This is a genomic window from Pseudomonas capeferrum (assembly GCF_013523055.1).
In the GTDB taxonomy this organism is placed as follows: Bacteria; Pseudomonadota; Gammaproteobacteria; order Pseudomonadales; family Pseudomonadaceae; genus Aquipseudomonas; species Aquipseudomonas capeferrum_A.
Genome location: NZ_JAAMQM010000010.1, coordinates 170,465 through 219,502 on the forward strand (window position 1 = coordinate 170,465; position 49,038 = coordinate 219,502).

Genomic DNA, 49,038 nt, shown 5'->3' on the forward strand with positions numbered 1-49,038 from the left:
CGGTAGTAGTCGCGGCGCACATCGCCGCCATCCCACCAGCCGGACTCGATCCGCTCGGCCCGGCCCAACAGGCGCAGGCTCTGCTCGGTCAGAGGCTGAGGCTGCGACAGCAGCCAGCCGGGGCGGCTTCCGCGCGCGACCTGGAGGATGCCCGCCCCACCTTGATCTGCCGCCAGCCAGGCATGTTCGGGACGATGGTCGGCCAGTGCCACCAGGCTGCGTACCGCTTCGTCACCCAGGCGGGCGCGCAGACGCTCGCGCAATTGCTCCCAAGGTTGCGACTGTTGGCGGCGCGCGTCGAAAAGGGCTTGATGCCGGGGAACGAAGGGAGGCAGATCGTCGGCGCGCAAGCACAGGTTGCGCACGGGCGCAGGAATCTTCAGGGCCTCCAACCGTCCACGCGCCAGCTCGAAGAGCACCGTGGGATCGCGTTCCGCGGCAAGAAGGCCGACCATGGCCACGCTGTCAGCGTGTTCCCCATGTTCCAGGTGCACGGCGAACCGCTGCACGCCACAATCGCGGCCCGCCAGGAAAGCCGCCAGATCGTTGACCAGGCGACGCAGCGGGAACAGCAACGCCTGATGCGACTCGACATCGAAATTCAACGCCAGGCGTGCCTCGAAGTGATCGGGTGGCTGGTAGAAGGTCAGGCCCAGGCTGCGCAGGCCCAGCAACTGGTCCAGATGCAGCTGGACCTGAGCGGCAAACCGCCGAGCCAGGGCATCGCGAGGCAAGGCCAGTACCTGCGCGAGGTGGCGCAAGCCCATGCGCGCAAAAGCATCGGCCGCCTCTCTGGGCAAGCCCAGCCGGTCGATCGGCATGCGCGCCAACGCCAGCCGGGTATCTTCCTGGTCAAGGACAGCCAGCCCGTCATGGGCGTTGGCAAGCATGCGCGCGGCGACCGGGTTGCACGCCAGAACGATACGGTGACGAAGCCCCAGCGCGGTCAGTTCCTGACGCAGGCGCGCTTCGAGCACGGGCCAGGGCCCGAACAATTGCAGGCTGGAGCCGACCTCCATGAGCAACGCCCTGGGATAGTGTCGGCTGACCTGGGCGCTGTATCGATAGGCCCAGGCCGCGAGCAACTGTTCTACCTGCTCGATCCGGGCAGGGTCAGCCTCGACACAACTGAAACCGTCGGCCAAGGCGCGGGCGGCATTGAGCGTCTGTCCGGCGCGCAAGCCGAGCTCGGCCGCGGCAAGGTTGATCGCCTGCACGACACGCCGCTGGGCAGGTCCGCCCAGCAGCACCAACGGCAAGTCGGGATCGGCACGGGTGCGCAGCGCGGTGTCGAGCGCCAGTTGTGGCAACAGGATGCACGCCCAGAGCATGAGCGCTCATTCCAGTCCGAAGTGGGCGACGGGTGCGCTCGGCGGCAGGCCGCCACGGCACTTGAGTACCCGCCACTGCGCCGGACGGGTATCGACCGCAATCCGCAGCGCTGCCGGCGAAGGGTTCATCGATGCCTGTTGTGGCCGACAAGCGAACGCCAGCGCCTGGCCGGTCTCGGCGGCGACCTGCAAGCGCCGCAAGGCGCGGTCGTCTGCCCGCTCCGGCCAGCACAGGACAGCGGCGCAGCTGCCGGAGCGCAAGCATTGCTCGGCGGCCCACAGGGCATCGAGAGGGTTGGCGTCGACCTTGACCAACCAGCGCAAATCCACGCCCGCCGCCTGCCAGGCCGGCGCATAGGGGATGAAGGGAGGCGCCACCAGTACCACTCGCCCGCCTTCGCCCGTCAGGCGCGCGAGGCTTGGCCAGAGCAGTTGCAGCTCGCCGCAGCCTGGGCTGGCCAGGAGCAACTCAGTGAGTGCCGATGCCGGCCAACCGCCTTCGGGCAGGGCCTCGTCAAGCCGAGCATGACCGGTGGGCTGCAGACCGAGCGCCCGGGCCGGGGCTTGCCGCGCGCGCCAGATCCGACGCTGGTCGAGCAGGCCGTCGAGGTCGACTACCGCGCCCTTCATTCGCGCCTCAGGAGGCCGCAGAACACGCCTTCGATCACGAAGTCATGTCCTGGATGGACGTCGATGGGGGCATAGGCCGGGTTGCGGGACAACAGTTGGTATCCGTTGTCGACGCGTTGCAGGCGCTTGATGGTGACCTCGCCATCGAGCCGGGCGACGATGATCTGACCGTCACGCGCCTCTCCCTGCTGGAGAATGCCGACCAGGTCGCCGTCGAAGATGCCGTCGCCGATCATCGAGTCGCCACGCACCTTGAGCAGGTAGTCCGGGGTGCGCCGAAACAGGCTCGGGTCCACCAGCAACTGCTCGTGGATGTCCAGGTCGGGCCCGATCGGCGCGCCGGCGGCGACGCGGCCCAGTACGGCCAGCTCGAGCACCTCGGGACGCCGGATGGGTTCGGCGAGGCGGATGCCACGGGCCTGGTTGGGCGTCACGTCGATAAAGCCGGCGGCACACAAGGCCGTAATGTGCTTGCGCGCGACACTGCGCGAGGCAAAACCGAAGCGCTGGGCGATATCGGCCAGGCTTGGCGGTTGGCCATGATCGGCAATGCGTTCACGGATGAAGTCGAGAATGGCGCGGCGTTTGGGGGTTAATCTGTCCATGGAGCACATTTGTACTCTTTTTGAAGCACACTGACCAGCCCTCTGGTCATGCATATTGGTTATCATCGACCGTGTTTTTGTTTCTTGCCCAATGGATGCCCGATGCTGACTGCTTTGTTGTTCGATCTCGATGGAACCATGACCGACACCGATACCCTGCATTTGCAGGCTTTCCGCCAGTTGCTCAAGGATGAGGACGGCCGCAGCCTGAGCCAGGCCGAATTCAACGAACGGATCAGCGGGCGCGCCAATGCCGCACTGTTCGCGGATCTCTTCCCAGACCTTGATCCAACCCGCCGCCAGGCGTTGGCCAAGCGCAAGGAAGCGCTGTTCCGAGTGCTGTCTCCTTCCCTGGAGCCGATGCCAGGGCTACTGCGACTGCTCGACCATGCCCGTGACCGGGCCATCGGCATGTGCGTGGTAACCAATGCCCCGCGTGACAATGCCGAGCACATGCTGGCGGCCATGGACCTTGCGCAGCGATTCGAGCATGTGCTGGTGGCCGACGAACTGGCCCGCTCCAAACCTGATCCGCTGCCCTACCTGACCGGCCTGCAACGTCTTGGGGCTTCAGCCGACCAGGCCCTGGCGTTCGAGGATTCCCTGCCCGGCGTCGCAGCCGCCCATGGGGCCGGGATACACACGGTGGCCCTGGCTACCACCCAGCCGGCAGATCGGCTGCTCGAGGCGGGCGCGGACTTGGTGATCGAGGATTTCAACGATTCGCGGTTGTGGGCGTTGATCGAGCGGATGACAGGCCTGCCTGTGATCGAGTGATGGCGACATTGTGTCGCGTCGCCGGGTGCATGGCGTTGGATCTTCGGCGCCCTTGAGATCGAGCGCCGCCCGCGCGGCGCTTCGCGAGTAAACTCGCTCCCACATTTGTTGCACCGTGCCATGGCCTGACAGACCGAGGTCTTAGCCTTTGTTTGGAGACAAGGATAATGAGGTGGCAAAAACAGCCTTGATACAGCCTTTAGCCATGTACCAAGGCTGACAACTCCAATCTCACAGGCCATGGCACGTTGCAACAAATGTGGGAGCGAGTTTACTCGCGAAGCGCCGCGCGGGCGGCGCTCGATCTCAAGGGCGCTAAAGATTTATCGACAGACACCGCGCGAAGCGCCGCGCAGGCGGCGCTCGATTTCAAGAGCGCTAAAGATTTATCGACAGACACCGCGCGAAGCGCCGCGCGGGCGGCGCTCGACCTCAAGAGCGCTAAAGATTCAACGGCTCGCGCCTGCCCCCTCACGCAATCTCCTGCCACTCATCGCCCTCCCGCCAGCCCCCCACCTTCAAGACTACCGCTGATCCGTCGCCATCAAGCCTGTCAGCACTCCGGCCAGTGCCTTGACCATCTCCCCTGCCGCAGGCCGGTGGACGATGACGATTTCGTAGCTGTCCACCGCGGGCAACCCCTGGGCGTGCCCAAGGACACGGTGCTCGGCGGTGGCCGCACGGGGTGGCAGCAGGCTGACGCCCATGCCGTCGGCCACCGCGGCCTGGATGCCGCTGAGACTGGAACTGGTAAAGCTGATGCGCCAGCGCCGTCCCATGCCTTCGATGGCGCTGATGATGTCTTCGCGGTAGAGCCCGCGGGGCGGAAAGGTCACCAGGGGAATGGGGTCGAGCTCGAAGGCCGGTGCCCGGGCGCTGTCGATCCATTGCAACTGCTCCGGCCAGCTGGCGACGCCATCACGGCCGTTGCGCCGCTGCTTGAGCAGGACCAGGTCAAGCTCGCCATTGTCATAGGCTTGACTGAGGTCGCGACATAGCCCGCTGGTGACCTCCAGCTTGGCCTGCGGATGATGGCGGCTGAAGACCGACAAGGCATGGGTGGTCGCCCCGCCGACAAAATCCTCCGGGACGCCAAGCCGGACCGTGACACCCACCATGGCGCCTGCCAGGGCCTCGAGCATCTGGTCGTTGAGCGCCAGCATGTGCCGGGCATAACCCAGCAAGGTCTGCCCGGCATCGGTCGGCAGCACGTCCCGGTTGCCCCGCACCAGCAAGCGGTGCCCAACCATGTCCTCCAGGCGCCTGACCTTCTGGCTGATGGTGGACTGGGTGGAATGCAGGCGCGCCGCCGCCGTGGTGAAGCTGCCGCAATCGGCCACCACGACGATGGCGCGAAGCAGGTCAAGGTCGAACAAGGCTCTGTTTGTCTTCAAGCTGGGAGGGGCCGGTCTACGAGGGTGGAAGGATCATCCAGCGTTCTAGCACGCGACCCCGGCCCGGGCAACCGTTGCCTGGGCCTCACTCCACCGCTTCGAACGGCAACCCCACGTAGTTTTCGGCAATGTTGAGCAGGCCCGCGGGCGAAGTCAGGAAATATTCCCGATCCGCTTCTTGCATCTTCTGGTCCCAGGCATCCTTGTGCTCGCCGAAATCATGCAGCAGGTTGGTCATGAACCAGCTGAAGCGTTCGCCCTTCCAGACTCGGCGCAAGGCCAGCGACGAGTATTGGTCGAGCAGGTCCAGGCGCCCTTCTCGGTAGACCTTGAGCAGGATGCGATACAGGTAATTGACGTCCGAAGCCGCCAGGTTGAGCCCTTTGGCACCCGTGGGCGGGACGATATGGGCCGCGTCGCCGAGCAGGAACAGCCGCCCGTACTGCATGGGCTCTACCACGTGGCTGCGCAGCGGGGCGATGCTCTTTTCGAGCGCGGGGCCCGTCACCAGGTCCGCGGCGATATCCGCCGGCAAGCGCGCCTTGAGCTCGTCCCAGAAACGCTGGTCGCTCCACGCCTCGACACGGTCGTCCAGCGGCACTTGCAAGTAATAGCGACTGCGCGTCAGGGAACGTTGGCTGCACAACACGAAACCGCGTGAATGCTGGCCGTAGATCAACTCATGGTTGACCGGTGAGGTGTCGGACAACAGCCCGAGCCAGCCGAACGGGTAGACGCGCTCGTACTCGCGCAGTACCCCTGCCGGGATGCTCTGCCGCGATACCCCGTGAAAACCGTCGCAACCGGCGATGTAGTCACAATCGATGCGATGCTGCTCGCCGTCTTTCTCGTAGGTCAGGTAGGGATGTTCGCCCTGGAGGTCATGTGGCCGGACATCCTTGGCACAGTAGATGGTCGGGGCGCCGCTGGCTTGGCGCGCCTGCATCAGGTCACGGGTGACTTCGGTCTGCCCATAGACCATGACGGTCTTGCCCCCGGTCAAGGCCTTGAGGTCCAGGCGCAGGCGCTTGCCGTCGACCAGCAACTCGACCCCTTCGTGGACCAGTCCTTCGGCATCCATTCGCGCGGCGACACCTGCCTCGCGAAGCAGGTCCACGGTGCCCTGCTCCAGCACGCCCGCGCGGATGCGGCCAAGTATGTAGTCGGGCGCCTGACGCTCGACGATGACCGTTTCGATACCAGCCTGCTGCAACAGCTGGCCAAGCAGCAGCCCGGAAGGACCTGCTCCGATGATTGCAACCTGAGTCTTCATTATTTTTGTCTCTAGTGGGCAGTGGCCCGCTCCATGACAGAGGCGAGCATCCGCTGTTAGGTTTCCCCTGCATTTTTACTGGCAATTCATGGGCAAAAAGTGTGATATCCGATGCATTAATTGCACTTTTGCAAATTTCGTTCGATTACCGGCCAGGCAGCTCCAGCGATGACCCCAACTTTCAACGGCGTTCCTCTGTTCCAGCTCTATGGTGAAAACCAGGCCTGGCCCGGCACCGACCTGCTGCACTGCGAGTCGATCTCGGCGCGAAGCCGCTTGCACCATTGGGAAATCAAGGCCCATCGGCATGCCGAGCTGTTCCAGCTGCTCTATGTGCGACGCGGCCATGCGCAGGTCGAGATAGAGGGCCAGCGCAGCACGATCAGCGAGGCAACCATCCAGGTCGTCCCGCCGCTGGCCGTGCATGGCTTTCACTTCAGCGCCGATATCCAGGGCCACGTGCTGACCTTTGGTACAGCGCTCGTCGCCGACCTCGAAAAACATCTTGGCGCACCGCTGACCGTGCTGGGTCGTGCCGCCAGTTATCCATTGGAGGCAGACCGCCGCGCCTTGCATACCCTGGTGGACACCCTGCACCGGGAGTATCAGGGGCACGCGCCGGGCCGGGCCCTGATGCTGCAATCGTTGATGACCACGCTGATGGTCTGGATGAGCCGCCGCCAGCAGGTCGGCCACCGTCCGCGTAATCGCAACGAGCGGGAGCAACAGCTGATCAGCCGCTATCTGCGGCTGGTCGAAGCGCATTACCGTGAGCATCTGTCAGTGGAAACCTTCGCCACCAGGCTCGGGGTCTCCAGCGTTCAGCTCAATGCCTTGTGCCGTCAACTGACCGGGCAGACGGCGTTGCAGGTCGTCCACCAGCGCTTGCTGCTCGAAGCCCGGCGCAATCTCATCTACACCCGCATGAGCATCAGCCAGCTTTCCGACTACCTGGGTTTCAGCGACGCGACCTATTTCTCGCGCTTCTTCAAGCGACTTGCCGGACAAACGCCCAATGCTTTTCGCCGCGAGCGCGGCGACTGAACAGGCGCCCTGTCCAGGTAAGCGTGTTCGGCAACCTTACTGGTGCTTGACGTATACGGAAAGCACCCCTTAGGTTAGGCCATTCCTACGCCCGAGCCTTGACATGAGCAGCCAGACCTACAGCATTTCCGACCTATCCCGCGAACTGGACATCACCACACGGGCCATCCGCTTCTATGAGGAACAAGGCCTGCTGAGCCCCGAGCGTCGAGGACTGGAACGGATCTATTCGGCACGCGATAAGGTCAGCCTGAAGCTGATCCTGCGGGGCAAGCGCATCGGTTTTTCCCTGGCCGAGTGCCGGGAACTGATCGAGCTGTACGACCCCAGCAGCGGCAATCTCAAACAGCTGCACAGCATGCTGGCGAAGATTACCGAGCGGCGCCTGCAACTGGAGCAGCAGTTGCTCGACATCCAGCAGATGCAACTGGAGCTCGACACCGCCCAGGAACGTTGCGAGCAGGCGCTCGCGGCCACCCTGGAACACGCCAAAACCTCTCTCTGAGCCCGCACAGGAAACTTACATGTCATTGCCCAAGACAGTTCGCATGGTCGAAGTCGGCCCACGCGACGGATTGCAGAACGAAGCCCGACCCATCAGCGTCGAGGACAAGGTGCGCCTGGTCGATGACCTCAGCGAGGCCGGGTTGTCCTACATCGAAGTCGGCAGTTTCGTCTCACCCAAATGGGTGCCGCAGATGGCCGGATCCACTGATGTCTTCGCTCGGATTGCCCAGCGCGCCGGTGTCACCTACGCGGCCCTTGCCCCCAACCTGCGCGGGTTCGAAGACGCCCTGGCGGCGGGGGTGAAGGAAGTGGCGGTATTCGCCGCGGCCTCGGAGACGTTCTCGCAACGCAACATCAACTGCTCCATCGGCGAAAGCCTCGAGCGCTTCGAGCCGATCATGGCAGCCGCCAGGGCACATGGGGTTCGCGTACGCGGGTATGTGTCCTGTGTGCTGGGCTGCCCTTATGAGGGCAGAGTCGCTGCCGAGCAGGTAGCGCCCGTGGCTCGGGCATTGCGCGAAATGGGCTGCTACGAGGTGTCTCTGGGCGATACCACCGGCATGGGCACTGCTGGCGATACTCGCCGCCTGTTCGACGTGGTCGCCGCCCATGTACCCAGGGAGTCGCTGGCCGGGCACTTTCATGACACCTACGGGCAGGCGCTGGCCAATGTCTATGCCGGCCTGCTGGAAGGCATTCGGGTCTTCGACAGTTCGGTGGCGGGCCTGGGCGGCTGTCCGTATGCCAAAGGCGCGACGGGTAACGTCGCCACGGAAGACGTGGTCTATCTCATGCAAGGGCTGGGCATCGAAACCGGGATCGACCTTGACCGCCTCATCGCCGCTGGCCAACGCATCAGTAACCTGCTCGAGCGCCCCAACGGTTCACGCGTGGCGCGCGCGCGGACGGCATCCGCGTAATCAGACTGTCATGCCAGTGTGGGCGTGAGTGTTACCGCGCTCGCACCCCGTCCCAGAAATCGGGTATCAGGGAAACAAATTCATTGACTTTACCTCGAGACAAAAATCCATGAAACAGATAACAGGTTGATTAATAAGGATTTTTCAAAGTTGGCACGGGGTATGCTCTATCTCTCGTACAACAAGAACAAAAAAACGTGACACCCCAATAAAAACAACAGATACCGGCTCTGACATAACAAGAACAACACGGCAGAGACGCAGCAAATAGATTTTTTTGAAGTAGATATGCTTTTCAGGGGCATGCCCCGCAACCTGACGCAGAACAACAAGACTACCCCGAGGTAGTGACGGTCAAGGTTGGATCGATCTCGATGAAGGCAGATCAGCGCTCAAAAAAATACCTTTGCTCTTGGCCCCGGATAGGGGCCCCTTGCGGTACCGAGGCAGCCGACAAAAACAACAACAGGGCAGTCTCACAATAACAAGAAAGAGCAGGCGAAACGCTTTGAGGGGAGCTTAGGCTCCCCTCAGTGCTTTGTATCCTCGCCCTCTTCTCTCGTTCGGCCTTCCTGCCCTTCGATCTTCTCTACCACCCACGGCATGCTGCTCAGTACCAGCAGGGCCAGCAAGGTGCTGATCAACGCAGTCGCCTCTCGCCCCATGCCCGCCGCCGTCCCGATGGCTGCCGTCATCCACAAGCCGGCCGCGGTCGTCAGTCCCCTGACATTGCTCGGATCGAGCCCATTGCCTTTGAGAATGGTCCCGGCCCCCAGGAAACCGATACCCGCGACAATTCCCTGAATGACGCGGCTCAAGGCATCCGCCTCTGCCCCGGCCATGCTAGGAGCAAGCACGAACAATGCAGCTCCCACGGACACCAGCATGTGCGTACGCACGCCCGCCGACTTGCCCTTGTGCTCGCGTTCGAAGCCCAGAACCGCGCCCAGAAACGCCGCCATCAGCAGACGCACGGTGATCCGGGTCACCTCTTCCACATCGGTAATGTCGGCAAATTCCGACTGTGCCGTCAGCAGAATTCTCTGCCAATAATCCATGCAAGCCTTCCTTGTTTCTGTTCTCGATATGACATGGACCTTTGGGCGGCTTGCAAGTGCGGTGCAATCCATCGAGCGCTGCGATGCAGCAATCCTGACGTCATCGCGGTCACAGTTTCAGATCCCATGACCTGGAGTGATACTGCCATGCCAATCGAAATCGACGAGAGCACCCGACGCTGCACCTTGATTGGCGACCATCTGCGGCAGGAAGCTGCTGGGTCCGACATCGAGATCATGACCGATGAAGACCTGCGCATGTCGATCGCGGTGCTCGGCGAGCAGCGCCTGCCCATCACCTAGGCGGAAGCGGATGCACTGACGGTCGCCGGCGCCGTGGACAGTCGCAGACATCTGAAAGCCAGTACGCCAGGTTCGGTGATCTGAGCAACGGCAAAGGCGCCTGCAACGGGCGCGGCTACCGGGCGAGGACCATCTGATACGGTTTTTGTCCCTCGACCTGAGGCTGTTCACGAAACAGATGGAGCGCCATAGTGGCGGGGTTCTCGTGCTGAACCGTGGTCTTCGGTAATCGTGGTCCCGGCGAGCCCAACGAGCGCCCAGTCACCTTTTCCCTAATGCCGGTCAGGTAAGGACAAATTCGGTTTCACATGCTGAAGATTAGCCTTCGGCTTCTGGATTCTTCTTGAAGCTGACGGCCTATCGCGGGGGCAAGCCCGCTCGCCACCGGGGATGGGGACTAGCTAAACCGTGCGCCGGTGGCCAGCGGGCTAGTCCCGCGATAAGCCGCCAGCCTCACAAAAGTTCTAGAGCTGTCATGCAAGCGCCAGCATGTGATTGAATTGTCCTTAACTGACCGGCATGCCCTTCCCCCTGCTTCTCGAGCCCTGATGAAACGCTACGAACGCTTCGCCGACGACATTGCCGAACTGATTCGCTCCGGTGTACTGGGCCCTGGCCAGCGCGTGCCTTCGGTACGCTACGCCAGCCAGACACATGGGGTCAGCCCTTCCACGGTATTCCAGGCCTATTACCTGCTGGAACGTCGCGGCCTGATCCGTGCGCGGCCGCGCTCAGGTTATTTCGTCAATACCCACGCGTCGCGGCAGTTCAACGAGCCCCAGGCCCATGTACCGGTCAACGTCTCCACCGAGGTGGACGTCAGCGCGCTGGTGTTTTCCATTCTCGAATCGATGAAGGATCCGCAAACCATTCCGTTCGGCTCCGCCTTCCCCAGCCCCAGCCTGTTCCCCCTGCAGCGCCTGTCGCGCTCTCTGGCCAGTGCCGGCCGCGGCATGGACCCGCGCATGGTGGTCACCGACCTGTCGCCCGGCAATCCGCAACTACGGCGCCAGATCGCCCTGCGCTACATGGTCGGCGGGCTGATGCTGCCGATGGAAGAGCTGCTGATCACCAATGGCGCCCTGGAAGCCCTGAACCTGTGCTTGCAGGCGGTCACGCAGCCTGGCGACCTGGTGGCCATCGAGGCGCCGGCTTTCTATGCCTGCCTGCAGGTATTGGAGCGTCTCAAGCTCAAGGCGGTGGAAATTCCTGTCCACCCGCGCGAAGGCATGGACCTCGGTATCCTGGCCCAGACCTTGGAGAAACACCCGGTCAAGGCCGTGTGGAGCATGACCAACTTCCAGAACCCGGTAGGGGCCAGCATGCCCGAAGCCAAGAAGCAGGAGCTGGTCGAGCTGTTGCGGCGCCACCAGGTGCCCTTGATCGAAGACGATGTCTACGCCGAACTCTATTACTCGGCGCAGGCGCCGAAGCCCGCCAAGGCATTCGACACCGATGGCCTGGTCATGCACTGCGGCTCCTTCGCCAAGAGCCTGGCGCCGGGGTACCGAATCGGTTGGGTTGCCGCCGGGCGTTTCGCCCAGAAGATCGAACGGCTCAAGCTGATGACCTCGCTCTGTGCCTCCATGCCTGCCCAGGCCGCCATCGCCGACTATCTGCAGCACGGCGGCTTCGACCGTCACTTGCGCAAGCTGCGCTATGCCCTGGAAGAGCAGCAATCGGCCATGCTCGGCGCCATCGCCCGCTATTTTCCCGAACAGACTCGCGTCAGCCAACCCTCTGGCGGCTACTTCCTGTGGCTGGAACTGCCCGAACAGATGGATTCGCTCAAGCTGTTCCGCATGGCCCTGGCCCAAGGGATCAGCATTGCTCCGGGGCCGATCTTTTCGCCGACCCGGGGTTTTGGCAACTGCATCCGCCTGAACTACGGCAGCCCCTGGCACCCAGGCGCGGAGCAGGCAATGGAAACCCTGGGGCGTATCGTGCGTTCTTTCTAGCCGCAGCCCGCCTGGCAGGCTACAGTTGCGGCTTGACCCACCGCCGGAAGTGTTCATGCCGTCGAGCGAACTCGAATCCCTGCGTCAGCAACTGAGGGACCTGGAACAACGCAATGCCGAGCTTGAGACGCGCCTGGCCCGCCGCGATGGCGTGGACGAAGACCTCTATCGTTTCTTGTTCGACACCATGGACGAAGGCTTTTGCGTCATCGAGTTCTTCGATGGGCCTCACGGTCCGCTGAGCGACTACACCCATGTAACCGCCAATGCCGCCTACACTCGCCATGCCGGCATTCCCGACGTGATCGGTCAGACGCTGCGCGAGATGGTCCCGGCCGAGGCCGACGACTGGATCGCCCGCTATGGCGCGGTGCTGGAGACCGGCGAGCCGCTGCAGTTCGAACAGGAACTGATCGCCACGGGACGCGTGCTCTCGGTGACCAGCTTTCGCATCGAGCCCGCCGCGCGGCACCAGGTCGCGGTGCTGTTCCAGGACGTGACCGAGCGCCGACGTGCCGAAAAGGCCTTGCAGCGGCTCAACGAACAGCTCGAGCAACGCGTGGCCGAGGCGTTGTCCGAGCGCAGGCTGTTCGCCCATTTGGTCGACAACAGCGTGGCGCGCGTGCAAGTGGTCGATAGCCAGCTTCGTTGCCTGGCAATCAACCAGCAGGCCAGGATGGATTTCGAATCGCTCTTTGCGCGTACGCCCGAAGTGGGCGAACTGCTGCCGGATATCCTGAGCCAACACCCGGAAGACTGCTCCCAGGTACTTCCTTTCTGGCATCGGGCGCTTTCGGGCGAGGCATTCATGGAGGTTGCCGATTTCGGTTCGATCAATTGCCGACGTTCCTACGAACTGCACTTCAATCCGCTGCGCGACGCCGAAGGGCGGATCGTCGGCGCCTACCTGTTTGCCTATGACATCAGCGACAGAGTCCAGGAGCAACAGCGCCTGCTGTTGGCCGAGGAAGCGCTGCGCCAGGCGCAGAAGATGGAGTTGCTGGGCCAGCTGACCGGCGGCATCGCCCATGACTTCAACAACCTGCTGGCGGCCATCCTCGGTGCGCAGGAGTTGATGCGCCTGCGCCTGCGGCAGCAACGTTTCGACGCGCTGCCGCCCTTGGTCGATATCGCCGGAACTTCGGCCCGACGCGCCGCCTCGCTGGTGCAGCGCCTGCTGGCCTTTGCCCGCAGACAGACCCTGCAGCCGCAGCCGACCCATGTCGGAGAACTGCTCGACACCCTCGACGAGCTGGTACGACGTAGCGTGGGAGCAAGCATCGAATTGCAGACCCATTGCGCTCCCGACTTGTGGCTGACCTGCATCGACGCAGCACAGTTGGAGAGCGCACTGCTCAATCTCTGCTTCAACGCCCGCGACGCCATGCCCACGGGCGGCCGCATACGCATCGACTGCGAAAACACCGACCTGGATCACCAACAAGCCACCGCACTGGACCTGCGCGCGGGTGAATACCTGCACCTGAGCGTTACCGACAATGGCCTGGGCATGCCGCCGCAAGTGGCCGAGCGCGCCATCGACCCCTTCTTCACCACCAAGCCCATGGGCCAAGGAAGTGGCCTGGGGCTGTCGATGGCTTATGGCTTCATGCGTCAGTCAGGCGGGCAGCTGCAGATCGATTCGATGCCTGAGCAAGGCACCTGTATACATCTCTACCTGCCTCGCCATCTCGCGCCGATGGACTGAAGCCTGTTCATTTGGGCGTGCTCGCCCACTCAGCGACCGCCTCCGAGATCGATGAAACTGCCGGTCGAATACGAAGCCTTGTCGGACAGCAGCCAGAGGATCGCCTCGGCGACTTCTTCTGGCTGGCCTCCCCGCCCCATGGGTATGCCTGGCGCGAGTTTATCCACCCGCCGCGGATCCCCGCTGAGTGCGTGGAAACCGGTGTGGATATAGCCTGGGCGTACCGCGTTGACCCGCACGCCGTCACCTGCCACTTCCTTGGCCAATCCTAGGGTGAAGGTATCCAGCGCGCCCTTCGACGCGGCGTAGTCGACATACTCGTTCGGCGAGCCGAGCCGCGCGGCGACCGAAGACACGTTGACGATACTGCCGCCCTGGCCGCCGTGATGTCGCGACATGCGCAACAAGGCGTGCTTGGCACAAAGCATCGGGCCGACGACATTGGTCTTCATCACTTCGAGCAGGCGGAATTCGGACATCGCCTGGAGCCGGCTCTGCTGGCCGATCGTCCCGGCATTGTTGACCAGGGCCGTAACCGCTCCCAATGTCTGGTCGACCTGCTGGAACAACCGGATCACCTCGTCCTCGACACTGGCATCGGCACGCACGGCGATCGCCTGCGCGCCTGCTGCACGGACCTGCGCCAGCACCTGCTCCGCGGCCGCTTCGTCAGCGTGGTAGTTGATACAGATGCTGTAGCCCTGTTGCGCCGCCAATCGGGCGGTTGCCGCACCGATGCCACGGCTGGCACCGGTTATCACCATGACCTGGTTCATAGCTGGTCCTCTGAAGTTCGACGGATCAAGCCTAATACCCGCCGAAGGTCCCTACAACCTAGTGCCCCGCGGAGGCCGGGCCGGCCTTGGCGGCGAAAGGCGGTTTGGCGAACCACACCAGCAGGATCAGCCCGGCGAAGATCCAGGTCATCAAGGTAAAGTAGTCCACCGTCGACATCATGTAGGCCTGGCCATTGAGGATCTGCTCCAGCCGCGCGTAGCTCTGCGTATTGGCACCGCCCATCTGCTCCAGCGTATGACGGGTAACCGGATCGTACTGGCTGATGTGCTCGCTCAGATAGGCATGGTGCTGGTCGGCGCGACGAATCCATATCCAGGTCGTCAGCGAAGCGGCGAAGCTGCCACCCAAGGTTCGCAGAAACGTGGCCAGGCCCGATCCGTCGGCGATCTGTTGCGGTGGCAGGTCGGACAACAGGATGCTCAGGGTCGGCATGAAGAACAGCGCCACGCCGATGCCCATGAACAGCTGCACCATGGCGATGTGCATGAAGTCCACTTCGCTGGTGAACCCGGCGCGCATGTAGCAGCTTGCGCCAATCGCCAGGAATGCCAGCGCCGCGAGCAGGCGCAGGTCGAAGCGGTGTGCATACTTGCCGACGAAGGGCGACATCACCACCGGTAACAGCCCGATAGGTGCCACTGCCAGCCCGGCCCAGGTGGCGGTATAGCCCATCTGTGTCTGCAGCCACTGCGGCAGGATCAGGTTGATGCCGAAGAATCCGGCATAGCCACCGACCAGCACCAGGGTGCCGATGCGAAAATTGCGGTGCACGAACAGACGCAGGTTGACCACCGGGTGCTTGTCCGTCAGCTCCCAGATCACGAACACGACAAGGAACACCAGCGAGATCAGACTGCCGACAATGATGAAAGGCGACTCGAACCAGTCCAGATCATTGCCCTTGTCCAGCACCACCTGCAACGCCCCTACCCCGACGATCAACGTCAGCAGGCCGACATAGTCCATCGGCTGACGACTGATGGTGACCGGGCGGTTACGCATCTGCTGACGCACCACGGCGGCGGCGAACAGGCCGATCGGTACGTTGATGAAGAAGATCCAGGGCCAGCTGTAGCTGTCGGTGATCCAGCCGCCAAGGATCGGCCCGGCAATGGGCGCCACCACCGTGACCATGGCCAGCAGCGCCAGGGCCATGCCTCGCTTGGCGGGTGGATAGACGGCGATCAGCAGCGTCTGGGTCATGGGATACAACGGCCCGGCCACCACGCCCTGGAGCACGCGAAAGCCTACAAGCTCCGGCATCGACTGGGCGATGCCGCAAAGGAAGGAAGCGACCACGAACAGCAACGTGGCCCAGATGAACAGATTCACCTCGCCAAAGCGACGGCTCAGCCACCCGGTCAGCGGCAAGGCGATGGCATTGCTTACCGCAAAGGAGGTGATGACCCAGGTGCCCTGCTCGTAGCTCACGCCCAGGTTGCCGGAAATGGTGGGCAAGGCGACGTTGGCGATGGTGGTGTCGAGCACCTGCATGAAGGTCGCCAGCGACAGGCCGATAGTGGTCAGCAGCAGGCTCGGCGGCGTGAACTGTGCGGGGGCCTGGGTGCTCATCGCTGCGCCGTCTTCCCGGTGCCCGCACTGTTTTCATGGATCAACCGCGCGATCATGGCATCCGCCTCGCTCAACTGGCGGTCATAGACCTGGGTCGTGAAGCTCGCCTGCCTGGGCGGTTGCTGGGCCAGGACCGGCCCGCTCTGGTCATGCAGGTTCACCTCGACCACGGTCGACAGGCCGATGCGCAAGGGATGCCGCTGCAGCTGCTCAGGGTCGAGATGGATGCGCACGGGCACGCGCTGCACGATCTTGATCCAGTTGCCGGTGGCGTTCTGTGCGGGCAACAGCGCGAATGCGCTACCCGTGCCGGCACCCAGGCTGTCCACCGTTCCGCTATAGATGACGTCGCTGCCGTAGAGGTCTGCCGTGACTTCCACGGGCTGGCCGATGCGCATGTCGCGCAGCTGGGTTTCCTTGAAGTTGGCATCGATCCAGACCTGGTTCAGCGGGATTACCGCCATGGTGGCGGTACCGGGCTGCAGGCGCTGGCCAAGTTGCACGGTACGCTTGGCCACGTAGCCGGTCACCGGCGCCACGAGCGTGGTACGAGCGTGGTCGAGGAACGCCTGGCGCAGATTGGCCGCAGCGCTCAACACTTCGGGGTGGGATGAGACCACGGTATCGTCGATCAACGCGGTACTGGTGACCAGCTGCTGACGCGCGTTGTCCAGCGCGCCCTGTGCCGACGCCAGGTCGTCATGGGCATGGGACAGCTCTTCGGCAGCGATGGCCCCACTGTCGGCCAGGACCTTGCGCCGCGCATAGTTCTCGCGGGCCTTCTTCAGCTCGGCCTGACGCGCCTGCACTTGCGCCTTGAGGGCGTCGACGTTGCTGTACAGCCCACGCACTTGGCGCACGGTACGCGCCAAGTCGGCTTGCGCGGCCTGCAGGGCCACTTCGCTGTCGCTCGGATCGAAGCGCAGCAGTACCTGGCCCGCCTGCACCAGGTCGCCATCATCGGCGCCGATACTGGTGACGGTCCCCGTGACCAGGGGCGTGATCTCGACCACGTTGCCGCTGACGTAGGCATCGTCGGTGCTCTCCTCCCAGCGCCCGTACAGGGTGTACCAGGCCCAGACACCAAGGGCGCCGAGGATCACCAGCAGCAGCACGCCAAGCAACAGGATCTTGCGCTTGCGCGTGGGTTCGGGCGCCGCGTTGGGGGTGGATGTGTCCGGTGTAGTAGCCATGAAATACCTTGGATAATTCGGAAAGGATCAACGATCGCGCAGGCGACGGATCGTCAGGGGGTCGCCGGCCTGGAGCAGGACCTTGGCCAGAAGCGCTTCCAATGTCTGCAACTCTTCAGGCCGCAACGCGCCGACCAGTTCGTTCATGGCCGCGGCGCCCACCTGCGGCAGACGATCGGCGAGCGACTGACCGTCCTCGGTCAATGCCAGGCGTACCTGACGGCGGTCCTGCGGACAGCGCTGGCGCCGAAGCAGTCCCTTCTGCTCCAGGCGGTCGAGCATGCGGGTCATCGACCCGCTGTCCAGGCCCAACGAACGGCACAGCTCGGCGGGGGTGTCGACCTGATACAGAGTCACGATGATCAGCACCTTGAACTGCGCGGCTGTCACACCGTAGGCCTCCAGATGGCTGTCCAGAATGCGATCCTTGAAGATCGCCGCGCGCCCCAGCAACATGCCGATGGAGCACGACTGGAAATTCTCGGGAGTGAAATGAGGCATCAGGAGAGCAGTCGTGGAAATGTGAGCAAATGTTACTGCTTAGGCAGTGAATGTCAAAGCCCTAATTAGGGCGCTATGGATTTTGCAGCGTCGATAGCCAGCCTGCGAATGCGCACGCCCCCGTTCCTGGAAGAGAATCTTTCCTAGCTCTACGAAATATCCTTAACTGATATTCATTCGCCATTACCTCGTTCTCTAGGGGCGCTTCCAAGGGTAGAATGACGCAACCCAGGAGCCTCAATGAACCAAGACCGTCTCTATCCCGACCAGGACACCGCCATTACTGATGCCGCCGCGCAGTGGTGCATGCGCATGCACGACGAGGATTGCACGGCGGCGGAACGCGAGGCGTTCCTTGCATGGCTCGCGGTCGACCCACGGCATGAGGTGGAATATCACGCGATGGTCGAGATTTGGCGGGCGGCCGAACAACTCCCGCGCCACGCTCCCGTCATCGAACTGCACCCTGCCCCGTGTAGAAGATCCTCTCGCCAGGCATGGCGCTCCTACACCTCGGCGGCTGTCATCACCTTGCTGGCGCTGCCACTGGTGGGCTTGACCGGTTGGGAACAAGGTTGGTTGCCCAATCATTACCAGCACTTCGAGACCACCAATCAGGTGCAGCAGGTGCAACTGGCCGATGGCAGCAAGGTCGAGCTCAATCTCAATTCCGAACTGCGTTACACCCGCTATAAGGACGAACGGCGGGTGACTCTGGTAAAGGGAGAGGCATTCTTCTCGGTGAGACACGACAGCGCGAACCCGTTCATCGTCCACGCGGCCGATGGCTACACGCGGGTGACCGGTACGCAGTTCAACGTGTGGAAGTATCGGGACCAGGTCAAGGTGACGCTGGTGGAGGGGTCCGTCATGGTCAGCAGCGACGGTAGCAACGGCGGCTACCGCCTGGACCCCGGCATGCAAGCCAGTTACCGGCGCGGTGACTTCGAGCCAGAACTGGCCCAGAGCAACGATTACGGCAATAACCTGGCGTGGCGTACCGGCAAGCTGATTCTCGACAACCTCAGCCTTGCCCAGGCCCTGCCGATGATCAATCGCTATCTCGACAAGCCACTGCAACTGGCCGACGACACCACTGGCGCGATTCGCATCAGCGGCATCTTCAACATCCGCGAGGTCGAGCGCCTGGTCAGCACCCTGCCCAAGGTACTGCCGGTGTACCTGACCCGCAACAAGGACGGCAATACCGTCCTCAACCGTATCTCACCTGCGCCAACCCGCGGCTGACCCGGCTGCGGGCATTGCGCAGCACGCTCAGAGCACCATTGCCGCCACCCAGCCGAAAACCAGCAGGGGCAGGTTGTAGTGGATGAAGGTCGGCACCACAGTGTCCCAGATATGATGGTGCTGGCCATCGACGTTGAGGCCGGAAGTCGGCCCGAGAGTCGAGTCCGACGCCGGCGAGCCTGCGTCACCCAAGGCCCCCGCGGTACCGACGATGCAGACGGTAGCCAGGGGATCGAAGCCTAGCTGCACGCACAGGGGCACGAAGATCGCGGCCAGGATCGGCACCGTCGAAAAGGACGAGCCGATGCCCATGGTCACCAGCAACCCGACCAGCAACATAAGCAAGGCGCCGACACCCTTGCTGTGGTCGATCCACTGCGCCGATGTCTCCACCAGGCTCTTCACTTCCCCCGTCGCCTTCATCACTTCGGCGAAGCCCGAGGCGGCGATCATGATGAAGCCGATCATGGCCATCATCTTCATGCCTTCGGTGAAGAGGCTGTCGGTGTCCTTCCAGCGCACGATGCCCGAAAGCGAGAAGATCAGGAAGCCGACCATGGCTCCGATGATCATCGAGTCCAGCCACAGCTGGATGACGAATGCCGCGGCAATGGCAACGCCGGCCACCACCAGGGTCAGCGGGTTGTAGCTGACCGCGACCTGCTCGACCTGCTCGATGCGAGCGAGGTCATAGACGCGTTTCTTGCGGTAGCTGATGGACACGGCCACCAGCATGCCGACCAGCATCCCCGCCGCCGGGATGGCCATGGCCTGGGTCACGTTGACGCCGCTTACATCGACACCCGCCCGGCTGACGTTGGCCAGCAGGATCTCGTTGAGAAAGATGTTGCCGAACCCCACGGGCAGGAACATGTAGGGCGTGATCAGGCCGAAGGTGATCACGCAGGCCACCAGCCGCCGGTCGATGCTCAGACGGGTCAAGACATACAGCAACGGTGGCACCAGCAGCGGGATGAAGGCGATGTGGATCGGCAGGATGTTCTGCGAGGACACCGCCACCACCAGCATCAGGCCGATCAGTAGCCACTTGATCTTGCCGCCTTCGTCATGGCCCTGGTGATCGATCATCGCCAGGGCACGATCAGCCAAGGCATGGGCCAGCCCGGACTTGGCGATGGCCACCGCGAAGGCGCCGAGCAAGGCATAGGACAGCGCCACGGTGGCGCCGCCGCCCAGGCCGCCGTTGAACGCCTTGAGCGTACCCTCGATGCCGAGGCCGCCGAACAGCCCCCCGGCCAGGGCGCCGATGATCAGGGCGATGACTACATGCACGCGGGACAGGCTCAGGACGAGCATGATGCCCACCGCGGCAATGACTGCATTCATGGTGCGGGTTACCTCTTTAAACCAGACAAAAAGCGAGTGTTTCGGCCATGGATAGCCCATGGGCTAGGGGCCGAACGAGGGGATGTTTTCAGAAGGGCGCACACTCTGAAGCACTGGCGAAGAGATGTCAAAACAGACTATGTCGATGCTTGCCGTAGGATAATTCGCCAATCCCTTTTCTGGATCGATCGTTCGAATAAAGAACCCGGCCGGGCCGCCGACACAGGTAATAGCCTCCGATTTCTCGCTCAAGGAACACGTCATGTTGCGCCGCCAACTTTCCATCCAGTGGAAGATCACCCTGCTGGCCGGCCTGTGCCTGGCCGGGATCGTCACTCTGCTCGTCGGTCTGTCGCTGTACCGCATGGATCACAGCTCCGACCTGGTCAAGGCCAGCAGCATGCAGATGCTCAACGAGGCCGCGCAGGCGCGGATCGCCTCGCAGGGCGAGGCCCAGGCCCTGAACATCCGCCGTCAGTTCATGGACGCCTACCAGTACGGCAGCGGCTTCGCCCGTCAGGTGCTGTTCCTGCGCGAACAGGCCGAAAAGCGCTTCCTCGACGCCTATGACCTGCGCGAGGACATGACCCGCCAGGTGCGCGGTGCGTTGCAGGCCAACCCCGACCTGCTCGGCCTGTCGCTGGTATTCGAACCTGGCGCGCTGGATGGCAAGGACAGCCTGTTTGCCAACGAGCAGGCGCTGGGCAGCAATGAGCAGGGGCGTTTCTCGCTGTACTGGTCGCAACCCACCCCTGGCCAGTTGACCTCCCTGACGCTCCCCGAGCAGGACCTGACCGACACTCGGGTCGGTCCGAGCGGCGAGCCCGCCAATACCTGGTTCGTCTGCCCACGCACTACCCGCCAGGTCTGCGTGGTCGAGCCCTACTTCTACGAGATCAAGGGCCAGCAGGTCCTGATGACCAGCATCGTCTTCCCGCTGATCGTTGCGGACAAAGTGATCGGTGCCTTGTCGGTGGACATCAATCTCCACAGTCTGCAGGCTTTGAGCCAGGCCGCGAGCAGCAGCCTCTACGAAGGTCGCACCCGCGTCGGGATCCTCAGCCCGGCGGGCCTGCTGGCCGGCTACAGCGCCGACGCGAGCCAGCTGGCCAAGCGTATCGATCAGGTCGATCCGGCCCAGGGGGCCGAGCTGGTACGCCTGCTCTCGGACCCCAAGCTCTTGCATATCCTGCACCATGAGGAGCGTCTGAAAGTCCTCGCCTCGTTTCCGCCCATTCCCGGTGGCAAGCCCTGGGGCGTGCTGCTGGACGTGCCGGAAAGCGTGCTCGTCGGGCCGGCACGCGCCCTGCAGAAGGAACTCGACCAGCTCAACACCAGCGGCACCCTGCTCGAGCTGGGCCTGGGCCTGCTGGCGGCCGTGCTCGGGCTGTTGCTTGTCTGGCTCATGGCTCGTGGCGTCACCCGCCCCATCCTCGGGGTCGCCAACATGCTCAAGGACATCGCCAGCGGCGAAGGCGACCTGACCCGTCGATTGCACTATGACAAGCGCGACGAGCTGGGAGAGTTGGCTGGCTGGTTCAACCGCTTCCTCGACAAGCTGCAACCAACCATCGCCGAGGTGAAGCGTTCGGTCCAGGCCGCTCGCGACACCGCGGACCAATCTTCGGCCATCGCCACCGAGACCAGCGCCGGGATGGAGCAGCAATACCGGCAGGTCGATCAGGTCGCCACCGCTTCCCACGAGATGAGTGCCACCGCGCAGGACGTTGCCCGTAGCGCCGCCCAGGCGGCCCACGCCGCCCGCGAGGCCGACCAGGCGACCCGCGATGGCCTGGCGGTGATCGACCAGACCACCGACAGCATCGACACCCTTGCCACCGACATGAGCGCCGCGATGCGACAGGTCGAAGGCCTGGCGCAGAACAGCGAGAAGATCGGCTCGGTGCTGGAGGTGATCCGTTCGATCGCCGAACAGACCAACCTGCTGGCTCTCAACGCCGCCATCGAGGCCGCTCGCGCCGGCGAGGCCGGTCGTGGCTTCGCCGTCGTCGCCGACGAGGTGCGCAACCTGGCTCGACGCACGCAGGAATCGGTGGAGGAAACCCGTCAGGTCATCGAAGCCCTGCAGGCCGGGACCCGCGAAGTGGTCGGTGCGATGGACAGCAGTCATCGCCAGGCCCAGGGCGGCGTCGAACAGGTCGGCCAGGCGGTCAGCGCACTGCAACGCATCGGCCAGGCGGTGACGGTGATCAGCGACATGAACCTGCAGATCGCCAGCGCCGCCGAGGAGCAGAGTGCCGTGGCCGAGGAGATCAACAAGAACGTCGCGACCATCCGCGATGTCACCGAATCCCTGTCCGGCCAGGCCAATGAATCGGCGCGAGTCAGCCAGTCGCTGAACAGCCTGGCCAACCAGCAGCAGGGCCTGATGGACCAGTTCAGGGTCTGATGGCTCCACCAGGCGGCAGGAGGCCGCCTGGAAGCCGCGTGCCAGGCCCTGGTCGCCTGTGTGGCCACTGGGGCCGGGTCGTCTACACTTGGTCAGACTTCCGGACCAGGCAATGGACGAGACCTCCCATGAAACGACTCAGCATGCTCATGGCCGGCTTGATGCTGGCGATCAGTCTTGCCAGCAACGCCATCACCGCAAGCGCCGATACCCGTCCGCCCATCCGTTTCGGCGACATTACCTGGGAGAGCGGCGCCTTCACCACCGAAATCCTGCGACGCATCGTCGAGAAAGGCTACGGCTACCCTACCGAAACTTTGCCAGGCAGCACCGTCAGCATGGAGGTGGCCCTGGCACGCAACGACCTGCAGGTGATCGCCGAGGAATGGGCCGGTCGCAGCCCGGCATGGAACAAGGCCGAGCAGGCCGGCCAGGTGTTCGCCCTGGGCGATATCGTCAAGAACGCCGAGGAAGGCTGGTGGATCCCCGCCTACGTGGTCAAGGGCGACCCGGCGCGCAACCTGGCGCCTCTTGCCCCGGAACTGCGCAGCGTCGCTGACCTCAAGCGCTACCCTCAGGTGTTCCGCGATCCGGAATCCCCCGACAAGGGCCGTTTCCTCAACAGCCCCAGTGGCTGGACGTCGGAAACCGTCAACAGCCAGAAACTCAAGGCGTACGGCCTGGACACCTTGTACAGCAACTTTCGTAGCGGCTCCGGAGCGGCGCTGGATGCCGAGATCAACTCGTCGATCCGGCGTGGCCAACCGGTGCTTTTCTACTACTGGAGCCCGACGCCGCTGATGGGCCGCCACGAGCTGATCCGCCTGGAGGAACCCGCCTACGACGCCGCGGCCTGGGCGACCTTGACGGACCCGAAGAACCCTGCCCCGCGCGGCAGTCGCTCGCTGCCCGCCAAGCTGTCCATCGGCGTCTCGGCGGCCTTTCACGAGGCGTATCCGGAACTCGTGGCCTTTTTCGAAAAGGTCGACCTGCCCATCGACTTGCTGAACAAGGCCCTGGCGCGCATGAGCGAGACCCGCCAGCCGCCCGAGGCCGCCGCGCATGCCTTCCTGCGTGACAACCCTGACGTCTGGAAACCTTGGCTCCCCGACGAAGTCGCCCGCAAGGTCGAGGCCAGCCTGTGAACGGAGGTTTTCCCGAAGCCTTGCAGTTTTCCTTCGCCGAGCGCGTCAATCGGCTGGTGGACTGGCTGGTTCTGAATTATGGCGATCAATTGCGCGCCTTGTCCGATTCGCTGCTGCAGTTGCTGGTCGGACTGGAAAACATCCTGCGGCTGATCCCCTGGTGGCTGCTGTTGCTGATGGTCGGCCTGCTGGCCTGGCACGCCACTCGCAACCTGCCGCGCGCCGTGCTGCTTGGTGGCCTGTTGATGCTCATCGGGATGCTCGGCCTGTGGGACAAGCTGCTGCAGACCCTGGCGCTGGTATTGGTCAGTACCGGACTGTGCGTCCTGATCGGCGTGCCGCTGGGCATCCTGCTGGCCAGCAAGCCGACGGCCAGGCGCCTGCTGCTGCCGGTGCTGGACGTGATGCAGACCTTGCCCGCCTTCGTCTACCTGATCCCTGTACTGATGCTGTTCGGGCTGGGCAAGGTACCGGCGGTATTCGCTACCCTCATCTACGCCCTGCCGCCCCTGGTGCGCCTGACCGAGCTGGGCCTGAGCCAGATCGATCCGTCGCTGCTCAAGGCCGCTCGCGGACTGGGCGCCAATCGCTGGCAGAGGTTGCGGCGCATTGCCCTGCCGATCGCCTTGCCGAGCATCATGGCCGGCCTCAACCAGTCGGTGATGATGGCGCTGTCGATGGTGGTGGTCGCCTCGATGATCGGCGCGCGCGGCCTGGGCGAGGATGTCCTGGCCGGAATCCAGACCCTGAACGTCGGCCAGGGCGTCGAGGCAGGCCTGGCCATCGTGGCTCTGGCCATGGTCATCGACCGGATCAGCCAGGCCTATGGCCAACTGAAGCGATAGCGACGTACGGGGCCGATCGCGTGACAGGCCTTGCCCTGACGCACAGGCATCGGTACAGACTGTATTGAGCCTTCAGTGACACTGCTGGCCTATCGCGGGACAAGCCCGCTCGCCAGCGGTGCGTGATATGCCCTGTGGCGAGCGGGCTTGTCCCGCGATAGGCCAGCAGTGTCACAGGAATTCCAGAAGCCGAAGGCTAAGCGCCAGCTTTTGAACCGACAGCTTCCCCTTGGCTGACTGGCATTCAGCCTCACGCCCTGCCCTGCTTGCTCTATCCATGCGGACTAGACGGGCTGGTCTGTGGCAAGCTGACAACCATTCCGGGAAAACCGTGTCGAACCCCAGTACCCGCACTATCGCCAGCCTCGTCACGAATGCCATCAGTACGCCCGGTATTCAACCCGCCACTTCATCGGAGTTCATTCATGCAGCGACGCACGTTAGGCCGCACCGACTTGCAGGTCAGTGCCATTGCCCTCGGCACCATGACCTGGGGCGAGCAGAACACCCAGGCAGAAGCTTTCGAACAGATCCGATTGGCCAAGGATGCCGGGGTCAACTTCATCGACACCGCAGAGATGTACCCGGTACCGCCCAATGGCGAGACCTATGGCAGCACCGAGACCATCATTGGCAATTATTTCCGGCAGTTCGGCGATCGCGGCGATTGGGTCCTGGCCAGCAAGGTGGTAGGCCCGGGCCGCATGGCGCATATCCGCGACGGCAATCCGCGCCTGAACCGGAACAACATCGTGGCGGCGCTCGATGCCAGCCTCGCGCGGTTGCAGACCGACTACCTGGACCTGTACCAACTGCATTGGCCTGATCGCAAGACCAACTTCTTCGGCGAGCTGGGTTTCACCTACGACCCGGACGATGAGTTCGTCGCTATCGAAGAGACCCTCGAAGTTCTCGATGACCTGGTCAAGGCAGGCAAGGTTCGGCATATCGGCCTGTCCAACGAGACGCCCTGGGGCACCGCGCAGTTCCTGCATCTTGCGCAGACGCGCGGTTGGCCACGCGCGGTATCCATCCAGAATCCCTACAGCCTGCTCAATCGCACCTTCGAGATCGGTCTGGCGGAGATCGCCCTGCGCGAGCAGATCGGCCTGCTGGCCTACTCGCCCCTGGCCTTTGGCGTGCTGAGCGGCAAGTACCTGAACGGCGCGCGTCCGGCCAAGGGCCGCCTGACGCTGTTCGATCGCTTCCAACGCTACAACAACCCGCAGGTGGAGATCGCCGCCCAAGGCTACGTGGATCTGGCGCGTCGGCACGGCCTGGATCCGGCGCAGATGGCATTGGCCTTCGTCACTTCGCGACCGTTCGTGACCAGCAACATCATCGGGGCAACCACCCTGGAGCAGCTGCGCAGCAACCTGGACAGCATCGAGCTGAACCTGGACGCACAGCTGCTTGAAGCGCTGGAAGCCATCCATCTGCGCCAGCCCAACCCCGCGCCTTGATACCCTGTGCGGGCAGTCGACCGATGGCATCGGTCCTTGCCCGCGACCGACTGTGAGTTCATACGTGTCCAGCTCAACCCCTGCTGTCTCAAGCACCGTCTACCGCCAGCCCGGCTTCCTGGCTTTCCTGTTCTCCCGGGTAGCGGCCGTCGGTGCCATGCAGATCCAGGCTGTCGTTGTCGCCTGGCAAGTCTACGACATGACCCGCGACCCACTGTCGCTGGCTTATGTCGGCCTGGCCCAGTTCATCCCCATGGTGTTGCTGCTGATGCCGGCCGGCGATCTCATCGACCGCTATGACCGCAAGCGGATCCTGGCCTTGAGCTGGGCACTGCAAGCGGGGTGCAGTGGTGCGCTGGCGTGGCTGTCGATCAGCGACGCACAGAGCCCCCACGCCATCTATGCGGTGCTGGCCTTGTTCGGCTGCGGACGTGCCTTCACCGGGCCTGCCTTGCAGAGCCTGCTACCGCAGGTGGTACCGCGCGAGCAACTGGCCGCCGCGATTGCCGCCAACAGCATGATCATGCGGGGGGCAACCATCCTCGGGCCGTTGCTGGGTGGGGGGCTCTATGCCCTGGGCGGCGGTGGCCTCACCTATGGCTTGTGCCTGGGTTGTTTCGTGCTTGGCCTGTTCCTGCTCCGGCGAGTCCAGGTCAAGTATGCCGAGCAGCGCAAGCCGGTCGAAGGCACAGCCTGGAGCCGTTTCACGGCGGGCATTGCCTTCATCCGCTCGCGGCCGATCATCCTCGGCACCATTTCGCTTGACCTGTTCGCGGTCCTGCTCGGGGGCGTGGTCGCGCTGTTGCCGATCTATGCCCAGGACGTGCTGCATGTCGGCCCGGAGGGGCTTGGCGCACTGCGCAGTGCCGTGGCAATCGGTGAACTGTCGATCGGCTTCTACCTGAGCCTGCGCCCGTTCGATCGCAATGTCGGCATGACCATGTTCGGCGCTGTCGCCGTCTTCGGCCTGGCCAACCTGGTGTTCTCGTTGTCCAGCCTGTTCTGGCTGTCGTTCCTGGCGCTGGCCGTGGCCGGAGCGGCGGACATGGTCAGCGTGTACATCCGTTCCACCCTGGTGCAGTTCTCGACGCCCGATGCCATGCGTGGTCGGGTCAACGCGGTGAACATGCTGTTCATCGGCTCATCCAACGAGCTGGGCGAGTTTCGCGCTGGCAGCATGGCCGCGGCTTTCGGCGTGGTCGGCGCGGCCGTGGCGGGAAGCCTGTGCACATTGGCCGTGGTCGGGGGATGGATGGTCGGTTTCAAGCAGTTGCGCAAGGTCAATCACTTTGCCGATGCATTACCGGAAGCCCCGCGTAGCGAACAGCCCGGACGGTAAGCGCAGGTGCAGGCACGGCGGGCCATGCGCCCGCCCGTTCACGGCTCTTGAGCCTGGGCCTGCTCATGCGCCTGGCGCAACCGTTCGCGGCTGTTGCTCAGGTGCAGGCGCATGGCCATCTTCGCGCCCTCGCTGTCATGCCGGGCGATCGCCTCGTAGATCGCTTCATGCTCATGGATGAGCCGACTCATGTAGTGGGCCTGATCGGCATGCGCCAGACGCGCCGAATTGAGACGAGTCCGCGGGATGATGCTGGTGCCCAGGTGATTGATGATGTCGGCAAAGTAATGATTGCCGCTGGACTGGGCAATCTGCAGGTGAAACTGGAAGTCCGCCGACACCGCGTCCGAGGCATGGGCGGCCCCTTCGTTGAGCTCGTCCAGGGCCCTGCGCATGGCGGCGAGCTGTTCGGTACTGCGGCGTTCTGCGGCGAGCCCGGCCGATTCGACCTCCAGGGCGATGCGCAATTCCAGGACCGCCAGCACTTCACGCAGGGTCACGATGGTGGCCGGGTCGACCCTGAAGCCACTTGAAGACGGCGCGTCCAGTACGAATGTACCGATGCCGTGTCGTGTCTCCACCTGGCCGGATGCCTGAAGGCGAGAGATGGCTTCGCGTACCACGGTACGGCTGACGCCTTCCTCGACCATGATCTGCGATTCTGTCGGTAACTTGTCGCCACGCTTGAGTCGGCCGCTGCGTATGCGTTCGGTCAGTACCGTGACCAGCTCTTGCGCGAGGCTGCGCGGCTTGCGGCGGGCTCGTGCCTGTACCTGCTGCTCTGTCATTCAGGGTGTCATTTCATTGAGGATGGACGGGCATCATCATAACTCAATCAGTTGTACGATCACATACACCCTTCATGGCTTTTCCATATCCATCTCAAAGGACCGTCCAGGGCCAACCCTGAGCCTGGGGTCTGAAGGCAAATTGCTGGCCCCCTGCTCTGTAAAGCGAAGGCAAAATTCCAATCTTTCAGAAGCTTAGGTAAACAACATGCGGGCTTTTCTAATATCGGTCGCCGCTTGCCTGATGACCCTGGTCATGAGCACCGTGCAGGCAAGGACGTTGAGCACGAATGATCGACAGGTCTGTGGTTGGGGGGCTCAGATCGCCGCCGAGGCGCAACGCTCCAAGCTTTCGGGGGTAAGCCTGTATACGGCCAGGAAGCGGTTGCAAAACCGCAAGTTTCCCAAGCCCTGGATGCGCATGACAGCATTCGGGATCGTCGAACAGACCTACACCAGCCCTTCACGGCTCCAGCCTGCCGCCATCCGACAGGTCTATAACGAACAATGCGTCGCGCATGCTGTTGCCAGGAGATAATCCTATCTGAATCAATAGGTTATAAAGGAATCATGATGCTTGAAAGCATAAGTCAGGATTTCTCGTAAATACGTATTTTTAAACAAATTCAATGTGTTATGAAAGAAATCTAAAGATTTTATTAAGACACGAGCGCTGCATTTGCCGCGCTCGGAAGCAGGAAATCAGCAGCCACTCAAGCGCTCGGGACGTCGTTCGCCGTCAAAGAACACGGGACGCAGACGCACGCCGAGCAGGTTGCCTGTGTAGGCCGCCACCAACCAGAGCCAGCCATGCATGCTGCCCGAAGCGATCCCGCTGAAGTACGCGCCGATATTGCAGCCGTAGGCCAGTCGCGAACCGTAGCCCAGCATCAGCCCTCCGATCACCGCCGCCAGCAGCGAGCGCAAGGGAATGTTCAGGCTCGGCGCGAAGCGGCCCGCGAGGCCGGCGGCAAGCAAGGCGCCGAGGACGATACCGATATCCATGACCGTGGTGACGTCCTGCCAGAGCGGAGCGGCCAGAGCCTTGGCGTTGCCGGGCATTTGCCAGAACGCCCAGCTGCCGACATCAACGCCCAGCGCGCCGAGGGTTTTGGCGCCCCACAAGGCGAATGCGGAAGTGATCCCCCATGGCCGCCCTGCCAGCGCCAAGGTGGCATAGTTCAGCAGTGCCAGGGCAAGCGCGCCCCACACCAACGGCCAAGGACCACGCAGGAATCGGCCCAAGCCCCGATGCGCGCTGGCTAGCGGCGCCTCGAGTCGTCCATGACGGCGCGTCTCCAGCTTCACCGTAATCCAGGCGATCAGGCCGAAGACCGCCAGGCTTGCCAGCAAGGCCGGGACGACACCCCAGGCCTGGACGATCGAAGTGGCCGGGAACGATGGCAACGCAAACCACCAGTCGGCATGCTGGGTCGCCGCGACCGAACCGATGATGAAGAACAGCAAGGTGACCAGCATGCGCGCATTGCCGCCGCCTACGGTGAACAGAGTGCCTGACGCGCAGCCGCCGCCCAGTTGCATGCCGATGCCGAAGATGAAGGCACCGAAGACCACCGAAACCCCGGCTGGGGCGACCAGTCCCGTCACCGGATTGCCGAACAGCGTGCCAGCGGATAACGCTGGGAAGAACAGCAGCACGGCGACGGCCAACATCACCATCTGCGCCCGTAGACCGGCACCCCGGCGTTCCTTGATGAAGACCCGCCAGGCGGACGTGAAGCCAAAGGCGGCATGATAGAGCGTCAGTCCCAGCGCTGTGCCGACGATCAACAGCAAGACCTGCCTGAAGCCGGCAGTGATATTGAGAAACCAGGCGCCCACCAGCAGCAGCGCAAGAGCGAGCAGCGGCACGCCCAGGCGTCGCGGCTCGGATGTAGCAGTAACGGAAAGACCCATCGGATTACTCGGATACAGTGATACGGGCGACGATTATAACGCCAGTGTCGGTGGACTTTGCAGCACCGTGTCTACAGCCCGCTGGTGTACAGGGATGACACATGGGTCCTGAGGCATCTTCACAGCGATCCAAAGGATTCGCACACCCAGATGCTGCATTCACTAATCGAATAATGGGTATTTCAACATTTAATTTGTGGATGCCTGCTTCGGAACCCTATTCTGTCGATCAATCCCCACCGTCGTATCCTTCGATACGCTTGTGGCACGGGGATACAACAACAAGTCGAGATCGTCCATGTCGAAACCTCCTTACTACGCCCCCCATGGCGGGCATCCGGCGCAGACCGAACTGCTCACGGATCGCGCCATGTTCACCGAAGCCTATGCCATCATCCCCAAGGGCGTGATGCGTGACATCGTCACCAGCCACCTGCCGTTCTGGGACAAGATGCGCATGTGGGTCATCGCCCGGCCGCTGACCGGTTTCGCCGAAACCTTCTCCCAGTACATCGTCGAGGTTGCGCCAGAGGGCGGCAGCGAGCGTCCTGAGCTGGACCCGAATGCCGAAGGCGTGCTGTTCGTGGTCGAGGGGGAAGTCGATATCACCCTGCAGGGCAAGCATCACACCTTGACCGCGGGTGGCTATGCCTTCATCCCGCCAGGCGCCGACTGGAGTCTGCGCAACAACAGCCGGGCAAATGTCACCTTCCATTGGCTGCGCAAGCACTACCAGAAAGTCGAAGGCCTTCCTTTGCCGGAAGCGTTCGTCACCAACGAGAAAGATATCGAGCCGATCGCCATGCCGGGCACCGAGGGTCGTTGGGTGACCACGCGCTTCGTTGACATGGCCGACATGCGTCACGACATGCACGTGAACATCGTCACCTTCCAGCCGGGCGGCGTGATTCCGTTCGCCGAGACCCATGTGATGGAACATGGCCTGTACGTACTGGAAGGCAAGGCGGTGTATCGCTTGAACCAGGACTGGGTCGAGGTCGAGGCCGGCGATTTCATGTGGCTGCGCGCGTTCTGCCCGCAGGCTTGCTACGCCGGTGGCCCAGGGCCGTTCCGCTACCTGCTGTACAAGGACGTCAACCGCCATGTGCACTTGACGCTGAATCCCCAGCGCTGACAGCAGGGTGTGCCTCGGTCGGCCTCGCTGCGAGACCGACCGAAGGGCAATGCCTTACTTCACCACGCCACACGCCATGCGACCACCGCCACCCCCGAGCTTCTCGGGGTGATCGCTGTGGTTGTCGCCGCCTACATGCACCATCAAGGCATGGCCCTTGAAATCCGATGCCTTCAGACGCGGAGCCAGTACCGGGTAGATAGCCTTGCCATCGGCGCCGACATACAGCGCCGGCAGGTCGCCACGGTGCCCGCTGTCGTCATAAGGCCCCTTGTGGGCGTTGGTCGAATCCGGGTCCCAGTGACCGCCCGCCGCGCCGGCCGGGACGGTCTTGCCGTTATCCTGGGCAGCATCGCAGGAAGGATTCTGGTGCAGGTGGAAACCATGAATACCCGGCGGCAGGTCCTTGAGGTCCGGAGTCAGCAGTGCACCGGACTTGTTCTGCTCGATACTGATGGTGCCGATCGACTTGCCCTGGCCATCCGGGCCGGCCAACTTGATGTCGACCGTCTCGGCGGCCTGAGCGAATCCTGCGGCGGCCAGTAATGCGGTCATTAGCACTGCTTTCATCTTGTCTCTCCATTGAAATTGCGGTCGGGCATCGAGTCCCAGTGCAACGCCACTGCTCCACGCCCCAATCTGGGACCACCGTGGCGGCATTCGATTCCACCCATTAACAGCCTGACATACTTTCCGACCGAGGCGGAACCTCGCGCGCCCTTCCGCTTTCTACCTTGCAGACACTCTGAGGATATGCGCCATGTTGGACCAGGCTACCGGCATGCAACCGGGAAGACGTTATACCGTGGACAATCAGGAGCGTGCCTGGCAATTCTCCGGTTTCTTCGAGGATGGCAAGTATTACCTGGGCCCGGATCTCGCCCTGCCGATAGGCTGGCTGGAAGGCACACGCTTCTACTACGACGACGTCGATCCGGATGATCAGCCGCTTTTCCCTGACCGTCTGGCCGGCACCATCGAGGGGCTGACCCTGACCCTCTTCGACGGCACGCGGCTGAAGCTGGAAGCGGAATGACAGCGCGTCCGAGACATACACCTTGAGGGGTTATAACCGTTAACCGTTCGTCGCCTTCGTTGCGATCGGATTCAACGCGGCAGGCTCGATAGCTTCACACATAGGGAGAGTTGATTTCTATCCTGTGACAGGAGCATTTGCGATGCGTAAATATCCCATCCCCCCGTTCCCTCGCCAGCCCCAGGAAGTCCCCGGCGACCAGTTCAAGATGGACCCGAAACCTGATTGTGGCGAGCAAACCTATGTGGGTCACGGTCGCATGACCGGGAAGATCGCGCTGATCACCGGTGGTGACAGCGGCATCGGCCGCGCGGTGGCGATCGCCTTTGCTCGCGAGGGTGCCGATGTAGCCATTTCCTACCTCGACGAACATGAAGACGCTCAGGATACCGCGCGCCTGGTCGAGGAAGCAGGTCGGCAATGCTTGCTGATACCTGGCGACCTGGTCGACAAGGCACATTGCGAAGACGTGGTCGCGAAAACTGTAGAACGCTTCGGCCGCATCGACACCCTGGTCAACAACGCGGCTTTCCAGATGAGCCACGAGACCCTCGAGGAAATCTCCGACGAAGAATGGGTGCGCACCTTCGACACCAACATCACGGCCATCTTCCGTATCTGCAAGGCTGCCCTGCCCTCGATGGCGCCGGGCAGTTCGATCATCAATACCAGCTCGGTCAACTCCGATTCGCCAACCCCGACCCTGCTGCCGTACGCGACCACCAAAGGCGCGATCGCCAACTTCAGTGCGGGACTCGCGCAGATGCTTGGGCCGAAGGGCATCCGCGTCAACAGCGTGGCGCCAGGACCGATCTGGACACCGTTGATCGTGGCGACCATGCCGGAGGACACAGTCCGTGATTTCGGTTCCCAGACGCCATTGGGGCGCCCGGGCCAGCCGGTGGAGGTCTCGCCGATCTACGTGCTGCTCGCGTCGGACGAAGGCAGCTACATTACCGGGAGCCGGTATGGGGTCACGGGCGGCAAGCCGATCCTGTAAGGATGACCGCCGCGTTGCTGGGCGAGACCGCGCTATAGGCGATTCCACCGCGCTTGCGCAGGATTGGAATCTTTCATGACCAAGCAAAGCCCTTGGCCTCGCTTGGTCATGAAGAAACTCGACCAACGCGCTGGACGGGCAGACATTCGGGTTAGCACCCGACGTCAGGTCGAGTGAAGCTCATCCCTCGCCAGGCCGTGACTTGGCCGCAATTCGTGACTGGGCATTTCGGATCCGCAGCGGATGTATTATCGTGGCAGCGTGCGCAAATGAAAGCGGCCTGAGCCATCAGGCATCTGCCAGACAATGAGGGTGTCATGAGTAACGAGAGCATTAACTGGGACAAGCTGGGCTTCGACTATATCAAGACCGACAAGCGCTTCCTTTCCTACTGGCGCAATGGCGAGTGGGATCAGGGCACCCTGACCGAAGACAACCAGCTGCACATCAGCGAAGGTTCCACCGCGCTGCATTATGGCCAGCAATGCTTCGAGGGCCTGAAGGCCTACCGCTGTAAGGACGGTTCGATCAACCTGTTCCGTCCCGACCAGAACGCCCAGCGCATGCAGCGCAGCTGCGCTCGCCTGCTGATGCCGCATGTGCCGACCGAGGTGTTCGTCGAGGCCTGCAAGCAGGTGGTCAAGGCCAACGAGCGCTTCATTCCCCCGCATGGCAAGGGTGCGCTGTACCTGCGTCCCTTCGTCATCGGCGTCGGTGACAACATCGGCGTGCGCACCGCGCCCGAGTTCATCTTCTCGATCTTCGCCATCCCGGTCGGCTCGTACTTCAAGGGCGGCATGAAGCCGCACAACTTCCAGATCTCCAGCTTCGACCGCGCCGCTCCGCAGGGTACCGGTGCAGCCAAGGTCGGCGGCAACTACGCAGCCAGCCTGATGCCAGGCTCGGAAGCCAAGAAGGCCGACTTCGCCGACGCCATCTACCTGGATCCGATGACCCATACCAAGATCGAGGAAGTCGGTTCGGCCAACTTCTTCGGCATCACCGCCAACAACGAATTCATCACGCCCAAGTCGGCGTCCGTCCTGCCGGGCATCACCCGCCTGTCGCTGATGGAACTGGCCGAATCGCGCCTGGGCCTGAAAGTGATCGAGGGCGACGTGCTGATCAGCGAGCTGGACCGCTTCATTGAGGCCGGCGCCTGCGGTACCGCGGCGGTGATCACGCCGATCGGTGGTATCCAGTACGCTGGCAAGCTGCATATCTTCCATGACCTGGAAAAGGTCGGCCCCGTGACCCAGAAGCTGTACAACGAGCTGACCGGTATTCAGAGCGGCGACGTCGAGGCTCCGGCGGGCTGGATCGTCAAGGTCGACTGATCGCGTCCTGCCCTCCATCGCGGGGCACGCCGGCTTCCAGGATCATCCGCCTGGGAGTCGTCGTGCCCCGCGATGCATTCGGGGCAGATGAATTTTTCTTAAACCGCTGACTGTCTAATCTTTGGCACAATCGACTCTCCATTCGCCGCCCAGGTATCAGCATGCCCCGCGTACTGACCATCGAAGATGACGCTGTCACTGCCCAGGAAATCGTCGCCGAATTGTCCACCCATGGCCTGGACGTGGAGTGGGCCGCCAACGGTCGCGATGGGCTGGCCAAGGCCATCGCGGGCGGTTACGACCTCATCACCCTGGACCGCATGCTGCCGGAAGTCGATGGTCTGACCATCGTCACTACCTTGCGCACGCTCAAGATCACCACGCCGATCCTGATGATCAGTGCATTGTCGGATGTGGACGAGCGGGTACGCGGCCTGCGCGCCGGAGGCGATGACTACCTGACCAAGCCATTCGCATCGGACGAGATGGCCGCGCGAGTCGAGGTGCTGCTGCGCCGCAACAGCGTCCCGATGACCCAGACCCGGCTGTCGGTCGCCGACCTGGAACTGGACCTGATCAGCCATGAGGCCCGACGCGGCGACCAGACCCTCAACCTGCTCCCCACCGAGTACAAGCTGCTCGAATACCTGATGCGCCATGCGGGCCAGGTGATCACGCGGATGATGATCTTCGAGGAAGTGTGGGGCTATCACTTCGACCCGGGCACCAATCTGATCGATGTGCATATCGGTCGATTGCGCAAGAAGATCGACGCGCCAGGCCAGACACCGCTGATTCGCACCGTGCGGGGCTCGGGCTATGCCATTGCCGAACCCGTCTAAAGGCTGGAGCTCCTCGACCAGCCGACTGCTGGCCCTGTACAGCTTTCTTTTCGTGGCCTGGAGCAGCATTCTCATGGGGGTCCTGTATTTCGAGGTCTCCAGTTACCTGAACAAGCTGACACGACATTCGATGCTCCAGCGTCAGCACCTGTTCGCTCACATGAGCGGCAAGCAGCTCGAAGACGCGCTGATCGCCAGCCAGGCCTTCGAGGAGCGCAGTTTCGATGCCTATGGCCTGTTCGACGCACAATTCAATCCGCTTGGCGGGCGTATTCGGCAGATTCCGCGGGCGCTCAGCCTGGACGGCAAGGTCCAAGAACTCGAAAACTGTCTCGCTGCGGATGACCCGCACCTGCCCCGTCACAGCTGTGATGCCGTGGCGATCAAGGTCAAGGATGGTCGCTGGCTGGTGCTGGTGCGCGACAACGGCTCACTCTTCGTCGTCACGCGCATCATCCTGCATGCCTTGCTCTGGGGCATCTCGCTGACACTGATACCAGGCTTTGCCGGCTGGTATTTCCTGCGCCGTCGGCCGCTCAAGCGGATCCGCGCGGTACAGGCCAGCGCCGAGCTGATCGTCGCCGGCGACCTCACCCACCGCCTGCCGCTATCCACGCGACGCGACGAGCTGGACATGCTGGCGGCCATCGTCAATGCCATGCTCGATCGCATCGAGCGCCTGATGCATGAGGTCAAGGGGGTCTGCGACAACATCGCTCATGACCTGCGAACCCCTTTGACCCGCTTGCGCGCCCAGCTCTATCGCATCCGTCAGCAGAGCGGCGACGCTTCGCCCGAAGCAACGGCGCTGGACCAGGCGATCGAAGAGACCGATACCCTGATGGCACGTTTTCGCGGATTGCTGCGCATCAGCGAACTGGAAGACCGTCGGCGCCGCGCGGGTTTCATCGAGCTCGATCCGCTGGCGCTACTGGTCGAACTGCATGATTTCTATCTGCCGTTGGCCGAAGACGGCGAAATTCACTTGCGACTGGAGCGACCGGCGCAGTTGCCGGCGTTGCACGGGGACCGCGAACTGCTGTTCGAAGCCTTGGCCAACCTGGTCGGCAATGCCATCAAGTTCACGCCGAGCGGCGGGAAGGTGCGGATCCACGCCTATAAGGACACCTTGGGTGTACACATCGCCGTGGAAGACAGCGGGCCGGGGATACCGGAGACAGAACGCGACGCGGTGCTCAAACGCTTCTACCGCAGTGAGGAAGGCCACCGCCACCCAGGGTTCGGGCTGGGCTTGTCAATCGTTGCGGCGATCGTCGATCTGCATGGGTTTGGGTTGGAGGTTGGGGCCAGTGAGCTGGGCGGGGCTAGGTTGGTGTTGCATTGCCCTGGAGCAGTAAGGGGGTAGTGGCGGATGTTCGGCCAACCTTGGATTCGCTGGCGCATGGGGGCGTGAGGAACACATAGCCTTTGATTTTTTGGCATTCCTGGGATCGAGTGCCGCTTGCGCGACGCATCGCGGGGCAAGCTCGCTCACCACCGCTAGCATGGTGCAGGAAGACAGGCACCAGTGGTGAGCGGGCTTGCCCCGCGATGCGCCACACAAGCGGCGCTCGATCTTAAGGACGCCGCACGCTGCCATGCAGCATGCAGCCCGTCGTCAGTCGGCCAGACGCCAGGTCGTCCCGCCCTTGCCATCCTCCAGCACCACCCCCATGGCGGTAATCTGGTCGCGGATACGGTCGGATTCGGCCCAGTTCTTGTCCGCGCGCGCTTGCAGGCGCGCCTGAATCAGCGCCTCCACCTCGGCGGCATCGACCTTGCCCTGCGCGCCAGCCTGCAGGAACTCGTCGGCATCCAGCTGCAGCACGCCCAGCACATCGCCCAGCTCGCGCAAACGCGCGGCAAGACCGGCGGCCACGTCCGGCTCGGTTTCGCGCAGACGGTTGATTTCGCGAACCATCTCGAACAGCACGGCACAAGCTTCGGGCGTACCGAAGTCGTCATTCATCGCCACGCTGAAGCGCTCGACGTAGGCCTCGCCCCCCTTGGCCTCCACGCGCGGCAGACCGCGCAAGGCATGATAGAAGCGCTCCAGGGCACCCTTGGCATCGCGCAGGCTGTCCTCGGAATAGTTGATGGCGCTGCGGTAGTGGCTGCCCACCAGCAGATAGCGCACCACCTCGGGGTGATACTTGTCGAGCACGTCGCGAATGGTGAAGAAGTTGTTCAAGGACTTGGACATCTTCTCGCCATTGATCCGGATCATCCCGCAATGCATCCACGCGTTGGCGTACGGCTTGCCCGTGGCGGCCTCGCTCTGGGCGATCTCGTTCTCGTGGTGCGGGAACTCCAGGTCGCTACCACCGCCATGGATATCGAAGCTTTCCCCCAGGCAGCAGGTGGACATGACCGAGCATTCGATGTGCCATCCCGGACGACCCGGGCCCCATGGCGACTCCCAACTCGGCTCGCCCGGCTTGGCGCCCTTCCAGAGCACGAAGTCCAGCGGATCCTGCTTGGCCTCCTCGACCTCGATCCGCGCGCCGATGCGCAAGTCTTCGATCTTGCGTCGCGACAGCTTGCCGTAGCCGACGAACTTGCCGACCCGGTAATACACGTCGCCATTGCCAGGAGCATAGGCGTAACCCTTGTCGATCAGGGTCTGGATCATCGCGTGCATGCCGGGAATATGGTCGGTGGCACGCGGTTCCTGGTCAGGCGGCAGGATGTTCAGGCGTCGCTCGTCTTCGTGCATGGCATCGATCATGCGCGCGGTCAGGGCCTCGAAGGCCTCGCCGTTTTCGTTGGCGCGGTTGATGATCTTGTCATCGATGTCGGTGATGTTGCGCACGTAGGTCAGGTCGTAGCCGCTGTAGCGCAGCCAGCGCGTGACCAGGTCGAAGGCCACCATGCTGCGGCCATGGCCCAGGTGGCAGTAGTCGTACACGGTCATGCCGCAGACGTACATGCGCACCTTGTTGCCATCCAGGGGTGTGAAGACTTCCTTGGTCTTGCTCAGGGTGTTGTAGATGTTAAGCACGGGATTTCCTTAGCTGCCCCACGAATCGCGCAGGGTCACGGTGCGGTTGAACACCGGGCGACCTGGCTGGCTGTCCTTCAGGTCGGCGCAGAAATAGCCTTCGCGCTCGAACTGGAAGCGGTCCTCGGGCTGGGCCTGGCCCAGTGAAGGCTCGGCGCGACAACCGCGCAGCACCTGCAGCGATTCGGCGTTGATGTTGTCCAGGAAGCTGCCGCCCTCTTCGGTTTTCTCCGGGTTGGCCGAGCGGAACAGGCGGTCGTACAGACGCACTTCGCACTCGATGCTGCCTTCGACCGGTACCCAGTGGATCACGCCCTTGACCTTGCGACCCTCGGGGTTCTTGCCCAGGGTCTCGGTGTCATAGGTGCAGCGCAGCTCGACGACATTGCCGTCAGCGTCCTTGATCGCCTCGTCGGCGCGGATCACGTAGCTGCCGCGCAGACGCACCTCGCCGTTGGGCTCCAGGCGCTTGTAGCCCTTGGGCGGCTCTTCCATGAAATCGTCGCGGTCGATATAGATCTCCCGGGCGAAAGGCAGCACGCGCACGCCCATGTCTTCTTTAGGGTGACGCGGCAGTTCCAGCTGCTCGACCTGATCTTGCGGGTAGTTGGTGATCACTACCTTGAGCGGGCGCAGGACACACATGGCGCGTGGCGCGGTGCGGTCGAGGTCGTCGCGGATGCTGAACTCGAGCATCGACATGTCGACCACGCCATCGGAACGGTTGGTACCGATCATCTCGCAGAAGTTGCGGATCGATGCCGGGGTGTAGCCACGGCGACGGAAGCCCGACAGCGTGGACATGCGCGGATCGTCCCAGCCACTGACGTGCTGCTCGTCCACCAGCTGCTTGAGCTTGCGCTTGCTGGTGATGGTGTAGTTCAGGTTCAGGCGGCTGAACTCGTACTGGCGCGGCTTGGCCGGTACCGGCAGGTTGTCGAGGAACCATTCGTAGAGCGGGCGATGCCCTTCGAACTCGAGGGTGCAGATCGAATGGGTGATGCCTTCGATCGCATCCGACTGCCCGTGGGTGAAGTCGTAGTTGGGGTAGATGCACCACTTGTCACCGGTCTGGTGGTGGTGGGCATGGCGGATGCGATAGAGGATCGGGTCGCGCAGGTTCATGTTCGGCGAAGCCATGTCGATCCTGGCCCGCAGGACGCGCTCGCCATCCTGGAACTCGCCCGCTTTCATGCGCGCGAAGAGGTCGAGGTTGTCCTCGACACTGCGTTCGCGGAACGGGCTGTCCTTGCCAGGCTCGGTCAGGCTGCCGCGGTAGGCCTTGGCCTGCTCCGGGGTCAGGTCGCAGACATAGGCCTTGCCGCGCTTGATCAGCTCCACCGCCCAGTCGTGCAGCTGGTCGAAGTATTCCGAGGCGTAGCGCACCGGGCCCGCCCACTCGAAGCCCAGCCATTTGACATCGCTCTGGATGGCGTCGATGTACTCCTGATCTTCCTTGGCCGGATTGGTGTCATCGAATCGCAGATGGCAGGCGCCGCCGAATTCCTGGGCCAGGCCGAAGTTCACACAGATCGACTTGGCGTGGCCGATGTGCAGGTAACCGTTGGGTTCCGGCGGGAATCGGGTGACGATACTGCTGTGCTTGCCCGCGTCCAGATCGGCCTGGATGATCGGCCGCAAGAAGTTCACAGGGACCGCAGGCGCGCCTTTGGCAGCGGCATTGGGAGCGTTGTCGGCAGTGGGCTTGCTCATTCTGTTCCTTGGATACTGGTGAACGGCCTGGGTAGGCCGACTGAATCAAAGCGCTTATCATAGCCGAAGCGGTCAAGCTGCCGACAGTCGGGCGCCGACAAACTGGCGCGTTTTATCGCCGCGTCGGCATCATCGAGGTCGTGCGACCTGTGTCGCGAACGCCGCCAGGTGCGTCAGGTGGATGTATGCGCATCTGCGCACCCCTTTTTTCCAAATGCCTTGAAAGAGCGAACCCAGCATGTCCAAAGTCAAACTGAGCACCAACCACGGCGACATCGTCCTGCAACTGGACACCGAGAAGGCCCCCCAGACCGTCGCGAACTTCGTTCAGTACGTCAAGGAAGGTCACTTCGACAACACCGTGTTCCACCGTGTGATCAAGGGCTTCATGATCCAGGGCGGCGGTTTCGAGCCAGGCATGAGCCAGAAGAAAACCCGCGCCAGCATCCAGAACGAAGCCGACAACGGCTTGAAGAACACCAAGTACTCCATCGCCATGGCCCGTACCATGGAGCCGCATTCGGCTTCGGCGCAGTTCTTCATCAACGCCTCGGACAACGATTTCCTCAATCACAGCGGCAAGAACGTTCAGGGCTGGGGTTACGCGGTGTTCGGCGAAGTGACCGAAGGTCGTGAAGTGGTCGACGCCATCGAAAAGGTCGCCACCGGTTCCAAGGCTGGCCACCAGGACGTGCCGAAGGACGATGTGATCATCGAGAAAGCCGAGATCATTGAGTGATCCTGCTGATCTCCGATCTGCATTTGCAAGAAGAGCGCCCGGACATTACCCGGGCGTTTCTGGATCTGCTCGACGGGCGCGCCCGGCACGCCAAGGCGCTGTACATCCTCGGGGATTTCTTCGAGGCCTGGATCGGCGACGACGCCATGACGCCGTTCCAGCGGTCGATCTGCCAAGCCCTGCGCGCCCTGAGCGACAGCGGCACGGCGATCTATCTGATGCATGGCAACCGCGACTTCCTGATCGGCAAGGCGTTCTGCGAAGCGGCAGGCTGCACGCTGCTGGCGGACCCGAGCGTCGTCGAGCTGGGCGGCGAACCCGTGCTGCTGATGCATGGCGACAGCCTGTGCACCCGCGACCTGGCCTACATGAAGCTGCGCCGCTACCTGCGCAACCCGCTGAGCCTGTGGATCCTGCGGCATCTGCCGCTGCGCACGCGGCAGAAGCTGGCGCGCAAGCTGCGCAGTGAAAGCCGTACGCAGACGCGAATGAAGACGACCGAGATCGTGGATGTCACCCCGCACGAGGTGCCCCAGGTGATGTCGGCCATGGGCGTGCGCACGCTGGTCCATGGCCACACGCACCGCCCGGCGATCCACAAGCTGATGGTCGATGGCCAGCCCGCGCGGCGCATCGTCCTCGGCGACTGGGACCGTCAGGGCTGGGCCTTGCAGGTAGACGCTCAAGGCTTCCAGCTGGCCGCGTTCAACTTCGCCTGACAGCCTGCTCCGCCCGCTGGCGGAGCGCGCTGCCCCTCCCGCGTCAGGGTAGGTTGCCGGCCACCGGCGCCTTGTCCCGTTCGCTGATCACATACTGTCGAAACGCCGGGTCGGCCTCGATCTGCGCCTCGGTGAACGGCATCGCGTGCAACTGCTTGGCCGAGAAGGCGCGGGTCTGGTCGCTCGCATGGCAGGAAGCGGATTCGCTGGACTGGGAAAACGCCAGCAGCCCTTGGGCCTGCGGGCCTTTGTCGGTGAAGCTGACCAGCTGCAGATAGCTGGTCCCACTGACCACCAGCCGCTTCCCAGGCTCGTGCGGCACGCTGAGCATCGCGTTATAGATACCCAGTGACTGCGAGCCGCCGTGCATCGGCGTGCCGTCCGCCGCCTGCTGGACCTGTCCCCATCGGCTATCGGCGGCAATACCGCTCTCCCTGGCCTGCTTCAGGGACGCCAGGCCAGCCTCGCGCAACAGCTGGCGAACCGCGGCCTGCTCCACGGCCAGCCCGCGAGGGGTGTGCAGCGGATCCGCCGGGTCGAAGGCCACGCGCCAGGCCTCTGGGTGACTGGCCATGGCCTTGAGCAAGTACTCGAAATGCACCAGGCCCAAGCCGCTATCCAGATCGGCCTTGCCGTTCCAGGTCTTCAGGCTGTCGCACACGGGCGCGAGCTCCGCTTCGGCGGCGCCACACCACTGCAGCAGGTCCGGTAGCACCAGGCTCGCCACGTACACCTCATCGTCCATCACCATGCGCCGCAGCTCGTCGACGCCCACCTTGCCATTGCCTTGCAGGCGCTGCAGGGCGAAACGGCTGCGCATGCCCAACGCCCGGTGATCTTGGCTGACCAGCGGCGAGAAGCCGGTCTGCGGCTGGGCCGGGTTGGCCAGCCAGGCCGAGTCGTTGGAGTTCTGCACGAAGTCGCGCCGCGCCAGGGTAGGCAGCAAGCGGGACGGGAAGATCCCGCGCTGGGCCGCCTGAGGATCGGTTTTCCACCGGCAGGCGCTGCGCGAGCCATCGAGCACCACCATCGGTTGGTCGGCGGCTGCGGGGTCGCCGCACTGGGCGAGCAGGGCCTGGTCGACGTAAGGCACCACCGACTGGTTCATGTACAGCGCCTGGCCGCCGGCATCGACCGCAAGGGTATTGACCCAGGGGATACCCTGGATCCGCTCCACGCTGTCGCGCAGGGCCGCAAGGCTCTCGGCATGGTTGATGGCGTACCACTGCTGCAGGACGCGGGTGTTGTCCAGGTTGGCATCACGCAAGCTGTAGGCGTACCGATTGTCCCAGTCCAGACGGCCCGGCCATTGCACCACGGGACCGAATTCGGACAGGTAGACTTCACGCCGCACCTGGCTCGTTTGCCCACCTTCATCCTTGACCGTCACGCTTACCGCCTGCCGTTTCAAGGGCAGCGACTTGCCATCGAGCAGGTAGCGCGTCGGGTTCTTCGGATCGAGTTGCAGACGGTAGAGGGTGAAGTGCTTAGAGGTGTCGACCGTGTGTGTCCAGGCCACATGCTGGTTGAAGCCGATATTGACCAACGGCAGGCCAGGCAAGGCGGCGCCCATCACGTCCAGCTGACCGGGAATGGTCAGCTGCATCTGGTAGAAGCGCAGCCCGCCCATCCATGGGAAGTGCGGGTTGGCCAGCAACAGACCGCGGCCATTGCTGGAGCGCTCGGCGCCGACGGCCACGGCATTGCTGCCGCGCTCCTGGGCGAAGCGCAGCTGGCGCGCCAGGGCCACGCTGAAATCATCGTCCTGGCGCTGCGCCGCGACCTTCGGCGGCGCGGCGGCCACCACGGCTTCGGCGAACTGCCCCAGCCCGCCTTCGGCCAGCAGGCGACGGGTCAGCTTGATCAGGTCGAGGCTGGTGACAGGTCGCAGCCAGTCACCCGCGCCGCATTCGGCGGGCAGTCCCTGGGTCTTGCGCTCGGCCAAGGCACGGTTGTAACCGCTGGCGTAGCCCTCCAGCAGTTCCCTTACCTGCCTGGGCTGGGCCTGCTCGAAGGCGGTCACGGCAGTCGGCGCGTTCAACCAGGTGAAGAACAGGTCACTGTCGAGGTTGTTGCGTTGCTCGAAGGTGGTGGCCTTCGGACCGAAGTACCGGGAGCGCTCGCCGTTTACCGTCACTACTTCGTTGGCCAGCAGGCAGAGGTTGTCCTGGGCGTAGGCATAACCGATACCGTAACCCAGGCCGCGTTCATCCTTGGCCAGGATATGCGGCACGCCGAAGCTGGTTCGACGAATCTGCGCCGAGGCATCGGGCGCGGCTTCCCGCGCGTGGGTGGCGAGACTGCAGACAGCGAGTCCGACGGCAAGGCCGAGGCTCGCCAAGGTACCGAAAGGTTTGCTCACGGACACTCCTGTTGGATTGAAAGGGTCATGCCGATCAAACGAAGTGCAACATGAAAATTTTACGGATATCGCCAGCCTGAAACGTCTTGAATTCTATGCCGCAATTTTTTTCACCGAGAAATTGCAGTTTCCCCGATCTCATTCGTCCTAATAAGTGAGGCATCCATGTTTTCAGGACAGTCCACGAAAAGGAGCATTCACATGCGCGACTCGCAACCGGCCCTGCGCGCCGACACACGCACTGGCGCAGCGGGAGCCAGCCCGACGGCCGACTCGGATGAGCGCCTGGGCAACGATCAGATTCGCGAACTGCTGCGCATCTATGGCCTGCGTACCAGCCTGATCCGCCTGAAAGTGATCGATGCCCTGCATGCGGCCGATCGAAACGGCCGCAGCATCGGCGTACGCGGCGTCCATACCCAGCTGGAACAGCTGGATATCCCGCTGTCGTTTCTGAGCGTGCGCGAAGTGCTCAAGCGCCTCTGCGTCGAAGGCGTTATCAGCCTTGGCAGCGACAAGTGCTACAGCCTCAACCCGCAGGCCCGAGCGGTGCTGGAACTGCCCGTCGCGCGTTGAGCGGTTGGCCGGCGGGCACCGGCCAGCTGCATCAGAGCTTGACCTTGCGGCGCATGATGCCGTTGATCACCACCACGATCACAGCCACCGCGATGGCAATGTACTGAAACGTCTGCTCACTGATCACGCCCTCCTTCTGCAGGTGGGACAGGCCCAGCATGATCCCCAGTACCACCAGGATGATCAGAAGGGAGTATTTCAGGCGCTGAACGTGTGTCATCGGATAATCCTTGTACATCAATGTCGGTAGGCTCGCTTCGAGCCGCGGCATCATACAACGTAGCCCGCCAAAGCGGTGCATCCAGTGGTCCATGTGGCCACTGGCGCCCCTGCCCTCCCCTTGCCTCCCGACCTACCCGTCCTTGCCGCTGCTCGCCGGATCGGCCAGTGTCACCGCCTGCGTCCGCAGGCCGTTCGCGCGATAGTCGGAGGCGCTATCCGGTCCTGACCATGGGTACGGCTATCTCAGGAATCCCAGGCCAAGGCTTGCCTGGGAAATCAAGGCTTGCAGACCGACGTCGAGGTGGCTTCCTACATCGGCATTCCCGACTGCCTGCAAGCGGCGGTTCGTATGACGCCTAGCAACAGCCTTCTGCGCTGCCTGAGAATCAGCTCCGGTCGCTTCTACTGGAAACGGCGACCCTGAACGCTTGCCACGGAAGCTCAAGCGCCGGCACTCCCCATTCAGCCAAGGAAGCCCCTATGGAACAGCATGACCTCACGCTCATCGATGTGACCCAACTGCCCCATTCGCTGCAGTCGCTGATCGAATGCATCGGCATCGAGAATGCCTACCGCCTGACCTGCGCCTATGGCGGGCGTCCCAAATACATTCCAAAACATCGGGAAAGGACCCGACTGGTCGACATTCTCCCGCCCGAGGCCCTGGATGCATTGATCAAGCGCTTCGCCGGCATGGCATTGGAAATTCCCAAGTCCGATCACTTCATGCGTCAGTTGCGCAACCTGCAGATCCAGCGGGAAAGCGCGGAGGGGCTGTCACGCAGCCTGTTGGCGAACAAATATGGGCTGAGCCTGCGGCAGATCGGGAATATCCGCCGGCTGGTGTAGCGTAAGCCCGCTCTCGACGACGTCCTGCCTGACTCGCCACCAGCGCCACCGATACCCAGCCATCGAGGTCCGAATCCTCGATGGCTTTGGCCATTGCCAAAACCCTCTCCCTAGACGACATGGCGTACCTGGACAGGATCTTTCCGACGCACCCCAGGTGGACGTCAATGCTCACCCATGAGCCGACCCAGCTCACCCGAAGCCTTGAGCTTCTCGAACGCCCGTCGAGCCCGAGCCACGGTGTCGTCCGGGGTGCTCAGGCTGAACGCCATGTACACATGGTCGGGCTGCTCGTCTATCGAATAGACCTCTTCCAGGATGCTGAAATCGACTTGCGCATCCTCGCTGCTCTGTCGCGCGGAGCGCTCTGTCAGCGGCAGCAGCCGAACCTGATGATTGAGCAGTTTCTGGAAGTTGTCGCGATTGTTGTCCGACACCACGAGCCGCGTGAATCCTCGCTGCTGCAGAAGGAGCTGCCGGGTGTCGTAACGCACGACACCGATGCTGTAGCTCTTGGCCTGCGCCAAACTGTTCAAGACGATTTTCTCCCCATCGCGAAGCTTGTAAAGGCGGGTCGTGACGGTGGCTATCTCGCCTACCCACTTGAATGAGTGCTCGCGCGCGCTGGTGCGATCCAGCGGGTAAATCAGCACGTCAGGCTCGCGCAGCGCCTTTTCGTACGCCCTCGCCCAGGGATAGATGACGATGCGATAGTCACCCAGTGCCGCCAGGTCGAGCATGGCCTGGGCGACCTGCGTGGCCGGTCCCACGACCTTGCCGTCACGTAGGTAGGCGTAACGGGAATCCTCGGTCACGACATCGATTCCCTGGGCGTGGCTGTGCAGGGCCAACAAGATCAGGAGCAGGCTTGAGCAGAATGTCAGACGGTAACGCATGGTGGCCTCACAGCGCGCGTGATGTTCAGAAAGCAACGCGATCACGTCCCTGACGCTTGGCGCGGTACAACGCCTGGTCGGCGCGTTGCAGCAGCAGGTCGAAATGATCCATGGATTCAGGGTCGAGCTCGGCGACACCTATGCTCACGGTGACAAAGGGGGAGATGGATGACGCAATGTGCGGCAATGCGCGTTCCGCCAGCCTGGCGCGTAACCGTTCAGCCGCGTCGCTGGCCTGGCTGGCGTCGACGTTCGGCAAGACCACGACGAATTCCTCGCCCCCCAACCGGGCAGCCAGTTCGCCCGAGCGCCCGAACGCACCGCGCAGGGTTTCTGCGACCTGCTTCAGGCACTCATCGCCCATCATGTGTCCGTAGGTGTCGTTGTAGAGCTTGAAAAAATCGACATCGCACATGAGCACCGTCAGCGGCGTCCCGTGGCGAATCGCACGACGGAATTCGACTTCTTTCAGTTCATCGAAATGGCGGCGGTTGGCCAGGCCGGTCAAGGCATCGTGGCGCGACAGCGCTTCGAGCGACAGGTTGGCTTGCATGAGTTGCGCGGTGCGTGCCTCGACCAGTTCGGCCAGCTGATCACGGCTGGCTGCCATGGCCAGCTCATCCCGACGCTGACGCTCCAGGTGGGCATGGAGGCTGTCCTGCAACCCGTTCACCTGGGACTCGAGCAGACTGAGCTCGTCCTGGTGACGCACCGAGCGCTGCAAGGTCAGATGCCGATTCAATGTCTGCGGAACGAGTTCTCCCAGATGCCGTGCGATGTGTTTCACGTGCACGGTGACCAGCCGGTTGAACACGGTCATGATCAACCCGGCCAGCAGCAGCGACTGGACGATCTGGGTGATGAAGATGCTGAAGGCTTCACCCCAGAGGCGCGTCCAAAGCAGATCGGCATCTCCTTCGATGGTCAGTTCGCCGACTGTTTCGTGTGCACCGGCATAGGGTTCGGCGACCAGCTGACGATGCAACACCGGCGCCACATCGGTGGTACGGCCGGCGTAGCGATCAAGTTCGATGATTTCCGGCGATTGACCGGGGCGCAGCACCTTGAGCGCCACTCGTCCCACCGGCGCCGCCTGCGCGACGCTGGCGAGCTGCTTGCCCAGCGACTCGCGGTCCATCTCCCAGATCGCTTCGGACAAGGTGTTCTGGAACACCTGATCGATCAGCGCAAGCTCTGCCTTCATCTCGCCCAGGTTGTTTTCCCAGGCGAGCCAGGTGCGCAACGTGACCATGGTCAGGGTGAACAGCAGGCAGAACACCAGCGTGGCGAGCACCAGCCTGCGCCCCAGGAAGCTGAAGGTTCCAGTGTCCAAAGCCTGCGGGTTCCGAGAAGCTGCGGCACGGTGTTCCTGGGTCATGTCACAGCCATTTGCGCATGATTGCATCGTAGACGCCATTGCGGCGGATGGCGTCCAGAGCGACGCGGAACTTGTCGACCGTCTCGGTGGGCGTCTTGCGGCTGAAGGCCATGCTCAGGATCATCCCCTTGCTCAGCTCAGGGAGTGGCAACGAGCGAATCAGCACCTTGGACGGGTCTTCGCCGTTCTGACGAGTCAGATACAGCGCGTTGAGTTCGTTGGAAATCCACAACTTCACATGATCGACCTTGAGCTTGCGGTAGTTGTGTTCGTACTTGTTGCTCGATTGCAGTTCCTGCCCGATTCGGAAGCCCTTGGAAACCAGGTATTGCTCACCCACATCCTTATTGACGGTAGCGATCTGGTGACCATGGGCGTCGGCCAACGAATCGAGCTTCACAGGCCGTTCGGCCAGCGAGTAGATGTACCAGTTGGTCGGCGCGACCCCGCCGACCCATTGGAACAGCGCTTCGCGCGCTGGCGTACGAGCGATCGAGTAGATCAGTACATTGCTATCGTTGAGCGCCAGCTCATAGGCACGCGCCCAAGGCATTACCTGGATCGAGGCGTGGACGCCGGCCTCCTTGAGCACCGCCTGGAGCACTTCGGTGCTCATGCCGGTCACCTTGCCGTCCTGGGTCATGTTGTAAGGCGGCAACTCTTCGGTGACGATACGCAACGGCGCCTCCGCTCCCTGGGCAGATGCCCCTCCACCACAGGTCGCGGCCAGTAGAATTGCCTGCAGCAGGGCATGCTTGAGCTGCCGAACCATCGATGATCACCTTCTTATTATTCAGCGCGCAGGGCCTGATCCGGCTAAAAGGCGCCGACATCTCTTTATCGGCTCGGTCTGTACGGGCTTGAGACAAATGTCGAGTCTTTTACTGCCGCTGCCTAGGCCGTCGCTAGTCGATATGGACGATCCGCGCTTGCCCGCCCGCCGCTATTGTCACCGACAGGCGAGCATTCTGCCCTCCCCCCACGATGCACACGACTGGAGAGCCTATGAAGGTGCTGGTAAGAGTCAAACGCGTGGTCGACTACAACGTCAAGGTTCGCGTCAAGGCGGACAGCTCCGGCGTCGACCTTGCAAACGTCAAGATGTCCATGAACCCCTTCTGCGAAATCGCCGTGGAAGAAGCCGTGCGCCTGAAGGAGA

At 62.9% G+C, this 49,038-nt stretch carries 43 protein-coding genes and 4 pseudogenes (1 of these 47 running past the window's edge); 26 read left to right on the plus strand and 21 right to left on the minus strand.

All coding sequences use genetic code 11. From position 1 onward, the window contains the following. The 3 genes in view from G7009_RS13410 to lexA are tightly spaced (at most 6 nt apart) and all read right to left on the minus strand, a layout consistent with a single transcriptional unit that may run on beyond the window. Positions 1 to 1,331, minus strand: the 5' portion of a protein-coding gene (locus G7009_RS13410) for a Y-family DNA polymerase (protein ID WP_181130549.1). Its footprint begins 88 nt before the window's first position; only the first 1,331 of its 1,419 coding nucleotides appear in the window; its start codon is at positions 1,329 to 1,331; its stop codon lies off the left edge, out of view. A 6-nt stretch (positions 1,332 to 1,337) separates the two neighbouring features. Then, on the minus strand, positions 1,338 to 1,961 hold the full coding sequence (imuA, locus tag G7009_RS13415; protein WP_181130550.1) for a translesion DNA synthesis-associated protein ImuA: 624 nt from the start codon (positions 1,959 to 1,961) through the stop codon (positions 1,338 to 1,340). Further along, positions 1,958 to 2,566: a transcriptional repressor LexA gene (gene lexA / locus G7009_RS13420; protein WP_445677111.1), complete on the minus strand. Its 609-nt coding sequence runs from the start codon at positions 2,564 to 2,566 to the stop codon at positions 1,958 to 1,960. Before lexA ends, imuA begins: the two co-directional genes overlap by 4 nt. Before the next feature lie 102 nt (positions 2,567 to 2,668). On the opposite strand from lexA, the gene G7009_RS13425 reads away from it, so the two are divergent. After that, entirely contained in the window at positions 2,669 to 3,343 is a 675-nt protein-coding gene (locus G7009_RS13425; RefSeq protein ID WP_181130552.1) for an HAD family hydrolase, read from the plus strand. A 524-nt stretch (positions 3,344 to 3,867) separates the two neighbouring features. Here G7009_RS13425 and G7009_RS13430 read toward each other — a convergent pair. Together G7009_RS13430 and pobA are read right to left on the minus strand one after the other, a co-directional pair. Then, positions 3,868 to 4,737: a LysR substrate-binding domain-containing protein gene (locus G7009_RS13430; protein ID WP_181130553.1), complete on the minus strand. Its 870-nt coding sequence runs from the start codon at positions 4,735 to 4,737 to the stop codon at positions 3,868 to 3,870. An 85-nt stretch (positions 4,738 to 4,822) separates the two neighbouring features. Next, positions 4,823 to 6,010: a 4-hydroxybenzoate 3-monooxygenase gene (gene pobA / locus G7009_RS13435; RefSeq protein ID WP_181130554.1), complete on the minus strand. Its 1,188-nt coding sequence runs from the start codon at positions 6,008 to 6,010 to the stop codon at positions 4,823 to 4,825. A 168-nt stretch (positions 6,011 to 6,178) separates the two neighbouring features. Between pobA and G7009_RS13440 the strand changes: the two genes are divergently transcribed. The 3 genes from G7009_RS13440 (at position 6,179) to G7009_RS13450 (ending at position 8,481) form a co-directional block, all read left to right on the plus strand. After that, a complete protein-coding gene (locus G7009_RS13440; RefSeq protein WP_181130555.1) occupies positions 6,179 to 7,054 on the plus strand; it encodes a helix-turn-helix domain-containing protein in 876 nt (291 codons plus the stop codon). 103 nt (positions 7,055 to 7,157) lie between these two features. Beyond that, a complete protein-coding gene (locus tag G7009_RS13445) occupies positions 7,158 to 7,559 on the plus strand; it encodes a MerR family transcriptional regulator (RefSeq protein WP_181130556.1) in 402 nt (133 codons plus the stop codon). 19 nt (positions 7,560 to 7,578) lie between these two features. Further along, positions 7,579 to 8,481: a hydroxymethylglutaryl-CoA lyase gene (locus G7009_RS13450; protein ID WP_181130557.1), complete on the plus strand. Its 903-nt coding sequence runs from the start codon at positions 7,579 to 7,581 to the stop codon at positions 8,479 to 8,481. Positions 8,482 to 9,011: 530 nt separating this feature from the next. On the opposite strand, the gene G7009_RS13455 is transcribed toward G7009_RS13450, so the two are convergent. Further along, positions 9,012 to 9,539: an MgtC/SapB family protein gene (locus G7009_RS13455; RefSeq protein ID WP_181130558.1), complete on the minus strand. Its 528-nt coding sequence runs from the start codon at positions 9,537 to 9,539 to the stop codon at positions 9,012 to 9,014. 147 nt (positions 9,540 to 9,686) lie between these two features. On the opposite strand from G7009_RS13455, the pseudogene G7009_RS13460 reads away from it, so the two are divergent. The 3 genes and pseudogenes from G7009_RS13460 to G7009_RS13470 all read left to right on the plus strand — a co-directional run bounded on the left by G7009_RS13460 (position 9,687) and on the right by G7009_RS13470 (position 13,508). Next, a pseudogene (locus G7009_RS13460) lies at positions 9,687 to 9,926 on the plus strand (DUF3203 family protein). A 464-nt stretch (positions 9,927 to 10,390) separates the two neighbouring features. Continuing rightward, positions 10,391 to 11,800, plus strand: a complete 1,410-nt coding sequence (gene mapR / locus G7009_RS13465; protein ID WP_181130559.1) for a GntR family transcriptional regulator MpaR — start codon at positions 10,391 to 10,393, stop codon at positions 11,798 to 11,800. Between the two features lie 55 nt (positions 11,801 to 11,855). Further along, positions 11,856 to 13,508 (plus strand): hybrid sensor histidine kinase/response regulator, encoded by a 1,653-nt coding sequence (locus G7009_RS13470; RefSeq protein ID WP_181130560.1) that lies wholly within the window; start codon positions 11,856 to 11,858, stop codon positions 13,506 to 13,508. A gap of 29 nt (positions 13,509 to 13,537) precedes the next feature. Here G7009_RS13470 and G7009_RS13475 read toward each other — a convergent pair whose 3' ends face one another. From G7009_RS13475 to G7009_RS13490, 4 genes are read right to left on the minus strand one after another with little or no spacing between them, the layout of a single operon-like run. After that, positions 13,538 to 14,284 (minus strand): SDR family oxidoreductase, encoded by a 747-nt coding sequence (locus tag G7009_RS13475; protein WP_181130561.1) that lies wholly within the window; start codon positions 14,282 to 14,284, stop codon positions 13,538 to 13,540. Between the two features lie 58 nt (positions 14,285 to 14,342). After that, positions 14,343 to 15,878, minus strand: coding sequence for a DHA2 family efflux MFS transporter permease subunit (locus G7009_RS13480; protein WP_181130562.1), 1,536 nt, complete (start codon positions 15,876 to 15,878; stop codon positions 14,343 to 14,345). Then, a complete protein-coding gene (locus tag G7009_RS13485) occupies positions 15,875 to 17,071 on the minus strand; it encodes an HlyD family secretion protein (RefSeq protein WP_181130563.1) in 1,197 nt (398 codons plus the stop codon). The genes G7009_RS13480 and G7009_RS13485 overlap by 4 nt, the downstream gene beginning before the upstream one ends. A 27-nt stretch (positions 17,072 to 17,098) precedes the next feature. Continuing rightward, positions 17,099 to 17,572, minus strand: coding sequence for a MarR family winged helix-turn-helix transcriptional regulator (locus G7009_RS13490; protein ID WP_181130564.1), 474 nt, complete (start codon positions 17,570 to 17,572; stop codon positions 17,099 to 17,101). Positions 17,573 to 17,812: 240 nt separating this feature from the next. Between G7009_RS13490 and G7009_RS13495 the strand changes: the two genes are divergently transcribed. Beyond that, positions 17,813 to 18,820: a FecR family protein gene (locus G7009_RS13495; protein WP_181130565.1), complete on the plus strand. Its 1,008-nt coding sequence runs from the start codon at positions 17,813 to 17,815 to the stop codon at positions 18,818 to 18,820. A 27-nt stretch (positions 18,821 to 18,847) separates the two neighbouring features. On the opposite strand, the gene G7009_RS13500 is transcribed toward G7009_RS13495, so the two are convergent. Beyond that, entirely contained in the window at positions 18,848 to 20,167 is a 1,320-nt protein-coding gene (locus G7009_RS13500) for a Na+/H+ antiporter family protein (protein WP_181130566.1), read from the minus strand. A gap of 583 nt (positions 20,168 to 20,750) precedes the next feature. Between G7009_RS13500 and G7009_RS28230 the strand changes: the two are divergent. The 6 genes and pseudogenes from G7009_RS28230 to G7009_RS13525 all read left to right on the plus strand — a co-directional run. Then, positions 20,751 to 21,719: pseudogene (locus tag G7009_RS28230) on the plus strand (PDC sensor domain-containing protein); the annotation flags it as partial. Positions 21,720 to 21,821: 102 nt separating this feature from the next. Then, positions 21,822 to 22,577, plus strand: coding sequence for a methyl-accepting chemotaxis protein (locus tag G7009_RS28235; RefSeq protein ID WP_375139557.1), 756 nt, complete (start codon positions 21,822 to 21,824; stop codon positions 22,575 to 22,577). A 128-nt stretch (positions 22,578 to 22,705) separates the two neighbouring features. Next, positions 22,706 to 23,722: an ABC transporter substrate-binding protein gene (locus G7009_RS13510; protein WP_181130568.1), complete on the plus strand. Its 1,017-nt coding sequence runs from the start codon at positions 22,706 to 22,708 to the stop codon at positions 23,720 to 23,722. Further along, positions 23,719 to 24,567, plus strand: a complete 849-nt coding sequence (locus tag G7009_RS13515) for an ABC transporter permease (RefSeq protein WP_181130569.1) — start codon at positions 23,719 to 23,721, stop codon at positions 24,565 to 24,567. The genes G7009_RS13510 and G7009_RS13515 overlap by 4 nt, the downstream gene beginning before the upstream one ends. Before the next feature lie 425 nt (positions 24,568 to 24,992). Next, the gene (locus tag G7009_RS13520) at positions 24,993 to 26,030 is read left to right on the plus strand and encodes an NADP(H)-dependent aldo-keto reductase (protein ID WP_181130570.1); all 1,038 of its coding nucleotides are present in this window, start codon (positions 24,993 to 24,995) and stop codon (positions 26,028 to 26,030) included. 64 nt (positions 26,031 to 26,094) lie between these two features. Further along, positions 26,095 to 27,369 (plus strand): MFS transporter, encoded by a 1,275-nt coding sequence (locus tag G7009_RS13525; protein ID WP_181130571.1) that lies wholly within the window; start codon positions 26,095 to 26,097, stop codon positions 27,367 to 27,369. 38 nt (positions 27,370 to 27,407) lie between these two features. Here the strand turns inward: G7009_RS13525 and G7009_RS13530 are convergent, their stop codons facing one another. Next, complete coding sequence (locus G7009_RS13530; RefSeq protein ID WP_181130572.1) at positions 27,408 to 28,157, minus strand: FadR/GntR family transcriptional regulator; 750 nt, start codon at positions 28,155 to 28,157, stop codon at positions 27,408 to 27,410. 208 nt (positions 28,158 to 28,365) lie between these two features. On the opposite strand from G7009_RS13530, the gene G7009_RS13535 reads away from it, so the two are divergent. Beyond that, positions 28,366 to 28,695, plus strand: a complete 330-nt coding sequence (locus G7009_RS13535; RefSeq protein ID WP_181130573.1) for a hypothetical protein — start codon at positions 28,366 to 28,368, stop codon at positions 28,693 to 28,695. A 164-nt stretch (positions 28,696 to 28,859) separates the two neighbouring features. On the opposite strand, the gene G7009_RS13540 is transcribed toward G7009_RS13535, so the two are convergent. Further along, entirely contained in the window at positions 28,860 to 30,074 is a 1,215-nt protein-coding gene (locus G7009_RS13540) for a YeeE/YedE family protein (protein ID WP_181130574.1), read from the minus strand. Between the two features lie 298 nt (positions 30,075 to 30,372). Here G7009_RS13540 and G7009_RS13545 point away from each other — a divergent pair, with 298 nt between their 5' ends. Further along, positions 30,373 to 31,209 carry a bifunctional allantoicase/(S)-ureidoglycine aminohydrolase gene (locus tag G7009_RS13545; protein WP_181130575.1) on the plus strand — a complete coding sequence of 279 codons (837 nt, stop codon included), beginning with the start codon at positions 30,373 to 30,375 and terminating at the stop codon, positions 31,207 to 31,209. Positions 31,210 to 31,263: 54 nt separating this feature from the next. Here G7009_RS13545 and sodC read toward each other — a convergent pair whose 3' ends face one another. Beyond that, a complete protein-coding gene (gene sodC, locus G7009_RS13550) occupies positions 31,264 to 31,779 on the minus strand; it encodes a superoxide dismutase family protein (RefSeq protein ID WP_181130576.1) in 516 nt (171 codons plus the stop codon). Positions 31,780 to 31,969: 190 nt separating this feature from the next. Here sodC and G7009_RS13555 point away from each other — a divergent pair. From G7009_RS13555 to G7009_RS13575, 5 genes and pseudogenes are all read left to right on the plus strand, one after another. Then, positions 31,970 to 32,233 (plus strand): annotated as a pseudogene (locus G7009_RS13555) (SDR family oxidoreductase); the annotation flags it as partial. A gap of 154 nt (positions 32,234 to 32,387) precedes the next feature. Continuing rightward, a complete protein-coding gene (locus G7009_RS13560) occupies positions 32,388 to 33,245 on the plus strand; it encodes an SDR family oxidoreductase (RefSeq protein WP_181130578.1) in 858 nt (285 codons plus the stop codon). A gap of 317 nt (positions 33,246 to 33,562) precedes the next feature. Then, a complete protein-coding gene (locus G7009_RS13565; protein ID WP_181130579.1) occupies positions 33,563 to 34,582 on the plus strand; it encodes a branched-chain amino acid aminotransferase in 1,020 nt (339 codons plus the stop codon). A gap of 161 nt (positions 34,583 to 34,743) precedes the next feature. After that, the gene (locus tag G7009_RS13570) at positions 34,744 to 35,424 is read left to right on the plus strand and encodes a response regulator transcription factor (RefSeq protein WP_181130580.1); all 681 of its coding nucleotides are present in this window, start codon (positions 34,744 to 34,746) and stop codon (positions 35,422 to 35,424) included. Beyond that, positions 35,402 to 36,790 carry a sensor histidine kinase gene (locus G7009_RS13575; RefSeq protein WP_181130581.1) on the plus strand — a complete coding sequence of 463 codons (1,389 nt, stop codon included), beginning with the start codon at positions 35,402 to 35,404 and terminating at the stop codon, positions 36,788 to 36,790. Before G7009_RS13570 ends, G7009_RS13575 begins: the two co-directional genes overlap by 23 nt. Before the next feature lie 252 nt (positions 36,791 to 37,042). Here G7009_RS13575 and cysS read toward each other — a convergent pair whose 3' ends face one another. Next, positions 37,043 to 38,425 (minus strand): cysteine--tRNA ligase, encoded by a 1,383-nt coding sequence (gene cysS, locus G7009_RS13580; RefSeq protein WP_181130582.1) that lies wholly within the window; start codon positions 38,423 to 38,425, stop codon positions 37,043 to 37,045. A gap of 9 nt (positions 38,426 to 38,434) precedes the next feature. Further along, positions 38,435 to 40,138, minus strand: a complete 1,704-nt coding sequence (locus tag G7009_RS13585) for a glutamine--tRNA ligase/YqeY domain fusion protein (RefSeq protein ID WP_181130583.1) — start codon at positions 40,136 to 40,138, stop codon at positions 38,435 to 38,437. Between the two features lie 238 nt (positions 40,139 to 40,376). Here G7009_RS13585 and G7009_RS13590 point away from each other — a divergent pair, with 238 nt between their 5' ends. Continuing rightward, positions 40,377 to 40,877 carry a peptidylprolyl isomerase gene (locus G7009_RS13590; RefSeq protein ID WP_181130584.1) on the plus strand — a complete coding sequence of 167 codons (501 nt, stop codon included), beginning with the start codon at positions 40,377 to 40,379 and terminating at the stop codon, positions 40,875 to 40,877. Next, positions 40,874 to 41,596, plus strand: coding sequence for a UDP-2,3-diacylglucosamine diphosphatase (locus tag G7009_RS13595; protein WP_181130585.1), 723 nt, complete (start codon positions 40,874 to 40,876; stop codon positions 41,594 to 41,596). Before G7009_RS13590 ends, G7009_RS13595 begins: the two co-directional genes overlap by 4 nt. 43 nt (positions 41,597 to 41,639) lie before the next feature. On the opposite strand, the gene pvdQ is transcribed toward G7009_RS13595, so the two are convergent. Next, entirely contained in the window at positions 41,640 to 43,958 is a 2,319-nt protein-coding gene (pvdQ, locus tag G7009_RS13600) for a bifunctional acylase PvdQ (RefSeq protein ID WP_308813325.1), read from the minus strand. 201 nt (positions 43,959 to 44,159) lie between these two features. On the opposite strand from pvdQ, the gene G7009_RS13605 reads away from it, so the two are divergent. After that, positions 44,160 to 44,534: a fe2+ zn2+ uptake regulation protein gene (locus G7009_RS13605; protein WP_181130586.1), complete on the plus strand. Its 375-nt coding sequence runs from the start codon at positions 44,160 to 44,162 to the stop codon at positions 44,532 to 44,534. A gap of 31 nt (positions 44,535 to 44,565) precedes the next feature. Here the strand turns inward: G7009_RS13605 and G7009_RS13610 are convergent, their stop codons facing one another. Continuing rightward, the gene (locus G7009_RS13610) at positions 44,566 to 44,754 is read right to left on the minus strand and encodes a hypothetical protein (protein ID WP_181130587.1); all 189 of its coding nucleotides are present in this window, start codon (positions 44,752 to 44,754) and stop codon (positions 44,566 to 44,568) included. 482 nt (positions 44,755 to 45,236) lie between these two features. Here G7009_RS13610 and G7009_RS13615 point away from each other — a divergent pair, with 482 nt between their 5' ends. Continuing rightward, positions 45,237 to 45,605 carry a Mor transcription activator family protein gene (locus G7009_RS13615; protein ID WP_181130588.1) on the plus strand — a complete coding sequence of 123 codons (369 nt, stop codon included), beginning with the start codon at positions 45,237 to 45,239 and terminating at the stop codon, positions 45,603 to 45,605. Positions 45,606 to 45,769: 164 nt separating this feature from the next. Here G7009_RS13615 and G7009_RS13620 read toward each other — a convergent pair whose 3' ends face one another. Genes G7009_RS13620 through G7009_RS13630 form a run of 3 tightly spaced genes read right to left on the minus strand, consistent with a single transcriptional unit; the run spans position 45,770 to position 48,651 of the window. After that, the gene (locus G7009_RS13620; protein WP_181130589.1) at positions 45,770 to 46,501 is read right to left on the minus strand and encodes a substrate-binding periplasmic protein; all 732 of its coding nucleotides are present in this window, start codon (positions 46,499 to 46,501) and stop codon (positions 45,770 to 45,772) included. A gap of 25 nt (positions 46,502 to 46,526) precedes the next feature. Further along, positions 46,527 to 47,879 carry a GGDEF domain-containing protein gene (locus tag G7009_RS13625; protein ID WP_181130590.1) on the minus strand — a complete coding sequence of 451 codons (1,353 nt, stop codon included), beginning with the start codon at positions 47,877 to 47,879 and terminating at the stop codon, positions 46,527 to 46,529. A gap of 1 nt (position 47,880) precedes the next feature. Then, positions 47,881 to 48,651, minus strand: coding sequence for a substrate-binding periplasmic protein (locus tag G7009_RS13630; RefSeq protein WP_181130591.1), 771 nt, complete (start codon positions 48,649 to 48,651; stop codon positions 47,881 to 47,883). A 233-nt stretch (positions 48,652 to 48,884) separates the two neighbouring features. Here G7009_RS13630 and G7009_RS13635 point away from each other — a divergent pair. Further along, positions 48,885 to 49,038, plus strand: a pseudogene (locus G7009_RS13635) (electron transfer flavoprotein subunit beta/FixA family protein); the annotation flags it as partial.

Coding starts and splice junctions, on each gene's coding strand:
- imuA (WP_181130550.1), bottom strand. CDS start 1,961: ATGAAGGGCGCGGTAGTCGACCTCGACGGCCTGCTCGACCAGCGTCGG.
- lexA (WP_445677111.1), bottom strand. CDS start 2,566: ATGGACAGATTAACCCCCAAACGCCGCGCCATTCTCGACTTCATCCGT.
- G7009_RS13425 (WP_181130552.1), top strand. CDS start 2,669: ATGCTGACTGCTTTGTTGTTCGATCTCGATGGAACCATGACCGACACC.
- pobA (WP_181130554.1), bottom strand. CDS start 6,010: ATGAAGACTCAGGTTGCAATCATCGGAGCAGGTCCTTCCGGGCTGCTG.
- G7009_RS13440 (WP_181130555.1), top strand. CDS start 6,179: ATGACCCCAACTTTCAACGGCGTTCCTCTGTTCCAGCTCTATGGTGAA.
- G7009_RS13445 (WP_181130556.1), top strand. CDS start 7,158: ATGAGCAGCCAGACCTACAGCATTTCCGACCTATCCCGCGAACTGGAC.
- G7009_RS13450 (WP_181130557.1), top strand. CDS start 7,579: ATGTCATTGCCCAAGACAGTTCGCATGGTCGAAGTCGGCCCACGCGAC.
- G7009_RS13455 (WP_181130558.1), bottom strand. CDS start 9,539: ATGGATTATTGGCAGAGAATTCTGCTGACGGCACAGTCGGAATTTGCC.
- mapR (WP_181130559.1), top strand. CDS start 10,391: ATGAAACGCTACGAACGCTTCGCCGACGACATTGCCGAACTGATTCGC.
- G7009_RS13470 (WP_181130560.1), top strand. CDS start 11,856: ATGCCGTCGAGCGAACTCGAATCCCTGCGTCAGCAACTGAGGGACCTG.
- G7009_RS13475 (WP_181130561.1), bottom strand. CDS start 14,284: ATGAACCAGGTCATGGTGATAACCGGTGCCAGCCGTGGCATCGGTGCG.
- G7009_RS13480 (WP_181130562.1), bottom strand. CDS start 15,878: ATGAGCACCCAGGCCCCCGCACAGTTCACGCCGCCGAGCCTGCTGCTG.
- G7009_RS13485 (WP_181130563.1), bottom strand. CDS start 17,071: ATGGCTACTACACCGGACACATCCACCCCCAACGCGGCGCCCGAACCC.
- G7009_RS13490 (WP_181130564.1), bottom strand. CDS start 17,572: ATGCCTCATTTCACTCCCGAGAATTTCCAGTCGTGCTCCATCGGCATG.
- G7009_RS13495 (WP_181130565.1), top strand. CDS start 17,813: ATGAACCAAGACCGTCTCTATCCCGACCAGGACACCGCCATTACTGAT.
- G7009_RS13500 (WP_181130566.1), bottom strand. CDS start 20,167: ATGAATGCAGTCATTGCCGCGGTGGGCATCATGCTCGTCCTGAGCCTG.
- G7009_RS28235 (WP_375139557.1), top strand. CDS start 21,822: ATGGAGCAGCAATACCGGCAGGTCGATCAGGTCGCCACCGCTTCCCAC.
- G7009_RS13510 (WP_181130568.1), top strand. CDS start 22,706: ATGAAACGACTCAGCATGCTCATGGCCGGCTTGATGCTGGCGATCAGT.
- G7009_RS13520 (WP_181130570.1), top strand. CDS start 24,993: ATGCAGCGACGCACGTTAGGCCGCACCGACTTGCAGGTCAGTGCCATT.
- G7009_RS13530 (WP_181130572.1), bottom strand. CDS start 28,157: ATGACAGAGCAGCAGGTACAGGCACGAGCCCGCCGCAAGCCGCGCAGC.
- G7009_RS13535 (WP_181130573.1), top strand. CDS start 28,366: ATGCGGGCTTTTCTAATATCGGTCGCCGCTTGCCTGATGACCCTGGTC.
- G7009_RS13540 (WP_181130574.1), bottom strand. CDS start 30,074: ATGGGTCTTTCCGTTACTGCTACATCCGAGCCGCGACGCCTGGGCGTG.
- G7009_RS13545 (WP_181130575.1), top strand. CDS start 30,373: ATGTCGAAACCTCCTTACTACGCCCCCCATGGCGGGCATCCGGCGCAG.
- sodC (WP_181130576.1), bottom strand. CDS start 31,779: ATGAAAGCAGTGCTAATGACCGCATTACTGGCCGCCGCAGGATTCGCT.
- G7009_RS13560 (WP_181130578.1), top strand. CDS start 32,388: ATGCGTAAATATCCCATCCCCCCGTTCCCTCGCCAGCCCCAGGAAGTC.
- G7009_RS13565 (WP_181130579.1), top strand. CDS start 33,563: ATGAGTAACGAGAGCATTAACTGGGACAAGCTGGGCTTCGACTATATC.
- G7009_RS13570 (WP_181130580.1), top strand. CDS start 34,744: ATGCCCCGCGTACTGACCATCGAAGATGACGCTGTCACTGCCCAGGAA.
- G7009_RS13575 (WP_181130581.1), top strand. CDS start 35,402: ATGCCATTGCCGAACCCGTCTAAAGGCTGGAGCTCCTCGACCAGCCGA.
- G7009_RS13585 (WP_181130583.1), bottom strand. CDS start 40,138: ATGAGCAAGCCCACTGCCGACAACGCTCCCAATGCCGCTGCCAAAGGC.
- G7009_RS13590 (WP_181130584.1), top strand. CDS start 40,377: ATGTCCAAAGTCAAACTGAGCACCAACCACGGCGACATCGTCCTGCAA.
- G7009_RS13605 (WP_181130586.1), top strand. CDS start 44,160: ATGCGCGACTCGCAACCGGCCCTGCGCGCCGACACACGCACTGGCGCA.
- G7009_RS13610 (WP_181130587.1), bottom strand. CDS start 44,754: ATGACACACGTTCAGCGCCTGAAATACTCCCTTCTGATCATCCTGGTG.
- G7009_RS13615 (WP_181130588.1), top strand. CDS start 45,237: ATGGAACAGCATGACCTCACGCTCATCGATGTGACCCAACTGCCCCAT.
- G7009_RS13620 (WP_181130589.1), bottom strand. CDS start 46,501: ATGCGTTACCGTCTGACATTCTGCTCAAGCCTGCTCCTGATCTTGTTG.
- G7009_RS13625 (WP_181130590.1), bottom strand. CDS start 47,879: ATGACCCAGGAACACCGTGCCGCAGCTTCTCGGAACCCGCAGGCTTTG.
- G7009_RS13630 (WP_181130591.1), bottom strand. CDS start 48,651: ATGGTTCGGCAGCTCAAGCATGCCCTGCTGCAGGCAATTCTACTGGCC.